Source organism: Streptomyces lavendofoliae (assembly GCF_014649735.1).
In the GTDB taxonomy this organism is placed as follows: Bacteria; Actinomycetota; Actinomycetes; order Streptomycetales; family Streptomycetaceae; genus Streptomyces; species Streptomyces lavendofoliae.
On record NZ_BMTP01000016.1, the window covers coordinates 56713 to 113369 of the forward strand.

A 56657-nucleotide genomic window follows, 5' to 3' on the forward strand; every position below is an offset into this window, starting at 1 on the left:
TGCCGGTGAACCAGCCGAGCAGCTCGTCCAGCTGCCCCGCGAAGTCGTCCGCGTCCCCCTTGCCGCGGCCCAGCGCCCGCCGCACCCCGTCCGTGAAGCCGACCGACCGGCCCAGCCCCATGTCGATCCGCCCAGGGAACAGCGACTCCAGCACCCCGAACTGCTCGGCCACCACCAAGGGCTGGTGGTTGGGCAGCATCACCCCGCCCGTGCCCACCCGGATCGTGCTCGTCGCGGCGGCCACGGCGGCCGCCAGGACGGTCGGCGCCGCACCGGCGACGCCCGGCACGCCGTGGTGCTCCGACACCCAGAAGCGGTGGTAGCCGAGCCCCTCCAGCTCGCGGGCGAGGGACACGGTGGCGCGCAGGGCCGCCCCGTCGTCCTCCCCCTCCCGGGTGCGGGACCGGTCCAGTACCGACAGACGCGTCGCAGCGATCATCGAGCTCACGTCCTGGTTCAACGCCCGCGGCCGGCGGGGATTCCCGGCCGAGGCCGGCCGGGATTCCCGGCCGAGGCCGGCCGGGATTCCCTACGCTGGGCACCGTGACCCGAAACAGCAGGCCACTGGCCGTCTTCGACCTGGACAACACCCTGTCCGACGCCCGCCACCGGCAGCCGTTCCTGGAACGCCGCCCGCGCGACTGGGCCGCCTTCTTCGCCGCCGCCCCGCAGGACCCGCCGCTGGCGCGCGGTGTGGAGATGTGCATGGAGGCGGCCGGGGAGTGCGACGTGGTGTACCTCACCGGCCGCCCCGAGCGGTGCCGCCGGGACACGGTCGCCTGGCTGGCCGCGCAGGGCCTGCCGGACGGCCCGCTCCACATGCGCGGCGACCAGGACCGCCGGCCGGCCCGGGTCACCAAACTGGAGGTCCTGCGCCGGCTCTCCGCCGGCCGCGAGGTCCGCATGCTCGTCGACGACGACGAACTGGTCTGCGACGCCGCCGAGCGCGCGGGGTACCGGGTGGTACGGGCCCGCTGGGCGGAGAGTTCCGACGCGCTGCTGGAGGCGCAGGAGCGGGAGGGCCGCACCTGAGCCGGCGCCGGGTCCCGGTCAGCCGGCGTCCCCGGCGGACTCGTCCAGACGGAAGCCGACCTTCATGCCGACCTGGTAGTGGGCGATCCGCCCGTCCTCGATGTGCCCTCTGACCTGCGTCACCTCGAACCAGTCGAGGTTGCGCAGCGTTTCGGAGGCGCGCGCGATGCCGTTGCGCATCGCGTCGTCCACGCCCTCGTGCGAGGTGCCGACGATCTCGGTGACGCGGTAGGTGTGGTGCGACATGGGGGTCTCCTCGTTCGCCCGGTCGTCATCGCCCGGTGGTGCGTCCTTCCACCGTGCACCAGGACGCCGGGGTCCGCGCGGCATGCGGGGGCGGGGGTGTGGTCGCGGGGGTGATGGCGGGCCGTGGCGGTGCCACCCCTTGACCCGCCACTTGGTCCATACCAAAATCCAGCCATCACGCCCGCGGCGAACCCGCTTCGCCTCCCCCCACGTCGGGTCCACTGTTCCTGCACACGCAAAAGGTGACCCCCGTGACGTACGTGAAGAAGCGCTTGCCCGGCTGGGCGTGCGCGCTCGTTTCCGTGGCCGTGGCCGCGCCCGGCCTGACCGGCTGCGGCGTCCTGCCCGGCGGTGACGGCGCGGAAGGCACCCGCACGGTGTCGGTGTGGCTGATGAAGGGCAGCGTCTCCGACGCCTTCCTGGAGAGGTTCACCACCGCGTACGAGGAAGACCACCCCGGCGTCGCGATCGAGGTCGCCTTCCAGGAGTGGACGGGCATCGGCAAGAAGGTCACCGCGGCGCTGGAGAGCGAGGACGCCCCGGACGTCATCGAGGTCGGCAACACCCAGGTCGCCCAGTACGCGGAGACGGACCTGCTGCACGACCTGACGCTCGAATCGGTGCGGGACCTCGGCTACGAGGACTGGCTGCCCGGCCTCGCCGAGCCCGGCAAGGTCGACGGCTCGCAGTACGGCATCCCCTGGTACGCCGCGAACCGGGTGGTCATCTACAACAAGGACCTGTTCGACCGCGCCGGGATCGAGTCCCCGCCGGCGACCCGCGAACAGTGGCTGGAGGACACCGGGAAGCTCGACGAGACTCCCGGCGGCATCCAGGGCATCTACCTCGCCGGGCAGGACTGGTACACGCTCGCCGGCTTCGTCTGGGACGAGGGCGGCGAGCTGGCGGTGCGGAAGGACGGCGTCTGGACGGGCGCCCTGGACACCCCCGCCGCGCTGCGCGGCATGGCCGTCTACAAGGAACTCCAGGCGCTCGGCGAGGGCCCCAGGAACGCCGACGAGGAGAACCCGCCGCAGGCCCAGGTCTTCGCCCGCGGCGACGTGGCCCAGATCATCGCGCCGCCGAGCGCGGCGGCCGCCATCCAGGAGCGGAACCCCGCGCTCAAGGACAAGCTCGGGTTCTTCCCGATCCCCGGCCGGACGGCCGGCAAACCGTGCCCGGTCTTCACGGGCGGTTCCGACCTGATCATTCCGCGCAGGTCCGACGACCGGGACGCCGCCATGGACGTCGTGGCGGCGCTGGCCGGCGAGAAGTGGCAGACCGACCTCGCCCGCACCATGAACTACGTCCCCAACAAGGCCACGCTGGCCTCCGCCGTCGAGGGCCAGGAAGCCACCGCGGCGATGGCGGTCGGCGCCGCACGCGGCCGGGCGACCCCCAACTCCCCGGAGTGGGCGGCCGTCGAGGAGGCCAACCCCATCAAGCCGTACATGACGGCGGTCCTGGAGGGCGGGTCCCCGGAACGCGCGGCGAAGGCGGCCTCGGCCCGGATCACCGCCATCCTGCGGGGCCGCCCCTGACACCCACCCCCGCCCTCGCGCCGGCGGACGGCGGCCCGGCACGGCCCGGCACGGCACGGCCCGGCACGGCACGGCACGGCACGGCACGGCACGGCACGGCACGGCCCGGCACGGCCCGGTACGGCCCGGTCCGGCCGCCGGCGCGGGGGCCGGCCGGATGCGGGGCGCGGTACGCGCGGTCGGCCCGGGAGCGGCGGTTCGGTGTGCCGCCCATCGGGCGGGGCCGGGTGCCCCGGCGCGTCCCCCGGGCCGGGGGAGCCGCGGCGGGGCACCCGGCCGCGTCCGGACGGCGCACCCGGGCATTCAGCCGTCGCACATCCCGGCTCCGCCGCGCGGTCATGTCGAGTCCAGCCGGCCACGGAAGAAGTAAGGGGCCGGGCCGGCGCAGCCACGGTCCGGGCCCTTCCCTCCGGCATTGGAGTCCACCATGCCCGCTTCCCCCGCCGCGCTCGCCCACACCCCGGCCGGCCCAGCCGCGCCGCAGCCCCGGTACGTCGTCGCCCTGGCCCGCGAGCAGGAGGAGGTACGGGCCGCCCAGCGGCTCCGGCACCAGGTCTTCGCCGGGGAGCTCGGGGCCCACCTCGACGGGCCGGAACCCGGCCTGGACGGCGACGCGTTCGACGCCTACTGCGACCACCTCCTGGTACGGGAGGAGGCCACCGGCGAGGTCGTCGGCACCTACCGCCTGCTCCCTCCCGACCGCGCCCGCGTCGCCGGCCGGCTCTACTCGGAGGGGGAGTTCGACCTCACCCGGCTCGACCCGCTCCGCGACGACCTCGTCGAGGTCGGCCGCTCCTGTGTGCACCCCGCGCACCGCAACGGCGCCGTCATCTCCCTCATCTGGGCCGGCATCGCCCGCTACATGACCGCGACCGGCCACACCTGGCTGGCCGGCTGCTGCTCCCTCCCGCTCGCCGACGGCGGTGCCCTCGCCGCCGCCACCTGGGACACCGTCAAGGCCAAGCACCTGGCCCCCGAGGAGTACTGGGTCACCCCGCACCGCCTGTGGTCCGGCGACGGCGTCACCCGGCCCGCCGGCCGTACCGAGCTGCCGCCGCTGCTGCGCGGCTACCTGCGCCTCGGCGCCTGGGTCTGCGGGGCGCCCGCCCACGACGTGGACTTCGGCGTCGCCGACCTGTACGTCCTGCTGTCGCTGCGCCGCACCGACCCCCGCTACCTGCGCCACTTCCTCTCCCTGGCGCCCGCCCGGTGAGCGGACCCGTGCCCGGATCGCCGTGGCTGCCCACCGCGCCCTGCACGCCCCGCCACTGCGCCCGTACGCCAGGGCCGGCGACGGTCCCACGGGGCCGGGCCGTCGCGCGCCTGGCGGCCGGCCTGGGCACCGTCCTCGCCGGGCTGCTCCTCGCCCCCCTCATCGCGCCGCTCGGCCGCGCCGCCCGTGACCGGGCCACCCGGCTCTGGTGCCGGGCGGTGCTCCGCGCGTTCGGCGTGCGCCTGCGGGTGGTGGGCCGCCCCGGGGGAGCCCGCGGACTCGTGGTCGCCAACCACGTCTCCTGGCTCGACGTGCCGCTCGTCGCCGCCGTCCTGCCCGGCCGGATGCTCGCCAAGAGCGAGGTGCGGCGCTGGCCGGTGCTCGGCCCGGTCGCCGCCCGAGGCGGCACACTCTTCCTCGAACGCGACCGGCTGCGCGCCCTGCCCGGCGCGGTCCGGGCTCTGGCGGATGCCCTGCGCGGCGGATCACGCGTGGTCGTCTTCCCCGAGGGCTCCACCTGGTGCGGGCGCGCCCACGGCCGGTTCCGGCCCGCCGCGTTCCAGGCCGCGCTGGACGCGGGCGCCGCCGTCCACCCCGTACGCCTCACCTACCACCCGGCCGGCCCGGCGGCCTTCGTCGGCGACGACCCGCTCGCCGCCTCGCTGTGGCGCGTGGCGGCGGCCGGCGGGCTGACCGCCGAGGTGCGGATCCTGTCCTCGCTCCCCGCCGGCCGCCACACCGACCGCCGCTCACTCGCCGCGGCGGCCCAGCGCGCCGTTCACCCGGCCGACGCCGACGACCCGGTCGCCCACGGGTCCGTCCACACGGCCGCCGACCACGACAGGACCGCCGGCAACGGCACGGCCGGTCACACGGCCGTCGACAGCGACAGCGCGAACCGCCCCTCCACGTCCGTCCACCAGTGGGCCAGCTCCAGGCCGGCCGCCGCCAGCTCGCGGCGCACCCCCTCCTGACGGAACTTCGCCGACACCTCCGTCCGCATCTCCTCGCCGGCCTCGAAGGTGACCGCCAGATCCAGTTCGCGGATCTTCACGGTCAGGTTCTCGCGCGCCCGCAGCCGCATCTCGATCCACTCCTTCTCCCGGTCCCACACCGCGACGTGGTCGAAGTCGTCCGGATCGGCGTCCGCGCCCAGCTCGCGCGCCAGCACGGCCAGCACGTTCTTGTTGAACGCGGCCGTCACGCCCGCCGCGTCGTCGTACGCCGCGACCAGCGTCCGCTCGTCCTTCACCAGGTCGGTGCCCAGCAGCAGCGCGTCGCCGGGCGCCAGCAGCGAACGCACCGACCGCAGGAAGAGCGTCCGCTGCTCCGGCAGCAGGTTGCCGATGGTGCCGCCCAGGAAGGCGACCAGCCGGGGACCCGGCGTGCCCGGCAGGGCCAGGCCGCGGGTGAAGTCGGCGATCAGCGCGTGCACCTGGAGGCGGGGGTGCTCGGCGGTCAGCGTCTCGGCCGCGCCCCGCAGCGCGCTCTCGCTCACGTCGACGGGCACGTAGCTCTCCAGCCCGGGCAGCAGCGCCTCGATCAGGTGGCGGGTCTTCTCCGACGAGCCCGACCCGAGCTCCACCAGGGTGCGGGCCCGGGTGACCTCCGCGATCCGGGCCGCCCGGGCGATCAGGATCTCCCGTTCCGCCCGGGTCGGGTAGTACTCGGGCAGCCGGGTGATCTCCTCGAACAGTTCGCTGCCCCGGGCGTCGTAGAACCACTTGGGCGGCAGGTCCTTCGGGGTACGGGTCAGGCCGTGCAGGACGTCGGCCCTCAGATCGGCGCCCGTGGCGTCCTCGGGCAGGGTGCGGGTCAGCAGGAACGGGCTCACGCGGACGGCTCCTTGAGCGGGGTCAGAAGGACATCGGTACGGGTCGCGGCGAGCACGGTGCGGTCGGGGACCTCCCGCCAGGCCGGATCGTCGTCGTACGGCTCGGAGGCGACGACCGTGCGCTGCCGGCCGGGGTCGGCCAGATACCACAGGGTGTCGCCCCAAGCGGTGGCGCAGACGGTCTCGCCGTCGGTGAGCAGCAGGTTCAGCCGCGAGCCGGGGGCCGCGGCGGCGACGTCCAGCACGGTGTCGGCCAGCGCCTGGCCGGCCTCGTCGCCGTCCCGCAGCCGGCGCAGGACCAGCGCCCACACCAGGGCGGAGTCGTTGCGGGCCTCCAGTGACAGCAACTCGTCGGCCGGCAGCCGCACGGCGAGCCGCCCGAGCGAGCCGGGCCACCCCCGTACCGCGCCGTTGTGGCTGAACAGCCACGGCCCGGCGGCGTACGGCGCGGCGGCGGCCTCCGCGTCCGCCCCGGACAGCGTGGCGTCCCGCACGGCGGCCAGGAGTGCCCCGGTGCGCACCACCCGCGCCAGGTCGGCGAACGACAGGTCGGCCCAGATCGGCCCGGCGCGCCGGTAACGGGCCGGGACGGGATCGCCCTCCGCGTACCAGCCGACACCGAATCCGTCGGCGTTCACCGTCCCGTGGCGCTGCCGGCGCGGCTCCCACGACTGGCGGTACAGGGCGTGCGCCGGCTCCACCAACACGTCACGCAGCGGAACTCCGGGCCCCAGGTAGGCGATATGACGACACATCAGACGGCCGCCCCTTCTCCGGCGGACCGCGCCGTGCGGAACCCGGAGAAGATCTGGCGCCGCACCGGCAGGTCCCAGTTGCGGAACGTGCCCCGGCACGCCACCGCGTCCACGGCGAACGAGCCGCCGCGCAGCACCTTGTGGCCCGGCCCGAAGAACACCTCCGAGTACTCCCGGTACGGGAAGGCGGCGAACCCGGGATACGGCAGGAAGTCGCTGGACGTCCACTCCCACACGTCGCCGATCAGCTGCCGTACCCCGAGCGGCGACCGCCCGGCCGGGTAGCTGCCGGCCGGCGCGGGCCGCAGGTGCCGCTGGCCCAGGTTGGCGTGCTCCGGCGTCGGGTCGTCGTCGCCCCACGGGTAGCGCAGGGAGCGGCCCGAGGCCGGATCGTGCCGGGCGGCCTTCTCCCACTCCTCCTCGGTGGGCAGCCGCCGCCCCGCCCAGCGGGCGTACGCGTCCGCCTCGTACCAGCTGACGTGCAGCACCGGCTCGTCCTCCGGCACCGGCTCCACGACGCCGAACCGGCGCCGCAGCCACTGCCCGCCCTCACGGCGCCAGAACAACGGCGCCCCAATGCCGTGGGCGCGGATCTGCGCCCAGCCCTCCGGCGCCCACCACCGCTCGTCGTCGTACCCGCCGTCCGCGATGAACGCCAGGTAGGCGCCGTTGGTGACGGGCACCGTGTCGATGAAGAAGGCGGGCACCACGCGCGTGTGCGCCGGACGTTCGTTGTCCAGCGCCCACGGCTCGGCCGAGGTGCCCATGGTGAACGGGCCGCCCGGAACCAGCACTTCGGCGGGCAGGTCCGCCGTGCCGGGGCCGGGCGGCGGCCCGGGCGCGTGCAGCGCGGCGGGACCGCGCCGCAACTGATGGGTGATCAGCATGGTCTCGTCGTGCTGCTGCTCGTGCTGGGCCACCATGCCGAACGCGAACGCCGCGTCGACCAGCGGACGGCCGCCCTCCAGCGGGGTGCGCTCCAGGACGTCCAGGACCCGGCCGCGTACGTCCGAGGCGTACGCACGCGCCTCGGCGGGCGCCAGCAGCGGCAGCGTCGGGCGGGTGGCCCTGGGGTGCTCGAAGGCGTCGTACACGGAGTCGATCTCGGGCCGCAGCGCCTCGTGCCCCGCCACGGCGCGCCAGAGCCACTGCTCCTCCTGGTTGGAGATGTGCGCCAGGTCCCACACCAGCGGGGACATCAGCGGCGAGTGCTGGGCGGTCAGCTCGCCGTCGTCCACGCAGTCGGTGAGCAGGGCGGTACGGGCCCGGGCGGTGGTGAGCGCGTCCAGCGCCCGCCGCCTGAGCTTCTCGGGGTCGGTCATGTGCGGGCGTCCTTCCCGGGGGCCCCGGCCGTGGTCACGGGGCTCGACTGGTCGTCGGCGGGACATCGGCCCCGCAGGACATGGCGCTCGTGGAACGCGGCGACGGCGTCCACGACGGCGGTGGAGGCGCCCCTGCGGGGCAGGGCCCGCAGGGCGAGCGCGAAGCAGGCGACGGCCGCCTCGCGCAGCGCGGGTGCGGTCAGGCCGTCGCGCGCGGCACCGCGCCACAGCGCGTCACGCGGCGGCGGGGCAGCGGCCGGTGCCACGCCCGCCAGGGGCTCCACCACGCGGTACGCGGCCTCGGCCGCCACCGGGTCGTCGAACAGGGCGGCGGTCACCGCGAGCGGGACGATCCAGCCGTCCTCGCCCGGCTGGGCGTCGATCATGCGGAGTTCGAGGTGGCCGCGCGGCCGCACGGGCGGGAACAGGGTGGTGAGGTGGTAGTCGAGGTCCCCGCGGGTGGCGGGCCTCGGCCACCCGGACCGCAGCCACTCCCGTAACGTCAGCGCCTCGGGCACCGCCCAGGGGCCGTCGCCCGTGCCGTCGCCGTCCCCGCCCCGCACGCACATCACCGGGGCGTCCAGCACGTGCGCCGCCCACGCGGCACGCGGCTCCCGCCGGGTGTCCGGCGCCGTGGCGCGCACCGGGTCGAGGTCGGCCCACAGGCCTTGCCGGGCCGAACGCAGACCGGACGGCCTGCCGTGCAGAACGGGGGAGTTGGCGAACGCGGCGACCAGGACCGGGCCCAGCAGGTGGGCCAGGCGCCAGCGCCGCTCGAAGCCCAGCGGCCCGGGCTCCTCGTGACCGGCGTCGAGGCAGACCTGCACGGAGGCCGAGTCGCGCATCATGGCGCGCCCGGCCGGACCGGTACGGTCCAGGTAGGTTTCCATCGCGTCGTACCGCGGCTGGCGCAGCAGCCGGTCGCGCGGGGGGTGCCAGGGATCGGTGCCGGCGCCGGTGAGGGTGAGTCCGTGGGCGGCCAGCGCGGTCCGTACGGCCGTCAGGTCGGCCGAGACGGTGGTGACGCATTCCATCAGGGACCCGGCGGGCGGCGAGCTGAGCTCCAGCTGCCCGCCGGGTTCGAAGGTGAGCGCCGACCTCAGCGGCAGGGTCCGCAGTACGCCGAAGGCGGTACGGAGCCGGTCGGGGGTGACGCGGAGTCGCGGCGAGCCCAGGTCATGGACGAACCATTCGAGTTCGACCCCGACCGTGCGCGGCGGGCCGGTCTTGAAACAGATGCATCGCAGCAGATCCTCCGCCTCGTCCTCGGCGAGCGGACCGCCGCTGTCCGGCATGTCGCCCAGTGGCATGGGTTCCTCCTGTCGAAGGGGTTCCGTCCCACCTAAGCCACCGGTCGGTGATCCCACAAGAGCGCCCCCCGGGGCGGAAAACCGGTTGCCCGGAGCTTGAATGATTATCGACGATGCCGGGTATGAGTGCACGTCTGCGCGAGATCGCGAAGCGGACCGAGGAGATCGTCGGCGCGGGCCGGTACATCGCCCCCGACGGCCGCCGGGTCACCATCGGCGCCGAGATCGCCGCCGCCCTGGCCGGGACCGCGATGTACGGCCCCGAGCCCGTCCCGGTGGCCCCGGACACCGACCGGACCACCCGCTTCCAGGTCACCGGCGAGTCCAGCCTGGAGGCCGCGCGCCGGCTCACCGACGCCGCGACGTCCCCCGTCGCCGTCCTGAACTTCGCCTCCGCCCGCAACCCCGGCGGCGGCTACCTCAACGGAGCCCAGGCGCAGGAGGAGGCCCTGTGCCGCGCCTCGGCGCTGTACGCGACACTGCTGCGCGTCCCGGAGTTCTACGCCCACCACCGCGCCGACCGCAGCCCCTTCTACACCGATCGCGTCATCCACTCGCCGGGCGTGCCGGTCTTCCGCGACGACCGCGGCGGGCTCCTCGACTCCCCTTTCCCCGTGGGATTTCTCACGTCTCCCGCGCCCAACGCCGGGGTGATCACAGCCCGTACGCCCGAGGACGCCGGACGCGTCCCGGAGGCGCTCGCCTCCCGGGCGGAACGGGTGCTGGAGACCGCCGCGGCGTGCGGCTACCGGCGGCTCGTCCTGGGTGCCTGGGGGTGCGGGGTGTTCCGCAACGACCCCCGGCAGGTGGCGGGTGCCTTCCGGGCGCGGCTCACCGGCGGGGGCCGGTTCGCCGGGCACTTCGACGAGGTCGTCTTCGCCGTCCTGGACCGGACGCGCGGCGCCACGACGCTGGGCGCGTTCCGCGACGCGTTCGCGGCCGTCACGGCGGTGTGACCGGGGCGGTCGGAGCCGCCCGGACGGGTCCGCCGTCACGGGCGGGCGGCCTGTCCGCCCCTTCGCGGCCGGCGCCGGTGTACCGCGGCTGCGCCGGCCGCCTCGCCGGTCATGAGCGCCGGCGGCAGCGCATGCCGACACCGCCGGCGCCCGGTGGCACGTGCCGGCCGGGCGGTGCGGGTCCGTGCGGCACCCCTTTCGCGGCAACCGCCGGACGTCGGTGGGGGCCGGTCTGGAAAGATGCCGAGGGCGATGACCCAGACACCTCCCCGGCCCGCCGCCGGGTCCCCGGCCCCCCGCCCGGTCCCGACCAGCACGGACGTGGCGCGGCTGGCCGGTGTCTCCCGGGCCACCGTCTCGTACGTGCTCAACAACACCTCGGCCGTACGGATCAGCGAGCCGACCCGCCGCCGGGTGCGGGAGGCCGCCGAGGAGCTGGGCTACGTACCGCACGCCGCCGCGCGCAGCCTGCGGGCGGGCCGGACCCGGATCGTGCTCCTGCCCACCGCCCACGTCCCCGTCGGCCCGTTGTACGGCCACTTCCTCAACGAGCTCCAGTGGGCGCTGCGCCGCCTCGACTACACGGTGGTCCAGTACGCCAGCATGGGCCTCGACGGCGACGAGGCGGCGCGCGCGTGGGCGGAACTGCGCCCCGTGGCCGTCGTGTCCTTCGGCGCGGTGGAGCTCACCCCGCAGGGCGTGGACGTGCTCAAGAGGTCGGGCGCCCAGGCCGTGATCACCCTGGGGCCGCAGCCTGTGGAGGGGGCTCACAGCCTGCCGGTGGACCAGCGCCGGGTGGGCCGCTGCGCGGGCGTCCACCTGGTGGAACGCGGCTACCGGCGCATCGGCGTGGTGTTGCCCGAGGAGCCCGGCCCGGAGCTGTTCTCCGGCCCCCGCCTGGAGGGCGTGCGCCACGCGGTGGCCGGCACCGGCGCCGACGTCGTGCCCCTGCCGCTGGCCCGTACGGAGGAGGCGGCGGGCGCGCTCGCCGCCCGGTGGCCGGGCCTGGGGCTGGACGCGGTGTTCGCGTACGACGACGAGTACGCCGTGCTCCTGCTGCGCGCCCTGCTCGACGCCGGGGCGTCCGTACCGGGCGACACGGCCGTCATGGGCGCCGGCGACCTGCTGCTCGGCAGGCTGATGCGGCCCCGCCTGAGCACCGTGCGGATCGACATGGAGGCCGGTCAGCACCTCGCCGAACTGGTCGACCGCGTGGTCGCCGACCCGGACCGCACGCCGGAGAACCGTGACCTGATGGCCGCCCGGGCGATCCACCGCGAGTCCACCTGACGACGTGCGGGGCCGGACGACGTGCGGGGCGGGCCGAACGTCTCTAGCGTCGGCCGCATGAGCACACATCCGCAGCGCTTCGAGATCCTGCTGGTGCCCGAGCACGTGGCGGGCCGCGACCCGGCGCACCTGGCGGAGGACGCCGTCCGCGCGGCCGCCATCCGCTCGGCGGTCGTCGAGGCCACGGGCGAGACGGGCGTCTCGGGCTACCCCCGTTACGCCGGTGAGGGGATGGTGGCCGACATCGACCCCGAGACCCGCACCGTGGAGGCGCTGCTCGTGGACGGCGCGGAGCTGGACTACGGGCTCTCGGCGCGCATCCGCTGAGGGGCCGGGCCGACCGGTGCCCCGGCAGGGCGGTCCGGCGCCCGCGTACGGCGACAGGCGCGCCCTCGGCAGGCGGCCATGCGCGGGCGGCCGTGGGACAGGCGGCCGTTGACAGGTGGCGGGCCACGGGCGGAGACTCGGGCGCGAGGCCGGACTGAAGTTTACTTCACCTGGCGAACAGTCGAGTGACCTGTGGGAGAGCCCCCGATGAGCATCCGCGACGTCTACATCGTCGACGCCGTCCGCACGCCGATCGGCAGGTTCGGCGGGGCTCTCTCCTCCGTACGCCCGGACGACCTGGCCGCTCACGTCGTCAAGGCGCTCATGGACCGCACGCCCGCGCTCGACCCCGCCCGGCTCGACGACGTCTACTTCGGCGACGCCAACGGGGCCGGCGAGGACAACCGCGACGTCGCCCGCATGGCCGTCCTGCTCGCCGGCCTGCCCGTCTCCGTCCCCGGAGTCACCGTCAACCGCCTGTGCGGGTCGGGGCTCGAAGCCGTCATCCAGGCGGCGCGCGCCATCGCCCTCGGGGACGCCTCGGTCGTCCTTGCGGGGGGAGTGGAGTCGATGTCGCGGGCGCCCTGGGTGCTGCAGAAGCCCGAGCGGGCCTTCCCGGCCGGCCACCAGGAGCTCCACTCGACCACGCTCGGCTGGCGCATGACCAACCCGAGGATGCCCGCCGAGTGGACCGTCCCGCTCGGCGAGGGTGCCGAGCTGATCGCCGACAAGCACGCGATCACCCGCGAGCAGCAGGACGCCTTCGCGCTGGCCAGCCACCGGAAGGCCGCCTCCGCCTGGGAGGCGGGGCTCTACGACGGCGAGGTCGTCCCGTACGAGGGAGTGGACCTGGGCCGGGACGAGTGCGTCCGCGACAACACGTCCATGGAGGCGCTGGCCAAGCTGAAGCCGTCCTTCCGCACCGATGGGACCGGCACCGTGACGGCGGGCAACGCCTCACCGCTCAACGACGGCGCCGCCGCGCTGCTGCTGGTGGACGAGGAGGGCCTCAGGGCCTGCGGGCGGGAGCCCCTCGCCCGTGTCCGCGCCTCGGCCGTCACCGGCATCGAGCCGCAGCTGTTCGGACTGGGGCCGGTGGAGGCCGTGCAGCGGGCCCTCGCCAAGGGGGGCCGCACCTTCGCCGACCTCACCACGTTCGAACTGAACGAGGCGTTCGCCGCCCAGTCGCTGGGCTGCCTCGCCGAGTGGCCCGAGCTGGACCCCGCCGTGGTCAACCCGCGCGGCGGCGCCATCGCCCTCGGCCACCCGCTGGGCGCCTCGGGCGCCCGCCTCGCCGGTTCCGTCGCCCATCAGCTGGCCGCGGCCGGCTCGGGCACCGGCCTCGCGGCGCTCTGCATCGGCGTGGGCCAGGGCCTGGCGCTGGTCCTGGAGCGCTGACCCGGCCAGCGGCTTTGCGACGGTCCCGCGGCGCTCGTCAGGCCTGGGTCTTGCCCTTCTCGATGGACGCGCGCACCTCGTCCATGTCCAGCTTCCGGGCCTGCCCGATGAGGTCCTCCAGGGCCGCCTCGGGCAGCGCCCCGGGCTGGGCGAACACCGCGACGCCGTCCCGGATGATCATCAGCGTGGGGATCGAGCGGATCTCGAACGCCGCCGCCAGCTCGGTCTGCGCCTCCGTGTCGACCTTCGCGAACACCAGGTCGGGGTGGCGTTCGGACGCGCCCTCGAAGACCGGGGCGAACTGGCGGCACGGCCCGCACCAGGCAGCCCAGAAGTCGATCAGGATGAAGTCGTTCTCCGTCACCACCTGATCGAAGTTGTCCTTGGTGAGCTCAAGAGTGCTCATGCTGCCTACCTCTTCCCGGTGTGTGGGGGATCGCCCCGGACAACCGCGCCCGGCGCCGCGCTATTCCGACTGCCCATGTGGCCAGGGCGCACACGTACCACCAGACTGACCCCATGACCGAAACGGTGGAGTACGACGTCGTGGTGGTGGGCGCGGGGCCCGTGGGCGAGAACGTGGCCGACCGGGCCGCCGCGGCGGGGCTGAGCGTGGCGGTGGTGGAGAGCGAACTCGTGGGCGGCGAGTGCTCCTACTGGGCCTGCATGCCCAGCAAGGCACTGCTGCGCCCGGCGATCGCGCGCGCGGACGCCCGCAAGGTCCCCGGCCTGCGCGGAGCCGTCCAGGGTCCGCTGGACGCCGGCGCGGTGCTCGCCCACCGGGACGCGTACGTGTCGCACTGGAAGGACGACGGCCAGGTCGACTGGCTGGACTCGATCGGCGCCCGCCTCCACCGGGGCCACGGCAGGCTGGACGGCGACAGGCGCGTCACGGTCGAGGGCCCCGGCGGCGAGCGGCAGGTCCTCACCGCCCGGCACGCCGTCGCCCTGTGCACCGGCAGTCGCGCCGTCCTGCCGGACCTCCCGGGCCTCGCCGACGCCCGGCCCTGGACCAGCCGCGAGGCGACCGGAGCCAAGGAGGTGCCGGACCGGCTCGTCGTGGTGGGCGGGGGAGTGGTCGGCACCGAGATGGCGACCGCCTGGCAGGCGCTCGGCTCCCGCGTCACCGTGCTCGTACGCGGCCGGGGCCTCCTGCCGCGCATGGAGCCCTTCGTCGGCGAGCACATCGCGGACGCGCTGACCGAGGCGGGCGCCGACGTCCGCACCGGCGTCTCCGTCACCGCCGTCGAGCGCCCCCACCCCACCGGACCCGTCACCGTGGTCCTGGACGACGGCGAGCGCGTCGAGGCCGACGAGGTGCTGTTCGCCACCGGCCGCGCCCCGCGCACGGACGACCTCGGACTGGACACCGTCGGCCTGGAACCGGGCTCCTGGCTGTCCGTCGACGACACCTGCCTGGTCGAGGGCAGCGACTGGCTGTACGCGGTGGGCGACGTCAACCACCGGGCCCTCCTCACCCACCAGGGCAAGTACCAGGCCCGGATCGCCGGCGCCGCCATCGGCGTCCGCGCCGACGGGGCAGCCCCGCCGGACACCGGCGCCTGGGGCGCGCACGCCGCGACCGCCGACCACGCCGCCGTCCCCCAGGTCGTCTTCAGCGACCCCGAGGCCGCGTCCGTCGGCCTCACCCTCGCCGAGGCGGAGGCCGCCGGCCACCGGGTCCGGGCTGTCGACCAGGACCTCGCCGCGGTGGCCGGCGCCGGACTGTACGCGGACGGCTACCGGGGCCGCGCCCGGATGGTCGTCGACCTCGAACGCGAGATCCTCCTCGGCGTCACCCTCGTCGGCCCCGCGGTCGGGGAACTGCTCCACTCGGCCACCATCGCCGTCACCGCCGAGGTGCCGATCGCCCGGCTGTGGCACGCGGTCCCGGCGTACCCCACCATCAGCGAGGTGTGGCTCCGGCTGCTGGAGGGCTACCGCGGCTGACCTTCCGTCAGTCCCCCTGCCGTTCCCGGCGCTCGCCGACCCGGTCCCGTGCGTACCGGGTCAGCGAGGTCGCCGCGGCCCCGGCGGGCGGCGCGACGGGAAAGGCCCGCCCCGCGTGCCGGATCTCCGGACCGGCGTCCTCCCGGCCGCGCCTGCGCTTCGGGCATCACCACGTCACCACACCGGCACGTGGGGCACGCCGGCGCGTCAGCACTTCACGGACGCCTGCGAGGCGGCGATGGCCCGGTCCAGCGCCTCCAGCTGCGGCCTGATCCGCTTCCCCGCCTGGGCGCCCGTCGCACCGCCCGGCAGGTCGTCGATCGCTCGGACGACCCGGTCGTAGGCGTCCGACACCGCCCGCGTACGGGCCGCGCGCACCCCCCGCGCGCTGCGCGTCACCAGGTCCAGGTCGTGGGCCACGTCCTCGCGCAGGTCCCGCAGCTCGTCCCGGCCCCTGGAGCGCGGCCCGAGGCCGGCCAGCTTGCCCGTGTCCATCCGCAGGGCCCCGAGGTCCTCGCACAGCGCGTCCTTCGCGGCTCTCGCGCGTTCCCGGCCCGACGGGGCCTCGGCGGCGCATCCGGCCAGGGAGACCGGGAGCACCGCCACGACGATGACCAGTGCCACGCGCGGCGGACGGCGCCGCCGGCGTATCGGAGAGGTGAGGTCGCCCATGGTCCCATGCAATGCCGGGCGGGGCCGGAGTGCCCGTGGATGGTGCCGAACGGGTGAACCACCGGCCGCCGGCCACGGTCAGACGGCGTGCAGGCCGGGCGCGGCCGTACTGGTGGAGAAGGACGCGGCCGTGCTCAGCGTGCCGCCCGGCTTGAGGACGGTGGAGACGGTCTTGAACGCGATGTCCGCGCTCGTCTGACCGAGCTGGACGACGGTGTAGCCCCGGCGTCCGTCGTAGAACTTCAGGTGCGGGTTGGCCTGGGTGAGGCTGATCCAGTTGCCGGGCTTCTGGGCGCCGTCCCGGCCGCTGGTGAGGGACGTCGTGGCGATCTCCGTGCCGACGGTCCGGGAGGCGGGGTTGCCGAAGTCCGCCTTCAGGTCGAATCCGTAACCGACGTGGGCGTCCCCCGAGAGCACCATCAGGTTGTCCAGACCGGCGGCGGTGGCACCGTCCAGGAGGCGTTTGCGGGAGGCGGGGTAGCCGTCCCAGGCGTCCATGGACAGCTTGTAGTCCGCGGAGGTGGTGCTCCGCCGCTCGGCGAAGGTGACCTGCTGCGGTACGACGTTCCACACCGCGTCCGACGTCTTCCAGCCGTCGAGCAGCCAGCGCTCCTGCTCGGCGCCGGTCATGGTGCGCGAGGGGTCCTGGGACTCGGCGCTCGGCGCCTGCCAGCCGTCGCCGTTGGCCTGGTTGGAGCGGTACTGGCGGGTGTCGAGGACGTCGAACTGCGCCAGGTGCCCGAAGTGCAGCCGCCGGTACAGCCGCATGTCGGCCCCCACCGGCTGCTGCGGCGGACGCAGCGGCAGGTTCTCCCAGTACGCCCGGTACGCGGCGGCGCGACGCAGCAGGAACTCCTCGGGCGGTACGCCGTTCTCCGGGACGGCCCCCGCGTAGTTGTTCTCCGTCTCGTGGTCGTCCCACGTCACCACGAACGGGTGCGCGGCGTGGGCGGCCTGCAGGTCCGGGTCGTTCTTGTAGAGCGCGTACCGCAGCCGGTAGTCCTGCAGTGTGACGGTCTCGGTGTTGAAGTGCGCCGGCAGCCGGCGGTCGGTGTAGCCGCGGTGCCCGCCGGCCTCGTCGACCCCGTACTCGTAGATGTAGTCGCCCAGGTGCACCACCATGTCCACGTCCTCGGACGCGAGGTGCCTGTACGCCGTGTAGTAGCCGTCGAAGTAGGCGGCACAGGCGACGGCGGCGAAGGTCAGGGAGGACACCCAGAAGGCGTCGCGGGCCGGGGCGGTACGGGCCCGGCCCACCGGACTGATCCAGGTCCCCACGCGGAAGCGGTAGTAATAGAACCGGTCCTGGTCGAGTCCGGGCACCTCCACATGGACGCTGTGGGCGTACTCCGGGTGGGCGGTGGCGGTCCCGCTCTTGATGACGGCGAAGAACCGCTCGTCGAACGCCACCTCCCACTGCACCTCGACCCGCTGCGCGGGCAGCCCGCCGTCCGGTTCGTACGGGCTGGGCGCCAGCCGCGTCCACAGCAGGACGGAGTCCGGCAGGGGGTCACCCGAGGCGATGCCCAGGGTGAAGGGGTTCGTGGCGATCTTCCGCGCGTCCAGCACGGCAGGGCTCGCCGCACCGGCGGCGGGGAGGTGCGTGGTGAACGCCAGGGCGGCCGCGGCACCGGCCACGGTGAGGAACTGGCGACGCCCCATACGCCGGGCGGCGGCACGGAGCTCGGGCATGTGAGTTTCCATATGGCACGTCATATGCCCGCTTTGATGAGGTTGTTGCCCCGGCATACGGGTGGTGTGACGGAGTGGTGCCCGAGCCTGACAAACCTTCACCCGCCGTGCCCCCGCCCGGATAGGTTGGGCGGCATGAGCAACCTTGATCGTCAGGCCACGCCCGCCGTGTGCGGTGGCCGGGGTTTCGTCGTCGCGGAGCCGGTGCGGGAGCTCCTCAGCCCCCGCCGCGTCCAGCTCGGTGAATCCACGGAGGTGCGCCGCCTGTTGCCCAACCTCGGCCGCCGGATGGTCGGCGCCTGGGCCTTCGTCGACCACTACGGCCCCGACGACATCGCCGACGAACCCGGCATGCAGGTGCCGCCGCACCCGCACATGGGCCTGCAGACCGTCAGCTGGCTGCACGAGGGCGAGGTCCTGCACCGCGACAGCACGGGCAGCCTGCGGACGGTACGCCCCCGCGAACTGGGCCTGATGACCTCCGGCCGGGCCATCTCCCACTCGGAGGAGAGCCCCCGCCCGCACGCCCGCCTCCTGCACGGCGCCCAGCTGTGGGTGGCCCTGCCCGGCGCACACCGCCACGTCGAGCCCCACTTCCAGCACCACGCCGGCCTCCCGCGGGTGACCGCCCCCGGCCTGACGGCCACCGTGATCCTCGGCGAGCTCGACGGCGCGCTCTCGCCCGGCACCACCTACAGCCCCCTGGTCGGCGCCGACCTGGCGCTGACCCGTGGCGCGGAAACGAATCTGCCGCTCGACCCGGACTTCGAGTACGCGGTCCTCTCCATGTCCGGCGAGGCCCACGTCGACGGCGTCCCGGTCCTGCCGGGCTCCATGCTCTACCTCGGCTGCGGCCGTACGTCCCTCCCCCTGCGCGCCGAATCCGACGCGGGCCTGATGCTGCTGGGCGGCGAGCCCTTCGAGGAGGAGATCGTCATGTGGTGGAACTTCGTGGGCCGCTCCCACGAAGAGATCGAGCGGGCCCGCGCCGACTGGACGACGGGCACCCGCTTCGGCGAGGTCAAGGGCTACGACGGCGCCCGCCTCCCGGCCCCCGAGCTCCCACCCGTGGCGCTGAAGCCGCGAGGAAGGGTGCGCTGACCCGCACAACCATGCTGCGACCAGGCGCCTCGGCGGGGGAGCGACCTGGCCCGGGGCGACGTGAAGCGGGATTACGGACCCGATCCCTTTCGGGCCCCCGACCAACAGTGCCTGGCATCCAAGATGCGGTCGTGTGCGCGCGGCTTCGGGTGGACCCACTGCCGAACCGATACCAACTTTGCTGGGCCCGGTGAGCCCTGTGAGCCGGAGAACCGCGTTCTCGCGGGCACGTCACAGCCGGGAGCCTCTCGACCGGGCGTCTCGTTCGATCGCCTCGCTCCTGTGACCCGAGCAGGGTCGGTGTGAGCATCGGCCTCATGCTCCGTGCGCGTGGGATACACGGCACGTTGCGCCTCCGCCGGGCTTTTGCGCGACCGGACACCACAACTGCACGCATGTCAGTGCGCCCGTTCCCAGCGTCGGGCGTGGGAAGGGCCCGGGCCGCGGCCGGGCCGACGGCGCTCAGACCGGTCACCGGCGGTGTGCCGCGGGGAAGGGACCGTCGTCGCAAAGCTTCCTCTGAATGGGAGAGGATGCGGAGGAAGGGGGAGCCCACATGCGTAGTGAGATCACACCGCCACAAGTGTGGAATTCGATGGCGTCGCGGCCACCGTATTCCGTAGCGAAGGAGAAAAGCACGGTCGCCCGTTACGGCGGAGCGTTGCTGCTGTCTCTGGGGACGCTTTTGGCGGTGGGGATCATCGCTTGTCCGGCGCTGGTGGTGGGAAGCGTCACCCAGGAGCCTCTCGCGGCTGTCGGACATCCGGCGCTCGCGCTGATCACCCTGCCGTTCCTGGCGGTTGGGGGAGCGCTGCTGGCCTGTGTGGCGTCTGTCGTGCTGGTCCTGCCGACCATCGGGCTTGCGGGATGCATCGGGCGCTGCGTCGGCGGCCGTGACGCGTGGTGGTGGACGCCGCCCACGGCCATCGCCATGAGTTCCGTCCCAGTACTGGGAATCGCCACCTTGGTGGGTGGCGACACCTTCACCGTCATGCGGGTCTGGCTGGCCACGTCTGCGCTGATCACCGTTGTCTCCCTCATCGCACGCCCCGTCGCCGTCCGCGGGACGACACTGAGCCTGGGGCGGGCGGTCGGCCGATTGGCGGGATGGAGCACTGCTGCCGTGACCGTGGCGGTGCTGGCCGGCGCGGTGATCCTGGTGAGCGCTGGGCCGTACCGCGCGCCCGAGCTGACGCGTGCCGAACTGGTCGGGAGCTGGTCGGATGGAGACGGGGGCCGGCTCGTGCTACGCGCCGACGGGACGGCGACGACGGACGGCCTGGTCTCCCATGATGCGAATGGCCGCACCACGCAGTGCAGCAGTCGAGGCGTCTGGAGTATCGCCGAGGAGCAGCAGTCGTCGGGCCGGCGCGTGAGCGTCTCGATCACCGAGTGCACTCTGGGCACGGAATGGGAGATCGGAGGAGAACAGGACCGGCCGACGCTGTACCGGTTCATCGGCGACCCCGACTCCTACGAGATCTACGCCTTGCGGCGAACGGCAGGCGGCTGACTCCAGCGACGTACGACGGGGAGTCCACGTGACGCATGCGGGCCGTCCGGGACGATCAGTCGGACTCCTGGACGGTGGCGCGGAAGTCGACCGGCGCGCGTCCCGGCGCAGCCGCTCGGTGCTTCAGCGAGCGTGCCGCCCGGCGTCCGGGGGCCAGTCGCCTCCGGGCCTTGGCCACCCGCTGGTCCTCGCGTCTCGTACGGTTGGCCAATGCACATGGACGCGCTTGCACACCACGCCGGCTCCGGTGTCGGCTTCGCCCTCCTCCAGGCGCTGGAAGCGGGGCAGCGGCGCCTCGGTGATCACGCCACCGAGGTTCTCCTGCACTTCCACGAGCAGTTCGGCACCGATGTCACCCTCCACCACGAGATGCGGCTGGAACCGGCCGCGCAGGGCGGCGACATGGGAATCACGGTCCGGCTCCACCACCTGTTCGCCGCTGAGGGCGACCCGGCCGACGGCGGATCCGGGGAGGCCGAGTGGAACGAGTTCGGCATGGAGGCATGCCTTACGGTGCACGCGTCGGGCCAGACCGTCGGCACCCGCGTATGGGCGCATCTGGACGGCGCGGTGGGCCTCCTCGGTCCGGGGCTGCACGAGTTGCGAGCAACCAGCAGGGAGGAATCGGTTCTGCAGGATGCGCTGGACGCCCTGCGCGAAGAGATCGACGCACTGACCGCCGTGCGGAACCCCTACTCGGCGCTCACCACGCCCGCGGCGCCGTCAATCGGCCCAACACGGCGGTGGGCTTCGCAGCGGTAGGGGGAACGGAAGCGTTCCCCTGAGCGTCGGGCGGAGAGAACCGTGTGCACAGTCCGCGTCAGCGCACGACTTGTTCTCCCGACGCCCACCACCGGGGTCACCACGGCGACGATGAACCGGCCCACTCGGCGACCCGGTGGCCGCCTGTCGCGGCGTGGTCTCGCCGGCAGGCAGTCACGCCGTCGGTGTTCATCCGCCGGACGTCTGCCCCCGGCCCGGCACTTGGGGCGTCCTTGCCGCCTCCGCCTCGGCCTTCGCGTCGCTGACGACGGCGGCGGCCTGCTTCGCGACCTCATCGGCAGCGGAGGCGGCGTCGAGCGAGAGCGACGAGTGTGCCTCAAGCGCCGGAGCCCCGCCTTCGTCCGACGCGTCGTCGGCATCGGTCGTGGTCGCTTCCTCCGGTCGCGCGGATGCGGGAAGACCCATCGTCGACTGGTCACCGAATGCGTGGGTGACGGCGCGAACCGCCTCGGTCAGCTCTCCCGGGATCACCCAGAACGTGTTGTTGTCGCTCTTCGCCAGGTGCGGGAGCGTCTCGAGGTACTTGTAGGCCAGGATCTTCGGGTCGGCGTTGTTGCGATGAACGGCCTGGAAGACGCGCTCCACCGCCTTGGCCTCGCCGTCCGCCCGCAAGATCATGGCCTGCTGCGTGCCCTGTGCTTCCAGGATGTCCTTCTGCTTCGTGCCTTCCGCGGTGAGGATCTTGGCCTGTCGCTCCCCTTCGGCGTGCAGGATGGCCGCGCGCTTGTCCCGCTCGGCCCGCATCTGCTTCTCCATCGCCTCCTTGATGGTGTGCGGCGGATCGATCGCCTTGATCTCGACACGGTTGACCCGGATGCCCCACTTGCCGGTGGCATCGTCGAGGACGGTGCGCAGCCTGGCGTTGATCTCCTCACGTGAGGTGAGCGTCTCCTCCAGATCCATGGAGCCGATAACGTTCCGCAGTGTGGTGACGGTGAGCTGATCGATCGCCTGCAGATAGTCAGCGACCTCGTAGGCCGCCGCCCGCGGGTCGGTGATCTGGTAGTAGAGCACCGTGTCGATGTTCACCACGAGGTTGTCCTCGGTGATCACCGGCTTGGGGTCGGAGGAGTACACCTGTTCACGTACGTCGAGTTTGGTGTTGACGCGGTCCGCCACCGGCACGACGAAATTCAGGCCGGGTTGCAACGTCCGGCGATACCGGCCGAACCGCTCGATGTTGTAGCGGCGCGCCTGCGGAACGATCCGCACCGTGGAGGCCACGAGGAAGACGACGACAATCGCCGCCACGAGGATGGGGATGACGATCGGCTCCACAATTCCTCCCTGGCTCTGTGAGCTCTGTGGTCAGCCGTTCACGGAAGGAGGTCGCGGGGATAGACGACGGCTGTAGCGCCTTCGATCTCCATGACGTCCACCAGTGCGCCCACCGGAATCGCGAGGCTTTCGTCGAGAGCGCGTGCGGACCATTCCTCACCACTGATCTTGACCAGGCCGCGGCTCGCCGTGACCTCCTGCGTGACCACGGCCCGCTTGCCGATCAGCGCATCACTGCCCTCCCGCACGAGGGGCGCCCGGGTCATCTGCCGCAGCGCGGCGGGACGGACGACGAGGAGACCCGCGGCGGCTGCTGCTCCGAGCGCGACGAGCTGGCCGAGAAGGCCGATGCCCACGCCTGCGACCACTGCGGCGACCAGTGCGGCGCCCGCCAGCAAAGCGAAGACCAGCGTCAGGGTGAAGAACTCCGCCACGCCCAGCGCCGCGGCCGCGAGCAACCATACGAACCACGGCATCGACTCAGCCTCCCTCAGGGGACTTATTCACCCCCTACCCACCTGGAACCATGACAGAACAGGAAAAATAGACACAGTCTTCGTATGAAGGTCCCCGCGCCCGTACCCGCCGGTCCGCCTGATTAGGGTGGCGCCGATGACCGACACGGTCAGCACGGGGCGTCCATCCGGGTTCCGGTCAGCGCTCGGCGGTGTCGGCTCGCTGGTAGATGTCCGGGATGCCGTCGTTGTCGTCGTCGCGGTTCTCCTCCTCGTACAGGCGCCGGTAGATGCCGTTGCGCCGCTTGACGAGGAGCGCCGCGAGGGTGGCGGCGATGAGGGAGCCGATCAGGACCGCGGCCTTGATGTGCTCGGACGCGGCCGGGTCGGGGAAGGCGAGTTCGCCGATGAGCAGGGCGACGGTGAATCCGATTCCGGCCAGTACGGCGAGTGCGAAGACGTCGGCCCAGGCCAGCTCGGGGTTCAGCCTGGCCTTGGTGAACCGGGCGGCCAGGTAGGTGCCGGCGAAGATGCCGAGGGTCTTGCCGATGACGAGGCCCAGCACGACGCCCAGCGGCTCCGGTCGGGCGAAGACTTGTCCCAGGGCTGCGCCCGAGACGCCGACGCCGGCGGCGAAGAGCGCGAACAGGGGCACCACGACGCCCGCGGAGACGGGGTGGAGCAGGTGGGAGGTGCGCTCGGCGGGGGAGGCGGTTTCGCCCTTGTCGCGGGTGGTTCGCAGGATCAGGCCGATGGCGACGCCGGCGACGGTGGCGTGGACGCCGCCGTTGTACATCAGTGCCCAGGTGACGACGCCGAGCGGGACGTACCACCACCAGCCGCGCACGCGGAAGCGCTGGAGGAGGTGGATGACGGCCAGTCCGGCGAAGGCTCCGCCGAGGGCGGCGAAGTTCAGGTCGCTGGTGAAGAAGACGGCGATGATCAGGATCGCGCCGAGGTCGTCGACGACGGCGAGAGTGAGCAGGAAGGCCCTCAGTGAGGCCGGCAGGTGGGTGCTGAGGACGGCGAGGACGGCGAGCGCGAAGGCGATGTCGGTGGCCATCGGCACGGCCCAGCCCTCGAGGCTTCCGCCGCCGGCGGTGACCGTGGCGGCGTAGACGGCGGCGGGCACGATCATGCCGCAGAGCGCGGCGACGACCGGGAGCGCGGCGGTGGCGGGGGTGCGGAGCTCGCCGACGACCAGTTCGCGCTTGAGCTCGATGCCGGCGACGAGGAAGAAGATGGCCAGCAGCCCGTCGGCGGTCCAGTGTTCGACCGAGAGGTCCAGGCCGAGGGCGGGTATGCCGAAGTGGAAGTCGCGTATCTGTTCGTAGGCCCCGCTCCACGGGGTGTTCGCCCACACGAGCGCCACGACGGCGGCGGCGAGGAGCACCAGCCCGCCGACGGTCTCCGTCCTCAGCGCCTGGACCACGGCGTTGCGCTCCGGTAGGGGGAGCAGGCCGAGGAAGAGGGAGCGCTCGCGAGGGGCGGCAGCCATGGATATGCCTCCAAGAGATCGGCTCGAGGGCATAAGAGCCCAAGGACGCCGACCAGACTTCCCGGCACACCGCGCGTCGTGATCAAGCCGCCCCCAGAGGGCTTTGACGCGTTGTGCCCACCCTAACCGCCTGCCGCGTGACCCGCCATACCCTGTTTCACCTGCGGAAACGTGGCACGCGGGCATGACGGGCGGGCCCGTCCACACCAAGGCGCGAGGTGTGTACGGGCCCGCTCAGGAGCCGGGCCGCGGGGGCGGTCAGACGGTGGTCTTCACCGACTCCTGGTCTTCGTCTTCCTCGGTGATCTCACCTGCGTTGCGGGCGCGGACGAACTCCAGGAAGGAGTTCAGCTCGCGCTTGACGACGGGGGCGAGGAGGTACAGGCCGATGATGTTGATGACGGCGAGCATGAAGAGCACCGCGTCGGCCATGTCGATCAGGGTCTGCAGCGTCAGCAGGGAACCTCCCACCGCGAACAGCGTGTAGAAGACCTTGAAGGTCAGCTCGCTTGCCTGGCTGCGGCCGAAGAGATGCGTCCATGCCTTCATGCAGTAGTAGCCCCAGGTCAGTACCGTGGAGATGGCGAACAGCATCACCGCGATGGTGAGGATGTACGGGAACCAGGGCAGCACCGTGGCGAAGGCGTCCGAGGTGATGGTGACACCGCCGATGGACTCGCCCTCGCGGGCCTCGCCCCAGCTGGCCGGGTTGGCGATGACGATGGTCAGCGCGGTCATCGTGCAGATGATGACAGTGTCGATGAACGGCTCCAGCAGGGCGACCAGGCCCTCGCTGGCGGGGTGCTTGGTCTTCACCGCCGAGTGCGCGATCGGGGCGGAGCCCAGGCCGGCCTCGTTGGAGAACGCGGCCCGCTTGAAGCCGATGATCAGCGCGCCGAGGACACCGCCGGCGACGCCCTGGGGGTTGAAGGCGCCTTCGATGATCGTGGCGATCGCGGCCGGGACGGCGCTGACATGGACCAGGATGACGACCAGACAGGCCGCGATGTAGATGCCGGCCATGGCCGGGACCAGCTTGCTGGTGACGTTGGCGATCGAGCGGATGCCGCCGAGCAGCACGATGCCGACGAGCGCGGCGATCAGGATGCCGAAGAACAGCGCGCCGGCCGACGAGCCCATCAGGCCGTCCTCGCCGCCCGTGACGGAGACGAGCTGGGCGTAGGACTGGTTGACCTGGAACAGGTTGCCGCCGAAGAGGCCGAAGAACAGGACGAAGAAGGAGGCGAGGACACCGAGGACCTTGCCGAGGGTCCTGCCGTTCTTGCCGAAGCGGTCGGCCAGCCCCTTGGGCAGGTAGTGCATCGGGCCGCCGGAGACCGTGCCGTCGGCGTGCACCTCGCGGTACTTCACTCCCAGGGTCACCTCGACGAACTTGGTGGCCATGCCGAGCAGACCGCACAGGATCATCCAGAAGGTGGCGCCGGGACCACCGATGGAGACGGCGACGGCCACACCGGCGATGTTGCCGAGGCCCACGGTGCCGGAGACGGCGGCGGTCAGCGCCTGGAAGTGGTTGACCTCACCGGCGGACCCCTTCTCGTCGTACTTCCCTCTCACCACGTCGACGGCGAGCTTGAACTTGCGGACCTGGACCAGCCCGAACCAGGCGGTGAAGACCAGACCGGCGACGACGAGCCAGGCGACGATGAGGGGCAGCTCCGTACCGCCCACGGGGACGGAGTAGAAGACGACGTCCACGAGCCAGGTCGCTATGGGCTCGAAGAATCCGCTGACGGCTTCGTCGACGGACGTGGTGATGGAGTCGAGTGACACGGTGGTTACCTCGATGGCGCAGGGACCGGCGCGCGGGAGGTTGCGCCGGGCGGATGTGCGGTCTTTGAGCGAACGCCGTTGTCCGATCGGCGACCCTGGGCTCGCGTACCGCGGACTCGGCACGTGATCACCCTGGTCGTGCTGCCGGTGCGTGCCGGCCGCTCCGCGGTGTGGCGAGGGGTGGTGCCACCTGTGGAGTTGCGCAGTTCTACCACGATCTTTACGTTCTTTTTAGTGATCCAAGTCACATAACCATGTGTAATCTTCGAAAGTGCCAGCGAGCGAGACCTGACCGTTATGCGGATGGCTTGATCCGTTCATCGGACGTCGGTCGGTCAGGCGCTGAGGCGAGGGCCCCGCCCCGCGAAGATTCGACCGCCCGGCTCTGGGCCGCTCTGGGGCGCCGCCGTAGGCGCTCACCCCCTCAAGGGCACGCGGAGGCTCTCTTTGCCGGTGACCGGAAACGTATCCGCCTTTTCGCTGCCGGGGCAGGGCAGTGAAATGGAGTCACGGTGACGGCCACTATGAGGCGTCCACCGGACACGCGGTGCTCTTGGCGCGTGAACGGCGGCAGACCCCGTACGCACGACGTCCCGGCGGACGTCGGCGGACGATCTCCAGCAGCCTGCCGAGGTGGCCGGAAAGCGAATGATCCACGTAGCCGCTTCGTCCTTTCCCTGTCATGACGTTCGGTGACCGACGGAGCGAGGTGTCACGCCGGCCCCGCCGCTCCGTGTCCCCCGCCTGGCCGAGCCGGGGACCGCCCGGACCGCTCAGAGATCCTGCTCCGGCCAGTCCAGCAGGCGGGCGCCGACGACCGCGGTCTGGAGCGTGTAGCGGTCGACGGGGTTGCCGGGATCGGCGCCCGTCAGCCGGTGGATCCGCTCCAGCCGGTACGTCATCGCCCGCACGCTCAGCGACAGCTGCCGGGCCGCCTCGGCCGCCACGCAGCCGGTGTCGAAGTACGCCGTGAGGGTGTCGATCAGCGGTTGGGCGCCGCCGCGGGCCTGCTTCAGCGGGCCGAGCACCGTGCGCACCAGGTCGGCCATGGCCTGCCGGTCGCGGGTGAGCACCGGGTACACGAGGAGGTCGGCGGCGCGCAGCACCGGGTCCTCCAGGTTCATGCGCTCCGCCAGGTCCAGGGCGTTGAGCGCCTCCTCGTACGAATGGACGACCCCGCCGACTCCCGGATGGGCCCGGCCGATGGCCACCCGGCCGCCGTCGGTCGCGGCGTGCGCCTGCTTGGCGAAGAAGCCGAGGACGTCGGCCTGGTCGCCCGGCGCGATGCAGATGAGCCGGCCGTTCTTCGTGGTCAGCAGGAGGCGGCGGTCCCCGAAACGCGCCGCGAGGGACGATTCCACGCTACGGGTGACGGAATAGCCGTCGTCGTACGGCTCCGGCCCCTGCGCCACCGCGACCGCGTGGGCGTGCGACAACAACAGGCCGAAGCGCTCGGCCCGCTCGGCGAGGCGGCCCACGTCACTGCGCCCGTGGAGCAGGTCGTCGATGAACTCGCGCCGGGCCGCCTCCTGCTGGCGGATCGCGAGCCGCTGCGCCCGCTCATGACCCTCGGCGAAGGCGTCCACCGCCTGCTCCACCGCCGGCAGCAGGTGGTCGGCGGCGGCGCCGCGCAGGTCCGCCCGTACGTCCTGGGCGGCGGCGAGGTGCGCACGCACCATCAGGCGGAGCCCGATGCCGGCCTCCGCGGCCCGTTCGCCCTGCCCGCGCAGCGCTTCCAGCTCGTCCCGGTTCAACCGCCGGCCGGTGGCGCAGACCCCGGCCAGTATCCGGGCGTACCCCTCCAGATACTGCTCGACTCCGCCCTGCTCGGCCATGTCCCCTCCTGATCTCCTACGCGCCGCCGACGCGTCCCCGACGCGTGGGCGTCAAGGGTGACACGCGTCCGCCGGGGGGCCACCACCGGCATCAAGGGCGCATGAAGATTGCCGGTTGACGGCAATGCGCACCGGCGTGCAGTCCTGTCAGCATGGCCGCACCGGGGCCGGTGCACCAGACCGATGCCGTAACCCGGAAATCACCGTGCCGCGCCAGGCGACGCAAGGGGGAGCATCGTGGACGAGTTCCGGCAGGCCGCCACCACGTTCCCCACGGTCCTGTTCACCGCGGCTCTCGTGGTGGTCGCCGGTTTCTGGCTGCTGGTGCTGGTGGGCGCGGCCGACACGGACAGCTTCGACGCGGACGTGGACGCCGGCGCGCTGGGCCTGGGCGGCGTGCCCGTGGCGGTGTCGGCCTCGCTGCTGATCGTCCTGTCCTGGTTCTCCGGCCTGACCGGATCCGTGCTCCTCGCCCGTGCGGGATGGCCGACCGCCCTGGTCCACCTGCTCGGCGCCGCTCTGCTGTGCGCCTCGCTCCTCGGCTCGTGGCGTCTGACGCGGGCGCTCGTACGCCCCTTGGCCAAGCTCTTCCCCGACGAACCCGGGCCGTCCCTGCACGACTTCGTCGGGTCCACCTGCACCATCCGCACCGGGCGGGTGGACGCGGACTTCGGCCAGGCCGAGGTCGCCGCGCGGGACGGCTCCACCGCCGTCGTCCAGGTCCGTCAGAACGACGGCAGTCCGCTGGCGCTCGGCAGCACCGGCCTGCTGTACGCGTACGACGACACCGGCGCGTTCTTCTGGGTCACGCCCTTCGACAAGGCGCTGGACCCCAGCGGCTGACCCGCCGTCCCTCCCGCTTCAGCTCCCACCCTTCGATCCGGGGATTCCTCATGGATGCCATCTCCTTGGGCATCGGCGTGCTCGTCGCCGTCGTCCTGCTCATCGCCATCGCCATGCTGTTCGTGATCAGCCGGCTGTTCCGCAAAGTGGAGCAGGGCAAAGCGCTGATCGTGTCGAAGATGCGGAAGGTCGACGTCACCTTCACCGGACAGGTCGTCCTCCCCGTCCTGCACAAGGCCGAGGTCGTGGACATCTCGGTGAAGACCATCGACATCTCCCGCACCGGCCGGGACGGTCTCATTTGCCGCGACAACATCCGCGCTGACATCCGCATCTCGTTCTTCGTCCGGGTGAACAAGACCGTCGAGGACGTCATCAAGGTCGCTCAGGCCATCGGCACGGCCCGCGCCAGCGACCAGGCCACGCTGCAGGAGCTGTTCAACGCCAAGTTCTCCGAGGCGCTGAAGACGGTCGGCAAGCAGCTGGACTTCACCGACCTCTACACCAAGCGCGACGAGTTCCGGGACCGGATCATCCAGGTCATCGGCACCGATCTGAATGGCTACAGCCTGGAGGACGCGGCGATCGACTACCTGGAGCAGACGCCGCTCGCCCAGCTGGACGCCTCCAACATCCTCGACGCCCAGGGCATCCGGAAGATCACCGAGCTGACGGCCGTCGAGCACGTGCGCACCAACGAGTTCCAGCGCACGGAGGAGAAGGAGATCACCCGGCAGAACGTCGACGCCCGCGAGGCGATCCTGGAGCTGGAGCGCCGCCAGGCCGACGCCGAGATCAAGCAGAAGCGGGAGATCGACACCGTACGGGCACGGGAGGAGGCCGAGACCGCCCGCGTGGTCGAGGAGGAGCGGCTGCGCGCGCAGAGCGCCTTCCTCAAGACCGAGGAACAGCTGGGCATCCAGCGCGAGAACCAGGCCCGCGAGGTGGCCGTCGCGCAGAAGAACCGCGAGCGGGTCATCGCCGTCGAGAACGAGCGCATCGAGAAGGACCGCCTGCTCGAAGTCATCGCCCGCGACCGGGAAACCGCACTGACCCGCATCTCCGCCGAGAAGGAGGTCGAGGCCGAGCGCCGCGAGATCGCCGAGGTGATCCGTGAGCGGGTCGCGGTGGACCGCACGGTCGCCGAGCAGGAGGAGTCCATCAAGAAGCTCCGCGCCGTCGAGGAGGCCGAGCGCAAGCGGCAGGCCGTCGTCATCGCCGCCGAGGCCGAGGCCCAGGAGCAGCTCGTCAAGGACATCAAGGCCGCCGAGGCCGCCGAGCAGGCCGCGATCCACCGGGCGGCCGAGGAGCTGACGCTGGCCGAAGCCCGTCACAAGGCCGCCGACATGGACGCCCGCGCGAAGGTCCGCCTCGCCGAGGGCATCCAGGCCGAGGCCGCGGCCGAGGGCCTGGCCGCCGTCCAGGTACGGGAGAAGGAAGCCGACGCCATCGAGAAGACCGGCCGCGCCGAGGCGGAGGCGGCCGAGGCCCGTCTGCGCGCCGAAGCCGCGGGCACCCGTGAGAAGGCTCTCGCCGAGGCCACCGCCATCGGAGAGAAGCTCAAGGCCGAGGCGGCGGGCCTCACGGAGAAGGCCGCCGCGATGGCCGCGCTGGACGAGGCGTCCCGTACACACGAGGAGTACCGGCTGCGGCTGGAGGCGGAGAAGGACATCCGCCTGGCCGGGCTGGACGTCCAGCGCCAGGTCGCCGAGGCGCAGGCCGCGGTGCTGGCCACCGGGCTGGAGAACGCCGACATCAACATCGTCGGGGGCGAGTCGGCCTTCTTCGACCGGATCGTCGGGGCCATCTCCCTCGGCAAGGGCGTCGACGGGTTCATGGACAGCTCGCAGACCGCCCGGGCGCTGGCCGGGCCGTGGCTGGACGGCTCCGCCTCCTTCACCGAGGACCTCACGAAGGTGCTCGGGTCGGTGTCCACCGCCGACGTACAGAATCTGACCGTGTCCGCCCTGCTGATGAAGCTCATGCCCGACGGGTCCGGCCGGCGGGACGAGCTGATCGGCAAGGCGCGGCAGCTGGGTCTGGCCGACATGCCGGTGGCCGAGCTCGCGGGCCTGGACGGCGCCGCCACCAAGAGCTGACCGGTCAAGGTCCCGAAGACCTCCGGAGCTGCCGCGCGGGGGGCGGCAGCTCCGGACCCCTTTCACCACGCACACGAGGGAGCGGGAGAGCATGAACACGACGGGGATGGACGCCGGTACGTACGAGGTGCTGCGCGACCGCCTCGACGCGCGGGCCGCCGAACTGGCCCGCCGCGCCGAAGCCCTGAACACCGCCCGCGTCGCCGCCTTCGGCGCCACCGGGCTCGCCCTCACCGCCACCGGCCACCTCCGCACGGAACGGGACCTCGTGGTCCGCGATGTCGTCGCGGTCGGCGACGTGCTGCTCGCCGGGTACGAGGCACCGTCGCCCGAGGACGTCTTCGCGCTCCACGACCGCGACCTGAACCGTCTCCCGGACGACGCGGTGCCCGGCCTGCTCGACGACCCCGCCTTCGTCACCGAGTTCGCCGCGCTCCACCGCTACTACCGGGGCGCGCGACTGCTGCGGCTGCGGCACGTGGACGGCAAGCTGCTGGCCATCTTCCGGACGGGCGCCCAGGCCGAGGACATCCGTGTCCTGCGCTGGTTCCTCGCCCCGTCCGGCGAGGTGCGGTTCCTCGACGCCCGCGGCGAGCGCGACCACGTCCTCCCCGCGCCGTACGACTTCACGTGGACCGAGGCCACCCGGGACGACCACGTCCTCGGACGGCACCCGCACATCGCCCTCGCCGGCGGCACGGTCTTCGTCTCCACGGTCGGCGGCACGCTCACCGTGAGGACCGAGAACGACACCGAGACCGGCGAGGGCATCCATAGCGAGCCGGTCGACGAGCCCCTGCAGTCGCTGGCGGACGCGGAGGTGGCGTACGCGGTCGTCGGCGTGCTGGTCCTGCTGCGCGTCCGCCCCTACAAGGAGGAGACCTGGCGCCACCTGGTCTTCCACACGCTCACCAGGTCCGTGGTCCGGCTGGACGGCATCGGGCAGTCGTGCCGCCGCCTGCCCGACGACCAGGGCATCGTCTTCCCCGGCGGCTACTGCCCGGCCACCGGCACGGTGAAGACCTTCGACACGGACACCTCCGGCATGGAGTTCGAACGGGCCGTCCGCTCGCCCAACGGCGAGGACGTGCTGTACGCGTTCCGTTCCGGCGCGGACGGCCGCACCCTGCTGCTGCCGTACAACCTCATCCGCAAGGAGATCGCCACCCCGATCGCGTGCCGTGGTCACGCGCTCCTCGACGACGGCACGCTCGCCGCACTGCGCGCCGAGTCCGGCGAGCCCGCGCGCGTCCACCCGGTGCAGCTGTGGCGGACACCGTACGTGTCCGGGGCCGTCCCCGAGGGCGACGGGCCGCTCGCCCGCCTCGGCAACGCCGACCTGGTCCACGGCATCGCCGACTGCCTGGCCATCGCCCGGCAGGTCACCGAGACCACCGGCACCGGCGAGATGTACGCCGCGCTCGTCGCCGCCTGCACCCGGACGGCCGACCGCTTCCCCTGGCTGGGCGACGTGGAGACGGGCGACCTGCTTGCACCCCTGGAGGAGGTGCGGGCGACAGCGGAGCAGGTGCTGCGCGAGTTCGAGACCGTGACCGCGCTCAGCTCACAGGCCGCCGAGGCCCTCACCCGCGCCGGGGAGGACCTCCAGCGGCTGGTGCGGCGGGTCCGCGGTGAGGCACCGGCCACGGCCGAGGAGTGGATCGAGCGCATCACCGAACTGCGCCGTGCGCAGGGCCGCCTGGTGACGCTCAAGGAGATGCGGTACGCGGACACCGCGGCTGTCGACGCGCTCGCCGAGGACGCCGGGGCACACATCACCTCGACCGCTCAGCGGGCGGTCGCCTTCCTCCGGCGCGACGACGCCTTCACCGCCGAGCAGGCGGAGGTGGAGCGGCTCACCACCGACGCCGGCGCGATCACCACGACTGCCGAAGCGGCCGCGGTCACCGAGCGGCTCGACGCGCAGGTCCACCGCCTCCAGACCCTCACCGAGGTGGTCGCCGGCCTGGACATCGGCGACGCGACCGTCCGCACGGCCATCCTGGAGCGGATCGCCGAGGTGCTGGGCGGCCTCAACCGCGTCCGCGCTCTCCTCTCCGCCCGGCGCCGTGAACTCCTCGACCAGGAGGGACGGGCGGCGTTCGCGGCCGAGTTCGCCCTCCTCGCCCAGTCCGTCACCGGTGCCCTGGCCGCGGCCGACACCCCGGAGGCATGTGACGCGCAGCTTGCCCGGCTGCTGCTCCAGCTGGACGACCTGGAGTCACGCTTCGCCGACCACGACGGCTTCCTCACGGAGATCGCCGACGAGCGCGCCGAGGTCCACGACGCCTTCGCGGGCCGCAAGCAGGCCCTCCAGGACGCCCGCGCCCGGCGCGCCGAACGCCTCGCGGGCTCGGCCTCCCGCGTCCTGGAGACGATCGCCCGCCGCGCGGCCGGCCTGGCCGGCCCCGACGAGGTCAACACCTACTTCGCCTCCGACCCGATGGTCGAGAAGGTCCGCCGCACCGCCGCCGAACTGCGTGAGCTCGGCGACCAGGTGCGGGCCGAGGAGTTGGAAGGCCGGCTGGGGGCCGCCCGCCAGGAAGCCGGGCGGGCGCTGCGGGACCGTACCGAGCTGTACGCGGACGGCGGCGACACCATCCGGCTGGGCAGCCACCGCTTCGCCGTCAACACCCGGCCGCCGGAGCTCACGCTCGTACCGCACACGGAGGGCGGCCTGGCCTTCGCGCTGACCGGCACCGACTACCGCCGTCCGGTCACCGACCCCGGCTTCGCGGACACCCGCCCCTACTGGGAGCAGGTCCTGCCGTCCGAGAACGCCGACGTCTACCGCGCCGAACACCTCGCCGCGCGGCTGCTGTCCGAGCACGGTGCCGAGGCACTGGCGGCAGCCGACCTGCCCGACCTGGCCAGGCGGGCCGCCGAGGCCGCCTACGACGAGGGTTACGAGCGGGGCGTCCACGACCACGACGCGGCCGCCATCCTGGCCGTACTGCTTCCGCTGTACGAGCGGGCCGGGCTGTTGCGGTACCCGGCCGCCGACAGGGCCGCCGCCCAGCTCTTCCGGGCCCATGGGACGACCGCTGCCGCCCGGGAGGCGTGGACGCGTGAGGCCGTTTCGCTGGTCCGGGCCCGGGAGACCTTCGGCACGGCACCCGCCCTGGACGCGCTGCGTGGTGAACTGGCCGACGCCGGAACACTGACCGGTCCCGCGGCCGAGTACCTCGTCGAGGAGCTGGCGGCCGGTGGATCCTTCACGACCGGCGCCTCCGCCCGCACCCTGCTGGAGAAGTTCCACCGATCGGTGGGCTCCTCGCCGTACGCCGACGACGTACGCACCCTCCTCGCCGACGAGGACGCGGCGACCGCGCGACGGTTGGTGGAGGGCTGGCTCTTCTCGTACGCGGCCTCAAGCGGCGAGGACGTGGATGCGGGCGACCTCGCCGAAGCGGTGGCGATCGAGGTGTGCCCGGAACTCCCGCGCCATGACGTGGACTGCGCGCCGACCGCCCGCGTGGAGGGCCTGCTCGGCACGCACCCCAGGATCGACCGGGGCGTTCTCCTCCTCCGCCTCGACGAATTCCTGGCCAGGACAGGGGACTTCGCCCACCGGGTCGTACCGGGTTTCCGCGCATACCAGCAGCGCAGGAACGCGCTGGTGACCGACGAGCGCCGACGGCTGCGCCTCGACGAGTACCGGCCGCGCGTCATGTCCTCGTTCGTGCGGGGCCGGCTCGTCGACGAGGTGTACCTGCCGCTGATCGGCGACAACCTCGCCCAGCAGATCGGCACCACGGGTGACGGCAAACGAGCCGACACCAGCGGGCTGCTGCTGCTCCTCTCGCCGCCCGGGTACGGCAAGACGACACTCATGGAGTACCTCGCCGACCGCCTCGGGCTCCTGCTGGTCAAGGTCGACGGGCCCGCCCTCGGACATGACGTGACCTCCCTCGACCCGGCCGAGGCGAACGCCGCCGCCCGCCGGGAGCTCGAGAAGATCCACTTCGCGCTGGCGGCCGGCAACAACGTCCTGCTGTACCTGGACGACATCCAGCACACCTCGCCCGAACTGCTCCAGAAGTTCGTCCCGCTGTGCGACGCCACCCGCACCCTCGATGGCCACGACCTGCGCGGCAAGCGCTTCGCCGTCTGCATGGCCGGCAACCCCTACACCGAGTCCGGACAGCGCTTCCGCGTCCCCGACATGCTCGCCAACCGCGCCGACGTCTGGAACCTCGGTGACGTACTGACCGGCAAGGAGAACGCCTTCGCCCTGAGCTTCATCGAGAACGCGCTGACCTCCCACCCGCTCCTCGCCCCGCTCGCCGGCCGCGAGCGCGCCGACCTGGAGCTGCTGCTGGACATGGCCGCCGGGGACCCCACCGCCCGCCCCGACCGGCTCGCCCACCCCTACGCACCCGCAGAGCTGGAACCGATCCTGGCCGTGCTGCGCCACCTGCTCACGGCCCGCGAAACGGTCCTCGCGGTCAACGCCGCCTACATCGCCTCCGCGGGCCAGGCCGACACCGGCCGTACGGAGCCGCCCTTCCAGCTCCAGGGCTCGTACCGCAACATGAACAAGATCGCCGCACGGGTCTCCCCGGCCATGAACGACACCGAGCTGGCCGCCGTGATCGACGACCATTACGCGGCCGAGGCCCAGACCCTCACCACCGGCGCCGAAGCCAACCTCCTCAAGCTCGCCGCCCTGCGCGGCACCCTCACCGACGAGCAGCGGGCGAGGTGGCAGGCCCTGACCTCCGCGTACGTCCGCTCCAGGGCGCTGGGCGGCGCGGGTGACGACGCCCTCGGCCGTGCGGTGGCCGCGCTCGGCCTGCTCGCCGACCGGATAGCGGCCGTCGAAACCGCGATCACGCGGGCCACGGACCCCCGACACGCAGCCTCCTGAGACGCGCCGCCGAGTCCGCTCGGCGGGAGCGCTGTTGGGCGCGGTTGCACCCGCTGCGCGCCGCTCCGAGTGCCGGCCGGATGCCGGTACCCACGCCCCGGGCCGGATGCTCGGGCCAGGCAGCTTCCCCGCCCCAGCGCCGTCAGCGCTCGGTTTCGAGTGCCGACCAGGGCTGCCGTGTCTTCGGGCCTTGGTCCAGCGCAGGGCACGGATGGGTCATCCACCGCGAAGGTTCGACATCGACGGGGAGCCGCTCAGGCGCCGAGACTCCGGATGGTCTCCTCCACCAGGAGATCACCCTTGGTGGCGCTCCATGAGCTGTACGAGGACAGCCTTTCGACCGCCGTACCCAGCCACTCCCCGTTGCCGAGCCGGTCCAGCGCCTTCGCCGCGGTCAGCCGGCTGAACAGCGCCTTCAGCGCGATCACGTGGCCTCCCGTGTAACGACGCTCATGATGCGTGTAACGCACGGACCATGGCTCGCGGGGACGGCGCAGGACGCCGTGCAGAGAGCAGCCGTCGCGGCCCGTGTCGACACCGGGCTGAAATGCCCCGACGAACCCTCCGCCGGCAGTGCCTTGCCACCTCCGGTGCGCAGCCCGCACCCGCAGCACCGTGAGGTCGGACCACTCGACGGCGAGCAGGGGTGCCGCTTCATCGCGACGGCGGTGCTCCAGACCCTCGGGCGTAAGCACGACGGACAGGCCGTCCCCCCGCGCCGGGTCCCCGATGACCCACTGGTTCCCCCTCAGCTCCAGCGGCCCAAGGTACTGCGCCATGACTTCTCCCTCTCTGTTGCGCCGCCTGTCCCACCGGCATCCGGCGCCGGTCGACGGGGCCGGTGGACGGGGGCCGGTGGACGGAGGCAGCGGAGCCAGAAGACCATGCCGCCGATGCGGGGTGCTCGGGAGGTGGCTCTCGGACGTCCGGTCGTAGCCGGTGATGAGGCCGCGTCACGCCTTCAGCGCAATCTCCGCGCCCCTCCACTGCCGTCCGTGCGTCGGCTGGTCAGGTTCCGTCGGACAGTGCCTGGGCGGTCCAGACGGTGCCGCGGGCCTCGTACTCCAGCATGGACTCCAGGCCGAGCGCGGCGTCGACGCCCAGTTCGCGGCGGACCAGCCACAGGGCGAGGTCCAGGCCGGAGGTGACGCCGCCGGCGGTGACCAGATCGCCGTCGTCGACGACCCGGGCCTTCTTCAGTACACCGCCCTGCTCGACGAGATCGGGCTGTGCCCGGTGGTGGGTGGTGCAGGGCCGGCCACGGGTGAGTCCGGCGGCGGAGAGGAGCATCACCCCTGTGCACAGGCCCGCGACGGTCAGCCCTGGGCGACGGGCGGCGGCCAGGGCCCGGGGCAGGGCGCCCCGGCGGATCTCGGCCCACACGCCCGGGTCCTCGCGCCGGGCGTATCCGCCGCCGGGCACCACGAGCAGGTCCGCCTCCTCGGGGGCCCAGCGGTGCTCGGCACGCAGCCGGGTACCGAAGGCGGCCGTGACGGTTCGGGGACCGTCGAGAGCGACGTAACGCACCTCAACATCGCGGTCGGTGAAGTGGCCGGAGGCGGACAGGACTTCGTAGGGGGCGGCCAGGTCGAGTTCCTCGACGCCCTGGAAGAGCACGACGTGGGCGCGAAAGGGGGCGCGCGGGCCGGATGCGGGCGGCGGAGCGGTCCGGGCGGCCGGGGCGGCGGCGGCCGGGGCGGTGGGGACGCCGGTAGCGAGGCCCGCGGCGCCGAGGGCGGTCGCGGAACGCAGCAAGGCGCGTCGGTTCATGTCGGGGCTCCCGTGTGCGTCGTCGAAGATCGGTCGGAGTGGTCAGCGGGCGAGCGGTTCGTCCGCGAGGTAGGGCGGCGCCGGGTCGTACTGGATCTCACGCCGCACCGCACGGGCGTGTTCGCGGCCGTGCAGACGGCCCACGAGCCAGAGCGCGCTGTCGATGCCGGCCGACACGCCCTGACTCGTCAGCAGTCGGCCGTCCACGACGTACCGGGCGTCGGACACGACGGTGACGTCGCCGCGTGCCGTCAGCGCCTCCTCGTACTGCCAGTGGGTGGCGACCCGACGGCCGCGTGCCGGGCCGGCCGCGTGCAGGAGGAAAGCACCGGTGCAGACGCCGACGACCCACTCGGTCCGTGCGGCCTGGGCGTTGATCCAGGCAGTGACGCGAGGATTGTGCGGCTCGGTCTCGCGGGCGCCGGATCCTCCGGGAACGAGTAGCACATCGAGTGGAGGGTGGTCGTCCAGTGGACGGTCCGGGAGGACACGCATCCCCTTCGCGCAGCGGACGGGGTCGGGGCGCTCGGCCAGCAGCAGGGCGGAGTCGAGACCCTCGCGCAGGGCGGCGGAGGTCGTGAAGACCTCCCAGGGGCCGACGAAGTCGAGTTCCTCGGCGGTGTCGAAGAGGAGAATGCCATAGGTGGTCATGGGCAAGCCGTTCGTTTCAGGGGCCGTGCGGGCCGTGGCAGGGGAGCATCCGGCGTCGTGGTCGACGGTGTGCCGGACGCGGCGTCGGTCACGCGCTGTTCACGATGCCGCGGCGTTGGTACTCGAGGACTTCCTCGGCGAACAGCGCCCTGTCCGGGCCGAAGAACCGCTCGATCAGCCAGATGCCGAGGTCGATGCCCGAGGTGACGCCTCCGCAGGTGACCAGGTCGCCGTCGTCGACGACCCGGCCGCCGACCACGCGGGCCCCCTGGGCCCGGAGGTCCTCCTGGGCGATGTGATGGGTGGTACAGCGGCGTCCGCGCGTCAAGCCGGCGGCGGACAGCAGCATGGTGCCCGAGCAGACCGCGCCCAGGACGAGACCGTCCCGCCGGGCCGCGGCCAGCGCCCGAGGGAGGATGCCGCGGCGGATCTCCCGCTGGAGGCCGGAGCCGTCGCCGTAGCCTCCGCCGGGGACGATGATGACGTCGGCTGAGTGCGGCGCCCAGGCGTCCCGGCAGACGACCTCCATGCCGGCGGACGTCGTCACCCGACGCGCTCCGTCCGCGGTGACGAAGGACTGCGCGAGGAACTCCTCGCCGACGATGCCGAACACCTCGATGTGCCCGGCGAAGTCCTGCTCCTCCACCCCGTCGTACAGGACGGTGTGGACACGCAGGGGACGGGTGGGGCGGTGAGAACGTGTGGACGGGTCAGACATGAGGGGAACTCCGTGAAGACATGAGACGTGGCTCCCGGAACGGGCGGGGAGGCGTGAACACGTTCAGTCTTCCGAGGACAGCTCCGCGGCGACACCGGCACGCGTGCCCCTCGTGCGCAAGATACGGCCAGGCGGGGCCCGGACATGGCGCGTCGTCACCGGCGGAACGCGGCCCTGTACGCCGACGGTGTCGTACCGACCTGCCGGACGAAGTGATGGCGGAGCGTTTCGACCGCCCCGAAGCCCGTGGCCTCCGCGACCCGCGTCAGGGGCAGCGCGGTCGTCTCCAGCAGCTCTCTGGCCCGCTGGACGCGCTGCGCGAGCAGCCAGCGCAGCGGCGTGGTGCCCGTCTGGGCGCGGAAGTGCCGGGCCAGGCTGCGCCTGCTCATCATCGCGTGCGCCGCGATGTCGGCCAGGGAGAGCGGTTCGCTCAGTTTGCCGCGCATCCACTGCAGCGTCTCGCCGAGGTCGGCTGAATCGGTCTCGGGTGCGCGGTACTCGATGAACTGTGCCTGACCGCCGGTGCGTTGGGGCGGCATCACCAGCATCCGCGCGGCGTGCGCGGCGGCAGCCGCACCGTGGTCGCGGCGCACCAGGTGCAGGCACAGATCCAGGCCCGCGGCGATGCCGGCCGATGTGAGCACCTGCCCCTCGTCGACGTACAGCACGGACGGGTCCACGTGGATTCCCGGAAACCGTTCGGCCAGCGCGTCGGCGAACCGCCAGTGCGTCGTGACCCTGCGGCCTTCGAGCAGTTCGGCATGCGCGAGGGCGAAGGCCCCGGTGCAGATGGAAGCGATACGCGCTCCGCCGTCCGCCGCTTCCCGCAGCAGCCGTAACGCACGGGGATCCGGCGCACGTTCGACCGGAATCCCGGGCACGATGATCGTGTCCGCGCCGAGAACGTCGTCCCAGCGGTACGAGGAGGAGACCCGGAACGGTGCCGTGGGCCCGGCCGTCGCCGCTGTCTCCTGATCGACGCAGACGCGAACCTCGTAGGCGGGTGCCCCATCGGGGTCAGTGACCAGCGCGAACACCTGGCAGGGGATGGCGAGGTCGAAAGCCGACACCTCGTCGAGCGCGAGAACCGCAACCACGTGCATACGCCCGAGATTACGTCCTCGCCGCACCCCCCAGGCAGGCCGCCGCCGGCGCCACCGCTCCGGACAGGACCGAGTCGCATCGTCCATCGGTCCTCGCGGCGGGGTGCCGCTGCCGCTCGTCGGAATCGCCCCGTGGGGTCGAGAGACGGGTTGCTCGCAGACGTCCCTCCCGAGCATCGGCAGCATCTCGGACACGGGCACGCGCGGGGCCGCTCAACGGCCCACCGGATCGCCGTCGGCGCCGTCGTTCCGGCTGAGCAGCATGACGTGGCCGCCGTGGTGGAGCGGCGTGCTCACGCGCAGGCGGTTCGCCTCCTCGCCCGTCCCGGCGTCGATCAGGTGCACTTCGCCGTGACCGCCGCGGGTGACGGCCACCCAGCCGGAACCCGGTGATGCCGCCACCGCACGGCGTTCCACGCCCTCCCAGGGGGTGCCGCCGCGCCGCGGGGCGCCGTCCATGGCGGGAAGCGGGATGCGGCGAAGGGTGTCATCGGCGTCCAGCAGCACGAGTTCGTCGCCGTCGGGGTGGATGCGGGTGAAGGCGGCATGGCTCCGGGTGAGCGCCAGCCGGAAGACCAGACCGGCACCGAGCTCGGTGAGGAGTGTGCGGCCCGTCTCCAGGTCGTGGCGCCATGCCTGGTTCGTCCAGTCCGGCCACCGCAGCGGGTCGGGATCGCCGCCGCGCAGCGTGGTCCACAGTGCCCGTCGGCGGGTGTCCAGGCGGAGGTACCAGCCACGGGCGGGCGACTCCCACGGGATCACCCTTCCGGCGACCAGTGTGTCGCCAGTCCTGTGAGCCGTGTGCACCCCTTCGCTCGTGGCGGTGAACACCTGCCGGGAGACGGGGTCGTGGGCGTCGCCGTGCCCGTCGTCCGGCAGCGGCAGGCGCGCGTGGGGCGTGACCGCCGGGCAGCCGGGCGGAGCTGTGAGGAGATCCGCGAACCGGTGGACCGCCAGCGCTCCAGGCTCCCTGTGCCGCAGCACGACGAGGGGGTCGCCGCCGCCCAGCACCGTCACGCCCGGTTCACCGACGCGTGTGCGGACCCGGGCGGCCTCTCCGGTGGCCAGGTCGACGACGGTCAGGAGGTCCGACCACGGCTCCGCGTTCTCACCCAAACCGGTCGTGACGGCCAGTCGGCGACCGGACGGATCGCAGGCCAGGTGCTCGGCCGGTACGGCCACGGGGACCGCGAGTTCCACGAGCTCGTCGCCGAAGGGGTCGAGCACCAGCAGCTCCCCCCGGCGGTCGTCCACACATGCCACCCGCCCTCCCGGCAGCGCCAGGAACCCGGCGTGCTCGGAGAGATGGCGCCCGGTGAGGCGGCCTGTGACCGTGCCGTCCGGCACATTCGCCACGTACACCGACCCGTCCACGTGGTCGGAGACGAGGAGTGCGGAAGCGGTAGCGGTCATCAGTCCTCCAGGGTCTATTTAGTGAAAACGATTATCATGTATGTTCGGTGCGTTCCAGTATTCTGAGGAAGAATCGAGGGCGTCGATGCTGCGCGCACCGTCGAAGTTCGTTCGTAGTTGGCTCGCCGCGGCGGTGGTGGGCTCCGTCCTGGTGGGATGCGGCCCGTCGGCGGAGGAGTCCGCGACGGGCAAGGCGAGGTCGGCCGCGAAGACCGAGGTCACCGTCGAACCCATCAAGGCGGCGACGGAGCTGACCGACGTCAACGGCGTCAGGATCTCCCTGAAGAAGCAGCCGGAGCGGATCGTCTGTCTGTTCGCGCTCTGTGACGACATCCTGACCGAGCTCGGCATCGTCCCGACGGCGACCAACAGCCAACTGCTCGCCCATCGCGCCTTCCTCGGGGAAGACCGGGCCAAGAAGGTCGACGTCATCCCCGGCGGATTCATCGCCCCGGAAGTGGAGGCGATCCTCTCCCACAAGCCGGACCTCGTCATCGGGCTGGGGGACACCCACGGCAAGCTCGCCCCCGCGCTGAAGGGCGCCGCCGCCTTCTGGGCCATGCAGCCCGAGACGTGGCAGGACAGTGTCGGCTACCTGCGCGACGCCGCGGCCCTCACCGGCCGCACCGCCGAGGGGGAGAAGGCCGAACGGGCCTTCCGGACCAAGCTCGCGCAGGCCGAGAAGGCTCCGAGCGACAAGACCGCCCTCATCATCTACGGCAGCGACGAGAACTTCGGCGTCGCGACGCCGGAGGCCGACGTGACGGCCAGCCTGTTCCCCAAGATCTCCAAGTACCCGTGGAAGTCCCGCGGTGTGGAGGGCGCCTACAGCCTCGAAGAGATCCTCGCCCAGGGCGTCGATGTCCTTTTCGTCGAGACCATGAGCTTCGGCGCCGCGGACGGCAAGCTGTCGGAGAAGCTGGCGAAGAACCCCCTCTGGAGCAAGATCCCGGCCGTCAGGAACGGCGACGTCCACGAGGTGAACTCGGAGGTGTGGGCCAAGGGGCGCGGTACACGTTCGCTGGGCATCGTCCTCGACGAGGCCACGGCCGCGCTGCGGTGAGGCCGCCCTCCTCGGCGTCCGGAGCGGCGAACGGCCCGTATGGCAGGGCACGGAGATTCCCGCCGCCTGCGGGAAGGTGGCAAACCCTGCTGGTGATCGGGTTGCTGCTTGTCGCCTCGGTCTGCGCGCTGTGCTTCGGCACCCCCTACGTCCCGCCACACCGGCTTATCGGCGCGGTGCTGGAGGGGGACGCCACGCTCGCCGGGATCGTCGTCACCGAACTCCGCGTCCCGCGACTGCTGCTGGCCCTGATCGCCGGCGCCTGTCTGGGCGCGGCGGGCCTCGTGCTCCAGGAAGCACTCCGCAACCCCCTGGCGGTGCCGGAAATGCTGGGTGTCTCCTCCGGGGCGGCGCTCGGCGTGGCGGCGCCGCTGGTGCTGAGCCTGTCACTGCCCGCCACCGTCCAGCCCGTGCTGGCCCTTGGCGGGGCCGCGCTCGGTGGCGGGCTGACGCTGCTCGCGGCAGGGCTCGGGCGCAGCCCGTCCGCGGTGCTGCTGACGGGCGCCGCGGTCGCGGCCGCTCTGCAGGCCGCGCTGCTCGTCCTGATGGTCATGGCGGACCAGCTCGACCTCCAGCTCATATACCGCTATCTGCTGGGGTCCCTCTCCGCCCGGACGTGGGACGACGTCGCGGGGTTGTGGCCGTGGCTGCTCGTCGTGCTCCCCGCCCTGGTGCTCTGCGCGCCGGTGCTTTCGGTCATGCGGCTGGGCGACGAGGACGCCGAGGCGCTGGGCGTACGCGTCCAGCGGGCCAGGCTGGCGGCGCTCGCCATCGCCGTCGTGCTGATCGCGCCGGTCACCGCCGTGTGCGGACCTGTCGCATGGGTGGGCTTTCTCGCCCCGCACCTGGCCAGGTGGTTCAACCCGGGTGCGGGAGCCGTGCGCTGGCTCCCGTGGTCCGCCGCGTGGGGTGCCGTCGTCGTCACGGTCGCCGACGTCCCCGCCCGGCTGGCGCTGGCGCCGGTGGAGACCCCGGCCGGCGCCTGGACGGCTCTGCTGGGAGTCCCGGCCGGAGTCGCCCTGATGCGGTCGGGTCGTGGTGGCCGGAGCGGCGGGCGCGGGTCCGCGGGTCCGGAGCAGGGGCCGGCGCGTCGTGACGAGCCCGGGACCCTCGATGCCTCCGCACATCGCGCGAGGACGAACGGAATGGAGGACGCGCGGTGAATCGACGTTTCGCGGCCCTCGCGGCCCTGGCCGTCGTCTGCGCGGCGGTGGAACTGGTGGCCGGACGCGGCATGTCCCCGAGTACGGTCTGGGACTTGCTGGGTGGTGGTGGTGACACGACGGAACAACACATCTTCTGGCAGCTGAGGCTGCCCAGATTGCTGGTGGCCATGGGCGCGGGCGCGTCCCTGGCCGTGGCCGGGCTGATCCTGCAGTCCGCGCTGCGCAACCCGCTCGCCGGGCCCGAGGTGACAGGTGTGACTCCCGGGGCGGTCCTGGGGGCGGTCACCGCGACGGCCCTGGGCCTCGCCGGGTGGGACTCCCCACTGGCCGTGGTGGTCGCCGCGTGTGCGGGCGGGTGCGTCGGAGCGCTGCTGCTGTGGCTGCTCGCCGGCCGCGCGGGTGGTGATCCGGCTCAGACCGCCGTGTACGGAGTCCTGGTGTCGGCGGTGCTCGGCGGATTCACCGCCATGGTGCTGCTCGTGGAGCCGGGCGAACTCGGCAGCGTCGTGCAGTGGCTGGTCGGCACCACCGAGGGGAGGGTCTGGGAACACTGGCACCTCCTGTGGCCATGGGCGCTGGCCTGGGGGGCGGCGGCGTGGCTCCTCGCGGGTCCGCTGACCCTGCTGCGCTGTGGTGACGACATCGCCCAGGCCGCCGGTCTGGCCGCCCGGCCGGCCCGCACCCTCGCCATGCTGTGCGCGGTGGCGCTGACGGCGGGGGCGGTGGCGGCCGTCGGAGCGCTCGGTTTCGTGGGACTGCTCGTCCCGCATCTGGCCATGGCCCTCTTCGGCGCTGACCTGCGGGTCGGCCTCCCCGGGGCCGCCCTGCTGGGAGCGGTCGTGGTCTGCGGGGCGGATGCCGCGGCGCAGCTGTCCTCGCGACTGCTGCCCCGTGTGCTGGACGCCGACCAACTCACGCTACCGGTCGGAGCCCTCACCGCCTGCCTCGGCGCCGCCCTGCTGCTGGTGGTCGTGCGCCGCGCGCCGGGCCGTACGTTCTGAATCGACGGAGGACAGAGCATGACCGACTCCATGGGCATACACGTGCAGGGGGTCCACTTCGGCTACCCCGCACGACCGGTGCTGCGGGGTGTCGACCTGACGGTCCGGCCGGGCGAGCTGACCGCGCTCATCGGTCTCAACGGATGCGGCAAGTCGACCCTGCTGCGCCTGGCCGCCGGGCTGCTGAGACCCGACCGAGGACGGGTGCTGCTCGGTGGGGACGACCTGGCCGCCCTGTCCCGGCGCGCCACGGCCGTCAGGGTGGCACTGCTGCACCAGGCGGCCCCGGCGGTACCGGGGATGACGGTCCGGCACCTGGTGCGGCAGGGGCGGTACGCGGCCCGTGGCCCGCTGGGCATGCTGCGCGAGGGCGACGACCCGGTGGTGTACCGGGCGCTGCGCGACGTCGGGGTGGAGCAGTGGGCCGACCGGGACGTCGACGCGCTGTCCGGGGGTGAGCGGCAGCGGGTACGGCTGGCGATGGCGCTCGCGCAGGACACCCGCGTCCTGCTGCTCGACGAGCCGACCACCTATCTGGACCTGCACCACCAGCTCGACGTGCTGCAGACGGTGGTGCGCCTGCGCGAGGAGCGTGGACTCACGGTGGTGATGGTGCTGCACGACCTGGCGCACGCCGCCCGGTTCGCCGAACGCATCGTCGCCCTGCGCGAGGGTCTTGTCGTGGCGGACGGGACGCCCAAGGAGGTCGTCACGCCGGGCTTGCTGGCGGACGTGCTCAAGGTGGCCGGCCGCGTCGGTGCGGATCCCGAGGGCGGCTGGCCGGTCTGTTACCCAGATCACCCCCTTCCCGCTCTAGAAAATGAAAATCAGTTCCATTAGTGTTCGAGTCGTGGCGCTCACCCGAACGCCTCATCTCCCTTACGAACAAGGAGAGTTCATGGACAACGACCAGATCTTCACGCCGATCGCCGACCCGGGTCAGCTGGCCCACGCCTCGGCCACCCACTCCAACGCCCTCGTCGAGAACCCCTTCGAGGACACCGAGGAGTAAGCGAGGGCCTGACCGCCCTCGACCGTGGGCCCGCCCGTTGCCTCATGGGCGGGCCCACGCCCATGTCAGCCCGTTCCCGTCAGGAGGACCGCCGTGTCCCGCAGCCGGCTCGTATCCGGTGTCGAAGTCGTCGCCGTGCCCGGGCGGGGTCTCGCCGTCCGCACCACCGACGGAGAGTTCCTCAGCGTCAGGACAGGTGACGCGGACGGAGACGCCCTGCTCTCCGTGCTCACCGGGGCCGGCCCCACTCCGGCGACCGAGGAAGTGAACCGCCTCGTCAGGGCCTTCGAGAAGGTCGGCTACGTGGCGGGGGAGACACGACTCGCGCAGTGGCCCGCGGATCGCCGGGACGTCCGTCTCCTCGGTGACCCGGTCCTGACCCGCCCGCTGGCCGCGCACCTGGCCGCCCTCGGCGCCGAGGCGCGGACGGCACCCGCCGTGACCACACCTGAGGGAGCGCCGGTACGGATCGAGGACCTGCTCGACGGAGACCCCGCCGCCGTCGTGTGGTGCCTCGACGGCCCCGTGCCCGAGGGGTTGTGGGAGGCCGCCGACCGGCTGCCCGAGCACGGGGTCGCCTGGCTCCGCTGTCACCGCGAGGGCTGGCAGGCGTACGTCGAGCCCCTCGCCGCCACCCCCGGTGACGTCACCGCCGCCCACGTACGCGCCCGCAGGCTCGCGGCCACCCCCGCCCACCGCGAACTGGCCGCGTACTGGCGCGGACCCCGTACCTCGGGCGCGCCGGTCCGGCTCACCGTTCCCGCCGCCGCGCTCCTCGCGGCCCTGCTCGCGGACGATCTCGGCCGGTGGGCCACCGGGACCACCGACACGGCCGGCTTCCCGGCCCGGCGCCGTCTCCGGCACGTGGACCTGCGCACGCTGACCGTCACCGAACACCCCGTCCTGCCGGTGCCCGCCGCCACGCCGACGCCGGAGAAGGACGGATGACGTCCGTCCAGGAGACCGTCGGAGGTCTGGCCACGGACGTACACCTCCCCGATGGTTCCGGTCCCTTCCCCGCCGTACTCATCCGCACCCCCTACGACCGCACCCGGCACCTGGCCGAGGCACGCGGCTGGGCCCGCCGGGGCTTCGCCGTCGTCGTCCAGGACGTACGGGGCCGGTTCGCCTCGCCGGGACAGTGGCGCCCGTACGAGAACGAGGCCGCCGACGGGGCGGCAACGGCCCGGTGGATACGGCGGCAGCCGTGGAGTGACGGCCGGTACATCGCCGTCGGGGCCTCCTACGCCGCCCACTGCGCCCTCGTCCTCGCCCTCGGCGCGGACGGTGAGGCGGAGGCCCGGCCGGACGCCGTCATCGCCGCCGTGCCGGCACTCGGCGCCGCCGACACCGCCCGCGAACCCTCCGGAGTGGAACGGCTGCTGGCCCGCGCCGGATGGTGGGCGGCCCATGGCGACCGGCGCGACTCCGAAGAGGGCGCGCTGGAGAAGGCTCTCGCCACGGACCCCGGTCTGCTCACCCATGTGCCCCTTGCCGCCCTTCCCGAGCGGCTGGGCCGAAGCCTGCCCTCCTGGGCGGGACTGTGGCAGCGCCGCGAGCGCGGCCGGCTCGTGTCCCGAGCGGCGGACGCCGACGTACCCCTGCTCGCGGTCGGGGGACATCACGACCACTTCACCGAGGACACCCTCGCCCTGTGGGGCGCGTGGGGCGGGCCCTCGGCCCGCCTCCTGCTCGGCCCCTGGGGGCACGGGCTCGTCGCCGCCCCCGGGCCCGACGCCGGCCCCGCGCACCGGCTGGTCCTGGGTGAGCTGTACGCGGGCTGGGCGCACCGTGCCCTGACCGGTGGTCTCGCCCCCGGCCGCCACGGCGCGCTGGCCCTGGGCGGCGGCGACCTGTGGCTGCCCGCGGGCACCGAAGGAGTACCACGCACCCAGCGGTTGCGGCTGCTGCACGGCACCGCTTTCACCGCCGACCCCGACCGCCCCGTCCGCTCCGACGACCTCACCGTCCCCACAGGGGGAGTCCCCGACCGCTGTCTGCTCGCCACACCACCGCTCCCGCGCCCGCTCGACGCCGTCGGACCGGTGCGCATACGGCTGCGGGCCACCGCCGACACCCCGTCGGCCGACTGGGCGGCCCGCCTCGCCGCCCTCACCCCCGACGGGATCGCCGAGCCACTCGCCGTCGGCGTCGTGCGGCGCGAGGCACCGGAGGACGGCGAGTTCACCGTCGAACTGGGCCGGCTCACGCGCCGGCTGCCGGCCGGCACGCGGCTGCGACTCGAAATCGCCGGGCACCATTTCCCGGCCCACGCCCGCAACCCCCACACCGGCGAGGACCCCGTCACGGCCGGCCGGCTGCTGCACTCGCGGCGAGAAGTCGACCCGGCAAGCGTGACGCTGACCCTGCACGTCCTCCCCTCCCGTCCCCGCTCCACCGACCCCGCCAAGGAGATCCTGCGATGACGGCGCTGCCGCTGGAAGCACTCGTCGACCCCCTCTGCGGCATCGTCCGCGAGGTCAAGCCCGTGGAACACCCCGCCGGCGCCCCGCCCCGCTACACCGCGTACACCGCCGAGATATCCGACGCCCGCAGACTCGGCCTGTGGCCCGCCGACCGGGTCTCCCTCGGCACCACCTTCGGCGACCCCGAACAGGCCAGGATCGCCGCGATAGCCGAAGGGATCGAGCGGTACTGCGGCAACCGCGTGCCGCCGACCGGCCACCCCGACGCCCCGCTGCGCGCCACCGCCGCCGAGCTGACCACGAAGGGCATGCGGGTGTACGGCCCCGGCGACCTCCCCTCGTACGCGCCGTGGCAATACGGCCGGGAGAAGTTCCCCTACCGGCGCCTCACCGCCGACACCCCGTCCCTGTGGACACGCGGCACCGAGCGGCTGCCCGACGGAGGCAGTGCGGAGGTCTGGGCACCCGTAGCCCTCACCCACCTCAATTGGCGCCAGGGCGCGCTGCGCGAGCTGCCCCGGACCCACCACCTCAACTACGCGGGCATCGCCACCGGTCAGGGCTTCGACGACGCCGTCGAACGCGGCCTGCTGGAGATCGTCGAGCGCGACGCCCTGGAACTGTGGTGGCACCTCGACGGACCGGCCCGCGGCATCGACCCGGCCAGCGTCCCCGGCCTCATGGACGACCTCGCCGGCACCGCGCTCGACGTCCATCTCGTGCAGATGCCTTCCGAGTTCGCCCCGTGCATGGCCGCGCTCGTCCACGACCCCCGGCTCGGTCTCTACGCCGCCGGCTTCGCGTGCAAGTACGACCCGGCCGAAGCCGCCCGCAAGGCGGTTCTCGAAGCCGTCCACACCTGGGTCTTCACGCAGGGGCTGACCGACTCCGACGGCTGGGTCTTCCGGGCCGTCGAGGCCGGTCTGCTGGCCCGCGGCCTCTACTTGGAGCACCGCGCCGACGGTCGGTATCTCGACGCGTGCGGCGAGCAGTTCGCACACGTGCGGGACCTGGGCGCGCACGTGCAGGTGTGGCTCGACGAACGGATGGCCGCCGAGGCCCGCCGGTTCACCGCCCCCGCCCACGGGACGGTGTCCGTCGACGCGGTCGAGCCCGGCAGCAGGGAGAGGCTGGAGAAGGCGCTGCACGCGGGCGGCCACCGCCTCATGACTTTCGACCTGACCACCGAAGACGTGGCCGAAACGTCCTTGCGGGTCGCCCGGGTCCTGGTGTCCGGCCTCCTGCCGAACGCCCCGGCCGCCTTCGGCTACTTCGGCTGCCCGCGGCTCGCCGAGGCCGCCGTGCGACGGGGCTGGCGGACGACGGCGCCGGAAGCACCCGAGGACTTCACGCTGGCGCCCCCGCCGCACATGTGAGGACCGGCGTGGAACACCTTGACCATGACCGCCCGCCGGGCGGGGTTCACCGGCCCGAGAACCGCCCGGAGCGCAGGAAACGCCCCGGTGGCGGTCGCCCGGCGGACACGGATAACCCAGGGGAGGACCTTCCGGTGGACCTCGCCACCGCTCTGCGGCACGCCCGCTCCGCGCGGCACCCCGGCCCCGACACCCCCGCGGGGTCGGCGGTCCCGGCCTGGCCGGGACCGCCGCTCCCGCTCCCGCAGGCCGGCCCCGCCGAGCTCGACCTGCGAGCCCTGCTCCGCCTCTCCCTCGCCGCCTCGGACGTCTCGGGGCGGCTGCGCCCCGCCCCCTCTGCCGGTGCCCTGCACCCGGTGGACACCCAACTCGTCGTCGGAGCCGGCTGCTCCCTGCCGCCCGGCCGATACGGCTACGACCCGCTCCGCCACCGGGTCCACCACCTCGGCCGGCAACCCGCCGGCACACCGCCCGGCGTGACCGCCGAACTCTCCGTCACCGCACGCCGTACGCTCTCCCACTACGGTCACCGCGCCTGGCCGCTGCTGCTCCTCGACACCGGACACGCCGCCGGAGCACTGTTCCTCGCGGCCCGTGCGCTGGGTTCCGGCGAACCCGAACTGCTCCTGGAGGGAACGGCCGAGAGCCCGCTCGCCGCCGTACGCGTCCTCCCGCCCGGCCCCGCACACCGCCCCCACCGCGCCCGGCAGGCCACGAGCGCACCCACGCCCGAGGAACTGCTGAGCCGGCGCAGTTCACCGACGCCGCTTCCCGGCACCCCTGACGCGCGGGCCTTGCGGGCGGTACTCAGCAGCGCCTCCCACGCGGGTGGCGGTGACCTGCGGTGGTGCGCCGCCGTCGGCCCCCCGCGGCCCGGTCTGATCGAGCTCGCCCCGGACGGCACGACTTCGCGCCGTGCCGTGGGCGAGGCTCGCCCGACGCTCGCGGTCTGGGCGGCGGGCCAGGGGTGGCTCGCGGACGCGGGCGCCGTGCTGCTTGCCCGCGGCTGCCCCGCGGACGCCGACACATCGCACATCCGCCGCGCTCACCTGCGGGCCGGATTCGCCGTCCACCTCGCCCACATCACGGCCCGCCGCCACGGCTTGACCGCCCGGCCCGTGGGCTCCTGGCAGCAGGCGGACCTCGGCGCCGCTCTCGGAGCCGCCCCCGGCCGGGACTGGATCGTCCACGGACTGGCCCTCGGCACCCTCCACGCCGAAGAGGAGAACACCGTATGATCGTCCACCCCGAACTTCGCCGGGCCGCCCGACGCGCACGGCGCCCCCTGTTCACCGCAACCCTCCTGCAAGGCGCCGTCACCCTCAGCCACGTGGTTCAGGCGGCCCTGCTGGCCCTTGCCCTCGCCGAGCTGGCCCGGGGCGAGGCGAGGCAGCTCCCCTGGCTGCTCACCGGGGTGCTCGCCGTCGTCGCCGCCCGCGCCGGACTCGGTACCTGGCAGCGGCGCACGGCCACCCGCGCCGGGGCCGAGGTCAGAGTGGCGCTGCGGGACGAGCTCCTCGCCCACCTCGGGCGTCTGGGCCCCGCACACCTGACCACCGCTCGCGCGGGGGCCGTCCGCACCACCCTGGTCGACGGCGTGGAGGGCGTCGACGCCTATGTCTCCCGCTACCTGCCCCAGCTCGTGATCACCGTGACCGTGCCGCCCCTGGTGCTCGCCGCCCTGACCGCGGTGGAACCGGCGGCGCTGTTCGGTCTCGTCCCCGCCCTGCTCCTGGCCCTGTTCGGCCCCCGCGCCTGGGACCGCCTCCTCGCCGCCCGGGGCAAGGAGCACTGGGACACGTACGAAGGGCTGGGGGCTGACTACCTGGAGGCCCTCCAGGGCATGCCCGCGCTGCGCGCCGCCGGCGCGGTCGGCCGCACCCGCGCACGTCTGGAGGAGCGCTCGGCGGCGCTGCACCGGGCGACCGTCGCGAAGCTGCGTGTCTCCCTGGTCGACACCGGCATCACCGACCTCGCCATCCAGGGCGGCACCGCCGCCGCCGCGATCCTCGCCTGCTGGTCCGCCGTCAGCGGATCCACCACGGCGACCGGCACCTACCTGGTGCTGCTGCTTGCCTCCGAATGCTTCCGGCCGGTCCGCGACCTGGCGCGCGAGTGGCACGCCGGATACCTGGGCGTGTCGGCCGCGGACGGCATCGCGGCGCTGCGTACCGCCGAACCCGCCGTCCGCGACACCGGGACGGCGCCCGCGGACTGGCCGACACCGCCTGAACTGCGTTTCGCGGACGTCCGGTTCACCTACCCCGGCGCTTCGACCCCGGCTCTCCACGGCGTCTCCTTCACCGCCCCGGCGGGACGCACCACCGCGATCGTCGGCCCGTCCGGCGCGGGCAAGTCCACCCTGCTCGCGCTCCTCATGCGCCACCACGACCCGGACGACGGCCGCATCACCCTCGACGGACGCCGCACCACCGAGTATTCCCTCGACGCCCTGCGGCAGGGCGTCGCGGTGGTGTCACAGCACACATACCTCTTTCACGCCACCATCGCCGACAACCTGCGCATGGCCCGTCCGGACGCCACGGACGACGACCTGACGGCGGCGGCGCGCACCGCCGGCATCCACGACGAGATCGCCGCCCTGCCCGACGGCTACGCCACCGTCCTGGGCGAACGCGGCGCCACCCTGTCCGGCGGGCAGCGGCAGCGGCTCGCTCTCGCCCGGGCCCTGCTGGCGGACGCTCCGGTGCTCGTTCTGGACGAGGCGACGAGCTCGGTCGACGAACGCCGGGAAGCGGACATCGTCCGCGAACTCTTGAACGCCGCCGGCGACCGCACCGTCCTGGTGATCGCCCACCGGCTCGCCGCCGTCCGGCACGCCGACCACATCGTCGTCCTCGACGCGGGACACGTGGACGACACCGGCGACCACGCCCGTCTGGTCGAGGCCGGCGGCGTCTACGCCCGACTCGTCGAGGCGGGCCGCACACACCGAGGAGAACTCGCCGCATGAGCCGCGCCACCGACGCCGTGACCACCGGGACGGGCATGCCCGAGCGGGGCGCGCTGCGCGCCCTGCTGCCCGCCCTCGCCGAACACCGTGCCATGACGATCCGCACCTGCGCCGCCGCACTCCTCGAACAAGCCTCCCTCGTCGCGCTGGTCACGCTGGCCGCCCATACCGTCGGCACCGCCGTCATCGAGACGAAGGCCCCGTCGTCCGGCACCATGACCGCTCTCGTCGCCCTGGTCCTCGTACGAGCCCTGACGACCTGGCGCGAGATGGACCTCTCGCACGATCTGGCCTACCGGGTCCTCGCCGCGCTGCGGGTACGCGTCTTCGACGGGCTCGCCCGCAGCGCGCCCGCCCGAGTCGCCGGCCGGCGCAGCGGAGACCTGGCCGCGACCGCCATGGCCGACGTGGAGGCGCTGGAGTTCTTCTACGCCCACACCACCGCCCAGCTCCTGGCGGCGGGGACGGTCCTCGCCGGCGGCGGTGCGGTCCTGGCCACCGTGGAGCCGTGGCTGCTCGCGGCGGTGCTGCCGGCCGCGGCCCTCCTCGCAGCGGCTCCCTTCGCCGACGCGCGCGGACGGGCGGTACGCGGCGCCCGCACCCGGGCGGCCGTCGCCACGCTGTCGGCCGACACGGTGGAAGTCGTCGACGGACTGCGTGAGTTGCTCGCTTTCGGCACCCTCGCCGGACGACGACGCCGACTCGCCGAGCGCGGACGGCAGGTGGGGGACGCCCAGCGTGCCGAGGCCACGTGGGAAGCCGCCACCGCCGCGATCCGCGATCTCCTCATCGTCCTGGCGGTCCTCGGCGTGGTGACCGCCGCGGCACGGTCCGTGGCCGCGGGACGGCTGGACGGCGCGTGGGCTCCGGCGGCGATGGCGCTCGCCCTGGCCGTCCTCGGACCCGTCGCGGAGTCCGCCCGGTCCCTGAGCCAGGCGGTGTCCCTGCGCGCCGCCGCCTCCCGCGTCGGTGGGGCTGTCCGGGCCCCCGCTCTCGCCCCGCCGCCGGTCGCTCCCCGCACGCTTCCTCCCGGCCCCCTGGGCGTGCGGCTACAGGAAGTCAGATTCGACTACGGGGGCGGAACCGTCCTGGACGGCGTCGAACTGACCGTCCCCGCGGGGCACACGGTTGCCCTGGTCGGCGCCTCGGGCGCCGGCAAGTCGACGTGCGCCCACCTCCTCGCACGCTTCTGGGACCCGTCCGGGGGCACGGTCCAGCTCGTGGCCGCCGACGGGGAGGCCATCGACATACGGCAGGTCGACGACGCCGAACTCCGGGGCGCGATCGCGCTGGTCGGACAGGAGACGCCGCTCTTCCACGGAACCCTCGCCGAGAACCTGCGGCTCGCCGCACCCGAGGCCGACGACGACCTCCTCGCCGAGACGGCCCGCCTGTGCGGCGTCGACCGGATCGGCGCGCTGAACACCCTGGTCGGCGAGCGCGGATCCACCGTCTCCGGAGGCCAGCGGGCCCGTATCGCCCTCGCCCGCGCCCTGCTGGCGCGGCCGAGGGTCCTGATACTGGACGAGTCCACCGCCCACCTGGACAACGCCGGCGACGCCCAACTCGCCACCGCGCTGCACCAGGAAGGCCGCACGACCATCGTCATCGCCCACCGCCGCGCCACCATCCGCCGGGCGGACCGCATAGCCGTCCTCGAAGCCGGACGCATCGTCGAGGAGGGCACCTGGCAGGAGCTCACAGGCGGCCCCGACAGCGCCCTGAACCGCAGCCTCGCCGACATCGTGACCGAGGACGCGGCCTGATCGCCGGTGAGGCCCGTCGGTTCGGCCCGCTCAGCCGCGCGGCGAGCGGACCGAACCGATCGCGTCATGGCGTTGACGCCTCTGCCTCCGCCACCGCCTCCGCGTACCCCGGCGTCGCAGGTGTGGGGAACCCCGAGCAGTTCGAGACGAAGACGCTCCGCGCTCCGGGTGTCTCCTCCGTCAGCTGGAGGTCGGACCACCGCGTCGTGCACTCGTCCTCGGTCGGGGTCGAGGAGGCGGGCGGCACACCGTACGACAGCTTCTGCCGCTGGATGGCCAGCGCCTCCCGGCGAGCCTTCCGCCCCGCCTCCTCCAGCCGGTCGCGGTGCGTCGCACGCTTGTCCTCGAACCTCGGCTCGGGCGCCTGTTCAGTGCAGGCACTCAGCATCGAAGCGAGCGCGGCGGCCGCACACAAGGCACGTCGCCCTCTCCCCCTGGTCTTCATGATCGGGAGCCTAACAGCGGGGATTCCGGGCCGTCGGTCTGCCGCCCGATCGCGCGGTCCCGCGCCCGGGTACCGCACCGCGGCCACCCAGGAGCGGCTCCTGCGCGCGCCGGCCACCCCGGTCTTGGACGATGCGCCGGGTGCCGCGCCGGACGGCCGATGAGCCTCGGGCCCCCTCCGTACGATCCGGCGCACGTGCCCGGAGAGGCGCGTCGTACCGACGAGCTCACCGCCTCAGCCCGGAGTCGACGGCTCGACCCCGGTCACCGCCCACCGCCCGTGCCCTGTCGGTACTCCTAGGGCGTGTCTTTCGGATCTTGCCGGGCTCGCGTGCCCCGGCACGCGCGTCCGCGGCGTTGCCGTCGGTCGCCGATGCTCCGCGGTGGCTCCCTCCTCCGCCTCGCATCCGCACGCACCGGACCCCGCTCCCTGATCCGGCCTGATCAGAAAGACACGCCCTAGGCGGCCTCGACCGTGATCTTGTCCGCGCCGATCCGCTGGATCCGCTCCTGCCCCCACACCGCCAGGGACTCCAGCGCGGCGTTGAGGGAGACGCCGTGCTCCGTCAGGGAGTACTCGACCTTCGGCGGCACCACCGGGTACACCCGGCGGTTCACCAGGCCGTCCTCCTCCATCTCCCGCAGGTGCTGGACGAGCATCTTCTCGCTGACACCCGGAAGGCCGCGCCGCAGCTCCGCGAAGCGGCGCGTTCCGTGCTCCTGGAGTTCCCAGAGGATCAGGGACTTCCACTTCCCGGTGACAACGTCCATCGCGGCGTCGATCCCGCAGAAATAGGGGCCCTGTCGTGCCGATGTCGCCATGCGAGTCTCCGCGTCACCCGGGGGTGCTCACCTTGGGGTGAGTACCGCACTTATTAGTCCGTACTGGTCAACTCTAGTGGCCCGGCCGAGGATTGAGGCGTCCAGGAATTCGGCAACGACTCGACGGAGCAGTGACATGACGGAGAACCACCACACCGATGTGAGCGTCCTCGGACTCGGCGCGATGGGCGGCGCGCTCGCCGGGGCACTGGTGAAGGCCGGGCTTCGGACCACGGTCTGGAACCGCTCGGCGGGGAAGGCCGACCAGCTTGTCGCACAGGGGGCGACGGAGGCCGCCTCGGCCGCCGAGGCGGTCCGGGCGAGCCGGCTGCTGATCACCTGCCTCTTCGACCACGACTCGGTGCACGAGGTGCTCGACCCACTCGTCGATGACCTGGCCGGACGGACGCTGATCAACGTGACCACGACCAAGCCCGAGCAGGCCCGGCAGTTGGCCGCCTGGGCCGCCGAGGCCGGGATCTCGTACCTGGACGGCGGCATCATGGCGGTGCCGTCCATGATCGGGCAGCCGGGGGCCGCGATCCTGTACAGCGGCTCGGAAGAGGTGTTCCGCGAGCACGCGGCGCTGCTCGATCTGTGGGGGACCAGTACCTACTACGGCGAGGACGCGGGGCTGGCGTCGCTGTACGACTTCGCGCTGCTGTCGTCGATGTACGTGATGTTCGCGGGCTTCATGCACGGCGCGGCCATGCTCGCGCCGGCCGGGGTGCCGGCGGGTCGGTTCGCGAAGATGGCCGCGCCGTGGCTGACCGCGATGACCGGCGAGCTCGCGCGGTACGCCGAGGTCATCGACGGCGGGGACTACACGGTCCCGGGGCAGCAGAGCCTGGAGTTCTCCAACCTCGGGCTGTTCATCGAGACGAGCACCGAGCAGGGAGTGAGCGCCGAGCCGATCGCCATGGTCCAGCGGCTCATCCAGCGCCAGGTCGACGCCGGCCACGGGGCGGAGGGGTTCGCCCGGATCATCGAAAGCATCAAGCATCCAGCCGCGTGACCGGGGCTCGGCGGCCACCGGACATCCGCCGTGCCCTGCGGATGGGGGCAGGAAAGCCGACCGGCTCACCGCCCCCACCGCCGGGTGCTGGCCGACGAACTGCGGCAGACGGCCGGTTCGCCGGCCGGCTGCGCTCGGCAGGACAGCGGTGGCCTCCGCGCCGGTCACGGTCAGCGGCGTCGCCCTGCCGGCCACGTCCACCCGCCGCGGAGCGCCGTTGCGGGCATCTGCCCTACGCGAATACCGCACAGAGGCAGTGACACCGATCAGACGGCGGACAGCAAGCGCTCGACCTCACTCCTCATACGGCCGCGCAACATGTGCGGAGTC

50 protein-coding genes (2 of these 50 only partly in view) are annotated in these 56657 nt (G+C 73.0%); 27 read left to right on the forward strand and 23 right to left on the reverse strand.

Features of this window, described 5'->3' with window-relative positions:
* Nucleotides 1-439, reverse strand: the start of a protein-coding gene (locus IE109_RS26450) for an MsnO8 family LLM class oxidoreductase (RefSeq protein ID WP_189553858.1). Its footprint begins 572 nt before the window's first position; the window shows 439 of its 1011 coding nt (coding positions 1-439); its start codon is at nucleotides 437-439; its stop codon lies beyond the left edge, outside the window.
* A gap of 104 nt (nucleotides 440-543) precedes the next feature.
* Between IE109_RS26450 and IE109_RS26455 the strand changes: the two genes are divergently transcribed.
* Nucleotides 544-1032 carry a phosphatase domain-containing protein gene (locus tag IE109_RS26455; RefSeq protein WP_189553859.1) on the forward strand — a complete coding sequence of 163 codons (489 nt, stop codon included), beginning with the start codon at nucleotides 544-546 and terminating at the stop codon, nucleotides 1030-1032.
* A gap of 18 nt (nucleotides 1033-1050) precedes the next feature.
* Here the strand turns inward: IE109_RS26455 and IE109_RS26460 are convergent, their stop codons facing one another.
* Entirely contained in the window at nucleotides 1051-1278 is a 228-nt protein-coding gene (locus IE109_RS26460; protein ID WP_189553860.1) for a dodecin, read from the reverse strand.
* A 260-nt stretch (nucleotides 1279-1538) separates the two neighbouring features.
* Between IE109_RS26460 and IE109_RS26465 the strand changes: the two genes are divergently transcribed.
* The 3 genes from IE109_RS26465 to IE109_RS26475 all read left to right on the forward strand — a co-directional run bounded on the left by IE109_RS26465 (nucleotide 1539) and on the right by IE109_RS26475 (nucleotide 5006).
* Nucleotides 1539-2819 carry an extracellular solute-binding protein gene (locus IE109_RS26465; protein ID WP_189553947.1) on the forward strand — a complete coding sequence of 427 codons (1281 nt, stop codon included), beginning with the start codon at nucleotides 1539-1541 and terminating at the stop codon, nucleotides 2817-2819.
* Between the two features lie 427 nt (nucleotides 2820-3246).
* Nucleotides 3247-4032, forward strand: coding sequence for a GNAT family N-acetyltransferase (locus IE109_RS26470; RefSeq protein WP_189553861.1), 786 nt, complete (start codon nucleotides 3247-3249; stop codon nucleotides 4030-4032).
* Nucleotides 4033-4040: 8 nt separating this feature from the next.
* Entirely contained in the window at nucleotides 4041-5006 is a 966-nt protein-coding gene (locus IE109_RS26475) for a lysophospholipid acyltransferase family protein (RefSeq protein ID WP_189553862.1), read from the forward strand.
* Here IE109_RS26475 and egtD read toward each other — a convergent pair.
* Genes egtD through egtA form a run of 4 tightly spaced genes read right to left on the reverse strand, consistent with a single transcriptional unit; the run spans nucleotide 4901 to nucleotide 9253 of the window.
* Entirely contained in the window at nucleotides 4901-5866 is a 966-nt protein-coding gene (gene egtD, locus IE109_RS26480) for an L-histidine N(alpha)-methyltransferase (RefSeq protein ID WP_189553863.1), read from the reverse strand. The genes IE109_RS26475 and egtD overlap by 106 nt on opposite strands.
* Entirely contained in the window at nucleotides 5863-6621 is a 759-nt protein-coding gene (gene egtC / locus IE109_RS26485) for an ergothioneine biosynthesis protein EgtC (RefSeq protein ID WP_189553864.1), read from the reverse strand. Before egtC ends, egtD begins: the two co-directional genes overlap by 4 nt.
* Nucleotides 6621-7943, reverse strand: a complete 1323-nt coding sequence (gene egtB / locus IE109_RS26490) for an ergothioneine biosynthesis protein EgtB (RefSeq protein ID WP_189553865.1) — start codon at nucleotides 7941-7943, stop codon at nucleotides 6621-6623. Before egtB ends, egtC begins: the two co-directional genes overlap by 1 nt.
* Nucleotides 7940-9253 carry an ergothioneine biosynthesis glutamate--cysteine ligase EgtA gene (egtA, locus tag IE109_RS26495; protein WP_189553866.1) on the reverse strand — a complete coding sequence of 438 codons (1314 nt, stop codon included), beginning with the start codon at nucleotides 9251-9253 and terminating at the stop codon, nucleotides 7940-7942. Before egtA ends, egtB begins: the two co-directional genes overlap by 4 nt.
* A gap of 122 nt (nucleotides 9254-9375) precedes the next feature.
* Between egtA and IE109_RS26500 the strand changes: the two genes are divergently transcribed.
* The 4 genes from IE109_RS26500 (at nucleotide 9376) to IE109_RS26515 (ending at nucleotide 13224) form a co-directional block, all read left to right on the forward strand.
* Nucleotides 9376-10209, forward strand: a complete 834-nt coding sequence (locus tag IE109_RS26500; protein ID WP_189553867.1) for a TIGR02452 family protein — start codon at nucleotides 9376-9378, stop codon at nucleotides 10207-10209.
* Between the two features lie 252 nt (nucleotides 10210-10461).
* The gene (locus IE109_RS26505) at nucleotides 10462-11499 is read left to right on the forward strand and encodes a LacI family DNA-binding transcriptional regulator (protein WP_189553868.1); all 1038 of its coding nucleotides are present in this window, start codon (nucleotides 10462-10464) and stop codon (nucleotides 11497-11499) included.
* Nucleotides 11500-11556: 57 nt separating this feature from the next.
* Nucleotides 11557-11826 carry a hypothetical protein gene (locus IE109_RS26510; protein ID WP_189553869.1) on the forward strand — a complete coding sequence of 90 codons (270 nt, stop codon included), beginning with the start codon at nucleotides 11557-11559 and terminating at the stop codon, nucleotides 11824-11826.
* 207 nt (nucleotides 11827-12033) lie between these two features.
* Nucleotides 12034-13224, forward strand: a complete 1191-nt coding sequence (locus IE109_RS26515; RefSeq protein ID WP_189553870.1) for a thiolase family protein — start codon at nucleotides 12034-12036, stop codon at nucleotides 13222-13224.
* A 37-nt stretch (nucleotides 13225-13261) separates the two neighbouring features.
* Here the strand turns inward: IE109_RS26515 and trxA are convergent, their stop codons facing one another.
* Nucleotides 13262-13630, reverse strand: a complete 369-nt coding sequence (trxA, locus tag IE109_RS26520; protein WP_189553871.1) for a thioredoxin — start codon at nucleotides 13628-13630, stop codon at nucleotides 13262-13264.
* Nucleotides 13631-13743: 113 nt separating this feature from the next.
* Here trxA and IE109_RS26525 point away from each other — a divergent pair, with 113 nt between their 5' ends.
* Nucleotides 13744-15174 (forward strand): dihydrolipoyl dehydrogenase family protein, encoded by a 1431-nt coding sequence (locus IE109_RS26525; protein WP_189553872.1) that lies wholly within the window; start codon nucleotides 13744-13746, stop codon nucleotides 15172-15174.
* Nucleotides 15175-15381: 207 nt separating this feature from the next.
* On the opposite strand, the gene IE109_RS26530 is transcribed toward IE109_RS26525, so the two are convergent.
* Together IE109_RS26530 and IE109_RS26535 are read right to left on the reverse strand one after the other, a co-directional pair.
* Complete coding sequence (locus IE109_RS26530; RefSeq protein ID WP_189553873.1) at nucleotides 15382-15846, reverse strand: hypothetical protein; 465 nt, start codon at nucleotides 15844-15846, stop codon at nucleotides 15382-15384.
* Nucleotides 15847-15924: 78 nt separating this feature from the next.
* Nucleotides 15925-17562 (reverse strand): alkaline phosphatase D family protein, encoded by a 1638-nt coding sequence (locus tag IE109_RS26535; RefSeq protein ID WP_189553874.1) that lies wholly within the window; start codon nucleotides 17560-17562, stop codon nucleotides 15925-15927.
* Nucleotides 17563-17673: 111 nt separating this feature from the next.
* Between IE109_RS26535 and IE109_RS26540 the strand changes: the two genes are divergently transcribed.
* The 3 genes from IE109_RS26540 (at nucleotide 17674) to IE109_RS26550 (ending at nucleotide 20914) form a co-directional block, all read left to right on the forward strand.
* Nucleotides 17674-18639, forward strand: coding sequence for a pirin family protein (locus IE109_RS26540; protein ID WP_189553875.1), 966 nt, complete (start codon nucleotides 17674-17676; stop codon nucleotides 18637-18639).
* 556 nt (nucleotides 18640-19195) lie between these two features.
* On the forward strand, nucleotides 19196-20152 hold the full coding sequence (locus IE109_RS26545; protein ID WP_189553876.1) for a hypothetical protein: 957 nt from the start codon (nucleotides 19196-19198) through the stop codon (nucleotides 20150-20152).
* 210 nt (nucleotides 20153-20362) lie between these two features.
* Complete coding sequence (locus IE109_RS26550) at nucleotides 20363-20914, forward strand: hypothetical protein (RefSeq protein ID WP_189553877.1); 552 nt, start codon at nucleotides 20363-20365, stop codon at nucleotides 20912-20914.
* A gap of 189 nt (nucleotides 20915-21103) precedes the next feature.
* On the opposite strand, the gene IE109_RS26555 is transcribed toward IE109_RS26550, so the two are convergent.
* From IE109_RS26555 to IE109_RS26575, 5 genes are all read right to left on the reverse strand, one after another.
* Entirely contained in the window at nucleotides 21104-22213 is a 1110-nt protein-coding gene (locus IE109_RS26555) for an SPFH domain-containing protein (RefSeq protein ID WP_189553878.1), read from the reverse strand.
* Nucleotides 22214-22251: 38 nt separating this feature from the next.
* Nucleotides 22252-22689, reverse strand: coding sequence for an NfeD family protein (locus tag IE109_RS26560; RefSeq protein ID WP_189553879.1), 438 nt, complete (start codon nucleotides 22687-22689; stop codon nucleotides 22252-22254).
* 178 nt (nucleotides 22690-22867) lie between these two features.
* On the reverse strand, nucleotides 22868-24166 hold the full coding sequence (gene nhaA / locus IE109_RS26565; RefSeq protein ID WP_189553880.1) for a Na+/H+ antiporter NhaA: 1299 nt from the start codon (nucleotides 24164-24166) through the stop codon (nucleotides 22868-22870).
* A gap of 258 nt (nucleotides 24167-24424) precedes the next feature.
* Nucleotides 24425-25960, reverse strand: coding sequence for an alanine/glycine:cation symporter family protein (locus IE109_RS26570; protein ID WP_189553881.1), 1536 nt, complete (start codon nucleotides 25958-25960; stop codon nucleotides 24425-24427).
* A 773-nt stretch (nucleotides 25961-26733) separates the two neighbouring features.
* Nucleotides 26734-27795 (reverse strand): PucR family transcriptional regulator, encoded by a 1062-nt coding sequence (locus IE109_RS26575; protein WP_189553882.1) that lies wholly within the window; start codon nucleotides 27793-27795, stop codon nucleotides 26734-26736.
* 237 nt (nucleotides 27796-28032) lie between these two features.
* Between IE109_RS26575 and IE109_RS26580 the strand changes: the two genes are divergently transcribed.
* The 3 genes from IE109_RS26580 (at nucleotide 28033) to IE109_RS26590 (ending at nucleotide 35607) form a co-directional block, all read left to right on the forward strand.
* Entirely contained in the window at nucleotides 28033-28638 is a 606-nt protein-coding gene (locus IE109_RS26580) for a hypothetical protein (RefSeq protein WP_189553883.1), read from the forward strand.
* Nucleotides 28639-28688: 50 nt separating this feature from the next.
* A complete protein-coding gene (locus IE109_RS26585; RefSeq protein WP_189553884.1) occupies nucleotides 28689-30737 on the forward strand; it encodes an SPFH domain-containing protein in 2049 nt (682 codons plus the stop codon).
* 91 nt (nucleotides 30738-30828) lie between these two features.
* Nucleotides 30829-35607: a DNA repair ATPase gene (locus tag IE109_RS26590; protein WP_189553885.1), complete on the forward strand. Its 4779-nt coding sequence runs from the start codon at nucleotides 30829-30831 to the stop codon at nucleotides 35605-35607.
* A gap of 254 nt (nucleotides 35608-35861) precedes the next feature.
* On the opposite strand, the gene IE109_RS26595 is transcribed toward IE109_RS26590, so the two are convergent.
* From IE109_RS26595 to IE109_RS26620, 6 genes are all read right to left on the reverse strand, one after another.
* On the reverse strand, nucleotides 35862-36386 hold the full coding sequence (locus IE109_RS26595; protein WP_189553886.1) for a hypothetical protein: 525 nt from the start codon (nucleotides 36384-36386) through the stop codon (nucleotides 35862-35864).
* 229 nt (nucleotides 36387-36615) lie between these two features.
* The gene (locus IE109_RS26600; RefSeq protein ID WP_189553887.1) at nucleotides 36616-37377 is read right to left on the reverse strand and encodes a DJ-1/PfpI family protein; all 762 of its coding nucleotides are present in this window, start codon (nucleotides 37375-37377) and stop codon (nucleotides 36616-36618) included.
* Between the two features lie 42 nt (nucleotides 37378-37419).
* Nucleotides 37420-38028: a DJ-1/PfpI family protein gene (locus tag IE109_RS26605; RefSeq protein ID WP_189553888.1), complete on the reverse strand. Its 609-nt coding sequence runs from the start codon at nucleotides 38026-38028 to the stop codon at nucleotides 37420-37422.
* Nucleotides 38029-38116: 88 nt separating this feature from the next.
* On the reverse strand, nucleotides 38117-38746 hold the full coding sequence (locus IE109_RS26610; RefSeq protein ID WP_189553889.1) for a DJ-1/PfpI family protein: 630 nt from the start codon (nucleotides 38744-38746) through the stop codon (nucleotides 38117-38119).
* Between the two features lie 155 nt (nucleotides 38747-38901).
* Entirely contained in the window at nucleotides 38902-39849 is a 948-nt protein-coding gene (locus tag IE109_RS26615; protein WP_189553890.1) for a GlxA family transcriptional regulator, read from the reverse strand.
* 213 nt (nucleotides 39850-40062) lie between these two features.
* Nucleotides 40063-41262 (reverse strand): YncE family protein, encoded by a 1200-nt coding sequence (locus tag IE109_RS26620; RefSeq protein ID WP_189553891.1) that lies wholly within the window; start codon nucleotides 41260-41262, stop codon nucleotides 40063-40065.
* Nucleotides 41263-41347: 85 nt separating this feature from the next.
* Between IE109_RS26620 and IE109_RS26625 the strand changes: the two genes are divergently transcribed.
* From IE109_RS26625 to IE109_RS26670, 11 genes are all read left to right on the forward strand, one after another.
* The gene (locus IE109_RS26625) at nucleotides 41348-42325 is read left to right on the forward strand and encodes an ABC transporter substrate-binding protein (RefSeq protein ID WP_189553892.1); all 978 of its coding nucleotides are present in this window, start codon (nucleotides 41348-41350) and stop codon (nucleotides 42323-42325) included.
* Nucleotides 42326-42429: 104 nt separating this feature from the next.
* A complete protein-coding gene (locus IE109_RS26630) occupies nucleotides 42430-43488 on the forward strand; it encodes a FecCD family ABC transporter permease (protein WP_373297783.1) in 1059 nt (352 codons plus the stop codon).
* Complete coding sequence (locus IE109_RS26635; protein WP_189553893.1) at nucleotides 43485-44492, forward strand: FecCD family ABC transporter permease; 1008 nt, start codon at nucleotides 43485-43487, stop codon at nucleotides 44490-44492. Before IE109_RS26630 ends, IE109_RS26635 begins: the two co-directional genes overlap by 4 nt.
* Nucleotides 44493-44510: 18 nt before the next feature.
* Nucleotides 44511-45332, forward strand: a complete 822-nt coding sequence (locus tag IE109_RS26640; protein WP_189553894.1) for an ABC transporter ATP-binding protein — start codon at nucleotides 44511-44513, stop codon at nucleotides 45330-45332.
* Nucleotides 45333-45390: 58 nt separating this feature from the next.
* Nucleotides 45391-45504 carry a streptamidine family RiPP gene (gene amiA, locus IE109_RS33780; protein WP_268251490.1) on the forward strand — a complete coding sequence of 38 codons (114 nt, stop codon included), beginning with the start codon at nucleotides 45391-45393 and terminating at the stop codon, nucleotides 45502-45504.
* A gap of 93 nt (nucleotides 45505-45597) precedes the next feature.
* Nucleotides 45598-46452: a hypothetical protein gene (locus IE109_RS26645; RefSeq protein ID WP_189553895.1), complete on the forward strand. Its 855-nt coding sequence runs from the start codon at nucleotides 45598-45600 to the stop codon at nucleotides 46450-46452.
* Nucleotides 46449-47930, forward strand: a complete 1482-nt coding sequence (locus IE109_RS26650) for a CocE/NonD family hydrolase (RefSeq protein ID WP_189553896.1) — start codon at nucleotides 46449-46451, stop codon at nucleotides 47928-47930. The genes IE109_RS26645 and IE109_RS26650 overlap by 4 nt, the downstream gene beginning before the upstream one ends.
* Nucleotides 47927-49306 (forward strand): YcaO-like family protein, encoded by a 1380-nt coding sequence (locus IE109_RS26655; RefSeq protein ID WP_189553897.1) that lies wholly within the window; start codon nucleotides 47927-47929, stop codon nucleotides 49304-49306. Before IE109_RS26650 ends, IE109_RS26655 begins: the two co-directional genes overlap by 4 nt.
* Before the next feature lie 134 nt (nucleotides 49307-49440).
* Nucleotides 49441-50544: a nitroreductase family protein gene (locus IE109_RS26660; protein WP_189553898.1), complete on the forward strand. Its 1104-nt coding sequence runs from the start codon at nucleotides 49441-49443 to the stop codon at nucleotides 50542-50544.
* Nucleotides 50541-52280 (forward strand): ABC transporter ATP-binding protein/permease, encoded by a 1740-nt coding sequence (locus tag IE109_RS26665; protein WP_189553899.1) that lies wholly within the window; start codon nucleotides 50541-50543, stop codon nucleotides 52278-52280. The genes IE109_RS26660 and IE109_RS26665 overlap by 4 nt, the downstream gene beginning before the upstream one ends.
* Complete coding sequence (locus IE109_RS26670; RefSeq protein ID WP_189553900.1) at nucleotides 52277-54046, forward strand: ABC transporter ATP-binding protein; 1770 nt, start codon at nucleotides 52277-52279, stop codon at nucleotides 54044-54046. Before IE109_RS26665 ends, IE109_RS26670 begins: the two co-directional genes overlap by 4 nt.
* A 64-nt stretch (nucleotides 54047-54110) precedes the next feature.
* Here the strand turns inward: IE109_RS26670 and IE109_RS26675 are convergent, their stop codons facing one another.
* The gene (locus tag IE109_RS26675; RefSeq protein WP_189553901.1) at nucleotides 54111-54434 is read right to left on the reverse strand and encodes a hypothetical protein; all 324 of its coding nucleotides are present in this window, start codon (nucleotides 54432-54434) and stop codon (nucleotides 54111-54113) included.
* A 515-nt stretch (nucleotides 54435-54949) separates the two neighbouring features.
* Complete coding sequence (locus tag IE109_RS26680; protein WP_189553902.1) at nucleotides 54950-55312, reverse strand: winged helix-turn-helix transcriptional regulator; 363 nt, start codon at nucleotides 55310-55312, stop codon at nucleotides 54950-54952.
* A gap of 136 nt (nucleotides 55313-55448) precedes the next feature.
* Here IE109_RS26680 and IE109_RS26685 point away from each other — a divergent pair, with 136 nt between their 5' ends.
* Nucleotides 55449-56327 carry an NAD(P)-dependent oxidoreductase gene (locus IE109_RS26685; protein WP_189553903.1) on the forward strand — a complete coding sequence of 293 codons (879 nt, stop codon included), beginning with the start codon at nucleotides 55449-55451 and terminating at the stop codon, nucleotides 56325-56327.
* A 266-nt stretch (nucleotides 56328-56593) separates the two neighbouring features.
* Here IE109_RS26685 and IE109_RS26690 read toward each other — a convergent pair whose 3' ends face one another.
* Nucleotides 56594-56657 carry the end of a lysophospholipid acyltransferase family protein gene (locus IE109_RS26690; RefSeq protein WP_229891576.1) on the reverse strand. 539 nt of this gene lie beyond the right edge of the window, so 64 of the gene's 603 nt are visible here — the last part of the coding sequence; its start codon lies beyond the right edge, outside the window; the stop codon is at nucleotides 56594-56596.

What these genes read in the sequence shown, in the direction of transcription:
- IE109_RS26460 (WP_189553860.1), bottom strand. Translation starts at nt 1,278, where the DNA reads ATGTCGCACCACACCTACCGCGTCACCGAGATCGTCGGCACCTCGCAC.
- IE109_RS26470 (WP_189553861.1), top strand. Translation starts at nt 3,247, where the DNA reads ATGCCCGCTTCCCCCGCCGCGCTCGCCCACACCCCGGCCGGCCCAGCC.
- egtC (WP_189553864.1), bottom strand. Translation starts at nt 6,621, where the DNA reads ATGTGTCGTCATATCGCCTACCTGGGGCCCGGAGTTCCGCTGCGTGAC.
- egtB (WP_189553865.1), bottom strand. Translation starts at nt 7,943, where the DNA reads ATGACCGACCCCGAGAAGCTCAGGCGGCGGGCGCTGGACGCGCTCACC.
- egtA (WP_189553866.1), bottom strand. Translation starts at nt 9,253, where the DNA reads ATGCCACTGGGCGACATGCCGGACAGCGGCGGTCCGCTCGCCGAGGAC.
- IE109_RS26500 (WP_189553867.1), top strand. Translation starts at nt 9,376, where the DNA reads ATGAGTGCACGTCTGCGCGAGATCGCGAAGCGGACCGAGGAGATCGTC.
- IE109_RS26505 (WP_189553868.1), top strand. Translation starts at nt 10,462, where the DNA reads ATGACCCAGACACCTCCCCGGCCCGCCGCCGGGTCCCCGGCCCCCCGC.
- IE109_RS26510 (WP_189553869.1), top strand. Translation starts at nt 11,557, where the DNA reads ATGAGCACACATCCGCAGCGCTTCGAGATCCTGCTGGTGCCCGAGCAC.
- IE109_RS26515 (WP_189553870.1), top strand. Translation starts at nt 12,034, where the DNA reads ATGAGCATCCGCGACGTCTACATCGTCGACGCCGTCCGCACGCCGATC.
- trxA (WP_189553871.1), bottom strand. Translation starts at nt 13,630, where the DNA reads ATGAGCACTCTTGAGCTCACCAAGGACAACTTCGATCAGGTGGTGACG.
- IE109_RS26525 (WP_189553872.1), top strand. Translation starts at nt 13,744, where the DNA reads ATGACCGAAACGGTGGAGTACGACGTCGTGGTGGTGGGCGCGGGGCCC.
- IE109_RS26530 (WP_189553873.1), bottom strand. Translation starts at nt 15,846, where the DNA reads ATGGGCGACCTCACCTCTCCGATACGCCGGCGGCGCCGTCCGCCGCGC.
- IE109_RS26535 (WP_189553874.1), bottom strand. Translation starts at nt 17,562, where the DNA reads ATGACGTGCCATATGGAAACTCACATGCCCGAGCTCCGTGCCGCCGCC.
- IE109_RS26540 (WP_189553875.1), top strand. Translation starts at nt 17,674, where the DNA reads ATGAGCAACCTTGATCGTCAGGCCACGCCCGCCGTGTGCGGTGGCCGG.
- IE109_RS26545 (WP_189553876.1), top strand. Translation starts at nt 19,196, where the DNA reads ATGCGTAGTGAGATCACACCGCCACAAGTGTGGAATTCGATGGCGTCG.
- IE109_RS26550 (WP_189553877.1), top strand. Translation starts at nt 20,363, where the DNA reads ATGCACATGGACGCGCTTGCACACCACGCCGGCTCCGGTGTCGGCTTC.
- IE109_RS26560 (WP_189553879.1), bottom strand. Translation starts at nt 22,689, where the DNA reads ATGCCGTGGTTCGTATGGTTGCTCGCGGCCGCGGCGCTGGGCGTGGCG.
- nhaA (WP_189553880.1), bottom strand. Translation starts at nt 24,166, where the DNA reads ATGGCTGCCGCCCCTCGCGAGCGCTCCCTCTTCCTCGGCCTGCTCCCC.
- IE109_RS26575 (WP_189553882.1), bottom strand. Translation starts at nt 27,795, where the DNA reads ATGGCCGAGCAGGGCGGAGTCGAGCAGTATCTGGAGGGGTACGCCCGG.
- IE109_RS26585 (WP_189553884.1), top strand. Translation starts at nt 28,689, where the DNA reads ATGGATGCCATCTCCTTGGGCATCGGCGTGCTCGTCGCCGTCGTCCTG.
- IE109_RS26590 (WP_189553885.1), top strand. Translation starts at nt 30,829, where the DNA reads ATGAACACGACGGGGATGGACGCCGGTACGTACGAGGTGCTGCGCGAC.
- IE109_RS26595 (WP_189553886.1), bottom strand. Translation starts at nt 36,386, where the DNA reads ATGGCGCAGTACCTTGGGCCGCTGGAGCTGAGGGGGAACCAGTGGGTC.
- IE109_RS26600 (WP_189553887.1), bottom strand. Translation starts at nt 37,377, where the DNA reads ATGAACCGACGCGCCTTGCTGCGTTCCGCGACCGCCCTCGGCGCCGCG.
- IE109_RS26605 (WP_189553888.1), bottom strand. Translation starts at nt 38,028, where the DNA reads ATGACCACCTATGGCATTCTCCTCTTCGACACCGCCGAGGAACTCGAC.
- IE109_RS26610 (WP_189553889.1), bottom strand. Translation starts at nt 38,746, where the DNA reads ATGTCTGACCCGTCCACACGTTCTCACCGCCCCACCCGTCCCCTGCGT.
- IE109_RS26615 (WP_189553890.1), bottom strand. Translation starts at nt 39,849, where the DNA reads ATGCACGTGGTTGCGGTTCTCGCGCTCGACGAGGTGTCGGCTTTCGAC.
- IE109_RS26620 (WP_189553891.1), bottom strand. Translation starts at nt 41,262, where the DNA reads ATGACCGCTACCGCTTCCGCACTCCTCGTCTCCGACCACGTGGACGGG.
- IE109_RS26625 (WP_189553892.1), top strand. Translation starts at nt 41,348, where the DNA reads ATGCTGCGCGCACCGTCGAAGTTCGTTCGTAGTTGGCTCGCCGCGGCG.
- IE109_RS26640 (WP_189553894.1), top strand. Translation starts at nt 44,511, where the DNA reads ATGACCGACTCCATGGGCATACACGTGCAGGGGGTCCACTTCGGCTAC.
- amiA (WP_268251490.1), top strand. Translation starts at nt 45,391, where the DNA reads ATGGACAACGACCAGATCTTCACGCCGATCGCCGACCCGGGTCAGCTG.
- IE109_RS26650 (WP_189553896.1), top strand. Translation starts at nt 46,449, where the DNA reads ATGACGTCCGTCCAGGAGACCGTCGGAGGTCTGGCCACGGACGTACAC.
- IE109_RS26655 (WP_189553897.1), top strand. Translation starts at nt 47,927, where the DNA reads ATGACGGCGCTGCCGCTGGAAGCACTCGTCGACCCCCTCTGCGGCATC.
- IE109_RS26665 (WP_189553899.1), top strand. Translation starts at nt 50,541, where the DNA reads ATGATCGTCCACCCCGAACTTCGCCGGGCCGCCCGACGCGCACGGCGC.
- IE109_RS26670 (WP_189553900.1), top strand. Translation starts at nt 52,277, where the DNA reads ATGAGCCGCGCCACCGACGCCGTGACCACCGGGACGGGCATGCCCGAG.
- IE109_RS26675 (WP_189553901.1), bottom strand. Translation starts at nt 54,434, where the DNA reads ATGCTGAGTGCCTGCACTGAACAGGCGCCCGAGCCGAGGTTCGAGGAC.
- IE109_RS26680 (WP_189553902.1), bottom strand. Translation starts at nt 55,312, where the DNA reads ATGGCGACATCGGCACGACAGGGCCCCTATTTCTGCGGGATCGACGCC.
- IE109_RS26685 (WP_189553903.1), top strand. Translation starts at nt 55,449, where the DNA reads ATGACGGAGAACCACCACACCGATGTGAGCGTCCTCGGACTCGGCGCG.